56 protein-coding genes, 2 tRNA genes and 2 pseudogenes (2 of these 60 only partly in view) are annotated in these 55,962 nt (G+C 63.8%); 30 read left to right on the top strand and 30 right to left on the bottom strand.

Annotation, left to right across the window (positions count from 1 at the left end; translation table 11 throughout):
* From rpoB to ABIA45_RS04785, 11 genes are all read right to left on the bottom strand, one after another.
* Positions 1-1,473 carry the 5' end (the start) of a DNA-directed RNA polymerase subunit beta gene (gene rpoB, locus ABIA45_RS04835; RefSeq protein ID WP_158668572.1) on the bottom strand. The gene continues 2,652 nt to the left of window position 1, outside the view, so the window shows 1,473 of its 4,125 coding nt (coding positions 1-1,473); its start codon is at positions 1,471-1,473; the stop codon falls past the left edge of the window.
* Between the two features lie 483 nt (positions 1,474-1,956).
* Positions 1,957-2,337 (bottom strand): 50S ribosomal protein L7/L12, encoded by a 381-nt coding sequence (gene rplL / locus ABIA45_RS04830; protein ID WP_036027614.1) that lies wholly within the window; start codon positions 2,335-2,337, stop codon positions 1,957-1,959.
* A gap of 54 nt (positions 2,338-2,391) precedes the next feature.
* A complete protein-coding gene (rplJ, locus tag ABIA45_RS04825) occupies positions 2,392-2,910 on the bottom strand; it encodes a 50S ribosomal protein L10 (RefSeq protein ID WP_036010998.1) in 519 nt (172 codons plus the stop codon).
* Positions 2,911-3,492: 582 nt separating this feature from the next.
* A complete protein-coding gene (locus tag ABIA45_RS04820; protein WP_404651204.1) occupies positions 3,493-4,446 on the bottom strand; it encodes a 2-hydroxyacid dehydrogenase in 954 nt (317 codons plus the stop codon).
* Positions 4,447-4,536: 90 nt separating this feature from the next.
* Entirely contained in the window at positions 4,537-5,229 is a 693-nt protein-coding gene (gene rplA, locus ABIA45_RS04815; RefSeq protein WP_025037003.1) for a 50S ribosomal protein L1, read from the bottom strand.
* Between the two features lie 6 nt (positions 5,230-5,235).
* Complete coding sequence (gene rplK, locus ABIA45_RS04810) at positions 5,236-5,664, bottom strand: 50S ribosomal protein L11 (protein ID WP_011088164.1); 429 nt, start codon at positions 5,662-5,664, stop codon at positions 5,236-5,238.
* Positions 5,665-5,793: 129 nt separating this feature from the next.
* A complete protein-coding gene (gene nusG, locus ABIA45_RS04805) occupies positions 5,794-6,348 on the bottom strand; it encodes a transcription termination/antitermination protein NusG (RefSeq protein WP_018647229.1) in 555 nt (184 codons plus the stop codon).
* Positions 6,348-6,539 carry a preprotein translocase subunit SecE gene (gene secE, locus ABIA45_RS04800; protein WP_007611620.1) on the bottom strand — a complete coding sequence of 64 codons (192 nt, stop codon included), beginning with the start codon at positions 6,537-6,539 and terminating at the stop codon, positions 6,348-6,350. The genes nusG and secE overlap by 1 nt, the downstream gene beginning before the upstream one ends.
* 329 nt (positions 6,540-6,868) lie before the next feature.
* Positions 6,869-8,137, bottom strand: a complete 1,269-nt coding sequence (locus tag ABIA45_RS04795) for a class I SAM-dependent methyltransferase (RefSeq protein WP_157280563.1) — start codon at positions 8,135-8,137, stop codon at positions 6,869-6,871.
* Between the two features lie 82 nt (positions 8,138-8,219).
* Complete coding sequence (locus ABIA45_RS04790) at positions 8,220-9,236, bottom strand: lysylphosphatidylglycerol synthase transmembrane domain-containing protein (RefSeq protein ID WP_157280564.1); 1,017 nt, start codon at positions 9,234-9,236, stop codon at positions 8,220-8,222.
* 12 nt (positions 9,237-9,248) lie between these two features.
* Entirely contained in the window at positions 9,249-9,836 is a 588-nt protein-coding gene (locus ABIA45_RS04785) for an SIS domain-containing protein (protein ID WP_246732087.1), read from the bottom strand.
* Between the two features lie 166 nt (positions 9,837-10,002).
* On the opposite strand from ABIA45_RS04785, the gene ABIA45_RS04780 reads away from it, so the two are divergent.
* The 22 genes from ABIA45_RS04780 (at position 10,003) to ABIA45_RS04675 (ending at position 32,453) form a co-directional block, all read left to right on the top strand.
* Entirely contained in the window at positions 10,003-11,019 is a 1,017-nt protein-coding gene (locus ABIA45_RS04780; protein ID WP_271544530.1) for an SDR family oxidoreductase, read from the top strand.
* Between the two features lie 87 nt (positions 11,020-11,106).
* Complete coding sequence (locus tag ABIA45_RS04775; protein WP_157280567.1) at positions 11,107-12,672, top strand: PfkB family carbohydrate kinase; 1,566 nt, start codon at positions 11,107-11,109, stop codon at positions 12,670-12,672.
* 27 nt (positions 12,673-12,699) lie between these two features.
* Positions 12,700-13,701 (top strand): NAD(P)-dependent oxidoreductase, encoded by a 1,002-nt coding sequence (locus tag ABIA45_RS04770; RefSeq protein ID WP_271544532.1) that lies wholly within the window; start codon positions 12,700-12,702, stop codon positions 13,699-13,701.
* Between the two features lie 5 nt (positions 13,702-13,706).
* Positions 13,707-14,318, top strand: coding sequence for a hypothetical protein (locus ABIA45_RS04765; protein ID WP_271544535.1), 612 nt, complete (start codon positions 13,707-13,709; stop codon positions 14,316-14,318).
* Positions 14,315-15,352: a phosphotransferase gene (locus ABIA45_RS04760; protein ID WP_404651201.1), complete on the top strand. Its 1,038-nt coding sequence runs from the start codon at positions 14,315-14,317 to the stop codon at positions 15,350-15,352. The genes ABIA45_RS04765 and ABIA45_RS04760 overlap by 4 nt, the downstream gene beginning before the upstream one ends.
* Positions 15,327-16,175: a transketolase gene (locus tag ABIA45_RS04755; RefSeq protein ID WP_404651200.1), complete on the top strand. Its 849-nt coding sequence runs from the start codon at positions 15,327-15,329 to the stop codon at positions 16,173-16,175. The genes ABIA45_RS04760 and ABIA45_RS04755 overlap by 26 nt, the downstream gene beginning before the upstream one ends.
* A 10-nt stretch (positions 16,176-16,185) precedes the next feature.
* Positions 16,186-17,145 (top strand): transketolase family protein, encoded by a 960-nt coding sequence (locus ABIA45_RS04750; RefSeq protein ID WP_036010951.1) that lies wholly within the window; start codon positions 16,186-16,188, stop codon positions 17,143-17,145.
* 9 nt (positions 17,146-17,154) lie between these two features.
* Complete coding sequence (locus ABIA45_RS04745) at positions 17,155-18,261, top strand: DegT/DnrJ/EryC1/StrS aminotransferase family protein (RefSeq protein WP_157280570.1); 1,107 nt, start codon at positions 17,155-17,157, stop codon at positions 18,259-18,261.
* A complete protein-coding gene (locus tag ABIA45_RS04740; protein WP_271544542.1) occupies positions 18,251-19,369 on the top strand; it encodes a DegT/DnrJ/EryC1/StrS aminotransferase family protein in 1,119 nt (372 codons plus the stop codon). The genes ABIA45_RS04745 and ABIA45_RS04740 overlap by 11 nt, the downstream gene beginning before the upstream one ends.
* The gene (locus tag ABIA45_RS04735) at positions 19,366-20,172 is read left to right on the top strand and encodes a sporadic carbohydrate cluster 2OG-Fe(II) oxygenase (protein WP_404651197.1); all 807 of its coding nucleotides are present in this window, start codon (positions 19,366-19,368) and stop codon (positions 20,170-20,172) included. The genes ABIA45_RS04740 and ABIA45_RS04735 overlap by 4 nt, the downstream gene beginning before the upstream one ends.
* Positions 20,165-20,557, top strand: a complete 393-nt coding sequence (locus ABIA45_RS04730) for an LIC12192 family sporadic carbohydrate cluster protein (protein ID WP_036027635.1) — start codon at positions 20,165-20,167, stop codon at positions 20,555-20,557. Before ABIA45_RS04735 ends, ABIA45_RS04730 begins: the two co-directional genes overlap by 8 nt.
* A gap of 25 nt (positions 20,558-20,582) precedes the next feature.
* On the top strand, positions 20,583-21,248 hold the full coding sequence (locus tag ABIA45_RS04725; protein WP_404651196.1) for a class I SAM-dependent methyltransferase: 666 nt from the start codon (positions 20,583-20,585) through the stop codon (positions 21,246-21,248).
* Positions 21,226-21,810, top strand: coding sequence for a WbuC family cupin fold metalloprotein (locus ABIA45_RS04720; protein ID WP_404651194.1), 585 nt, complete (start codon positions 21,226-21,228; stop codon positions 21,808-21,810). Before ABIA45_RS04725 ends, ABIA45_RS04720 begins: the two co-directional genes overlap by 23 nt.
* Before the next feature lie 4 nt (positions 21,811-21,814).
* Complete coding sequence (locus tag ABIA45_RS04715) at positions 21,815-23,575, top strand: hypothetical protein (RefSeq protein ID WP_404651193.1); 1,761 nt, start codon at positions 21,815-21,817, stop codon at positions 23,573-23,575.
* Positions 23,576-23,836: 261 nt separating this feature from the next.
* Positions 23,837-25,789 (top strand): hypothetical protein, encoded by a 1,953-nt coding sequence (locus ABIA45_RS04710; RefSeq protein ID WP_404651191.1) that lies wholly within the window; start codon positions 23,837-23,839, stop codon positions 25,787-25,789.
* A gap of 244 nt (positions 25,790-26,033) precedes the next feature.
* Positions 26,034-27,239, top strand: coding sequence for a class I SAM-dependent methyltransferase (locus ABIA45_RS04705; protein WP_404651189.1), 1,206 nt, complete (start codon positions 26,034-26,036; stop codon positions 27,237-27,239).
* A gap of 9 nt (positions 27,240-27,248) precedes the next feature.
* Entirely contained in the window at positions 27,249-28,454 is a 1,206-nt protein-coding gene (locus ABIA45_RS04700) for a class I SAM-dependent methyltransferase (RefSeq protein WP_404651187.1), read from the top strand.
* Between the two features lie 2 nt (positions 28,455-28,456).
* The gene (locus ABIA45_RS04695) at positions 28,457-29,497 is read left to right on the top strand and encodes a Gfo/Idh/MocA family protein (RefSeq protein ID WP_404651186.1); all 1,041 of its coding nucleotides are present in this window, start codon (positions 28,457-28,459) and stop codon (positions 29,495-29,497) included.
* Positions 29,498-29,656: 159 nt separating this feature from the next.
* The gene (locus ABIA45_RS04690) at positions 29,657-30,163 is read left to right on the top strand and encodes a hypothetical protein (protein ID WP_404651184.1); all 507 of its coding nucleotides are present in this window, start codon (positions 29,657-29,659) and stop codon (positions 30,161-30,163) included.
* 4 nt (positions 30,164-30,167) lie between these two features.
* On the top strand, positions 30,168-30,674 hold the full coding sequence (locus ABIA45_RS04685; protein ID WP_157280578.1) for a hypothetical protein: 507 nt from the start codon (positions 30,168-30,170) through the stop codon (positions 30,672-30,674).
* Positions 30,675-30,815: 141 nt separating this feature from the next.
* Positions 30,816-31,577, top strand: coding sequence for a glycosyltransferase family 2 protein (locus ABIA45_RS04680; protein WP_271544563.1), 762 nt, complete (start codon positions 30,816-30,818; stop codon positions 31,575-31,577).
* A gap of 630 nt (positions 31,578-32,207) precedes the next feature.
* Positions 32,208-32,453 (top strand): hypothetical protein, encoded by a 246-nt coding sequence (locus ABIA45_RS04675; protein ID WP_404651182.1) that lies wholly within the window; start codon positions 32,208-32,210, stop codon positions 32,451-32,453.
* Positions 32,454-33,451: 998 nt separating this feature from the next.
* Here ABIA45_RS04675 and ABIA45_RS04670 read toward each other — a convergent pair.
* Complete coding sequence (locus ABIA45_RS04670; RefSeq protein ID WP_404651180.1) at positions 33,452-33,835, bottom strand: hypothetical protein; 384 nt, start codon at positions 33,833-33,835, stop codon at positions 33,452-33,454.
* A gap of 650 nt (positions 33,836-34,485) precedes the next feature.
* Positions 34,486-34,561, bottom strand: a tRNA-Trp gene (locus ABIA45_RS04665).
* Between the two features lie 148 nt (positions 34,562-34,709).
* Between ABIA45_RS04665 and ABIA45_RS04660 the strand changes: the two genes are divergently transcribed.
* A complete protein-coding gene (locus tag ABIA45_RS04660; RefSeq protein ID WP_271544569.1) occupies positions 34,710-35,945 on the top strand; it encodes a serine hydrolase in 1,236 nt (411 codons plus the stop codon).
* Positions 35,946-36,092: 147 nt separating this feature from the next.
* On the opposite strand, the gene ABIA45_RS04655 is transcribed toward ABIA45_RS04660, so the two are convergent.
* Both ABIA45_RS04655 and ABIA45_RS04650 read right to left on the bottom strand, forming a co-directional pair.
* Positions 36,093-36,860: an SDR family NAD(P)-dependent oxidoreductase gene (locus tag ABIA45_RS04655; protein ID WP_036010906.1), complete on the bottom strand. Its 768-nt coding sequence runs from the start codon at positions 36,858-36,860 to the stop codon at positions 36,093-36,095.
* Positions 36,861-36,893: 33 nt separating this feature from the next.
* The gene (locus tag ABIA45_RS04650; protein WP_057029612.1) at positions 36,894-37,592 is read right to left on the bottom strand and encodes a histidine phosphatase family protein; all 699 of its coding nucleotides are present in this window, start codon (positions 37,590-37,592) and stop codon (positions 36,894-36,896) included.
* 134 nt (positions 37,593-37,726) lie between these two features.
* Between ABIA45_RS04650 and ABIA45_RS04645 the strand changes: the two genes are divergently transcribed.
* Both ABIA45_RS04645 and argE read left to right on the top strand, forming a co-directional pair.
* A complete protein-coding gene (locus ABIA45_RS04645; RefSeq protein ID WP_109143341.1) occupies positions 37,727-38,512 on the top strand; it encodes an SDR family NAD(P)-dependent oxidoreductase in 786 nt (261 codons plus the stop codon).
* 1,090 nt (positions 38,513-39,602) lie between these two features.
* Complete coding sequence (gene argE, locus ABIA45_RS04640) at positions 39,603-40,775, top strand: acetylornithine deacetylase (RefSeq protein WP_275498982.1); 1,173 nt, start codon at positions 39,603-39,605, stop codon at positions 40,773-40,775.
* A 155-nt stretch (positions 40,776-40,930) separates the two neighbouring features.
* Here the strand turns inward: argE and ABIA45_RS04635 are convergent, their stop codons facing one another.
* The 5 genes and pseudogenes from ABIA45_RS04635 to ABIA45_RS04615 form a co-directional block, all read right to left on the bottom strand.
* Positions 40,931-41,557 (bottom strand): LysE family translocator, encoded by a 627-nt coding sequence (locus ABIA45_RS04635; RefSeq protein ID WP_271544576.1) that lies wholly within the window; start codon positions 41,555-41,557, stop codon positions 40,931-40,933.
* Between the two features lie 85 nt (positions 41,558-41,642).
* Positions 41,643-41,798, bottom strand: coding sequence for a hypothetical protein (locus tag ABIA45_RS04630; protein WP_404651178.1), 156 nt, complete (start codon positions 41,796-41,798; stop codon positions 41,643-41,645).
* Positions 41,799-41,861: 63 nt separating this feature from the next.
* A pseudogene (locus ABIA45_RS04625) lies at positions 41,862-42,404 on the bottom strand (DUF2199 domain-containing protein).
* Positions 42,405-42,507: 103 nt separating this feature from the next.
* Entirely contained in the window at positions 42,508-43,566 is a 1,059-nt protein-coding gene (locus ABIA45_RS04620; RefSeq protein ID WP_404655609.1) for a phosphotransferase family protein, read from the bottom strand.
* Between the two features lie 131 nt (positions 43,567-43,697).
* Entirely contained in the window at positions 43,698-44,933 is a 1,236-nt protein-coding gene (locus ABIA45_RS04615) for an acyl-CoA dehydrogenase family protein (RefSeq protein WP_225142767.1), read from the bottom strand.
* 208 nt (positions 44,934-45,141) lie between these two features.
* Between ABIA45_RS04615 and ABIA45_RS04610 the strand changes: the two genes are divergently transcribed.
* A complete protein-coding gene (locus tag ABIA45_RS04610; protein WP_157280588.1) occupies positions 45,142-45,804 on the top strand; it encodes a TetR/AcrR family transcriptional regulator in 663 nt (220 codons plus the stop codon).
* Between the two features lie 187 nt (positions 45,805-45,991).
* On the opposite strand, the gene ABIA45_RS04605 is transcribed toward ABIA45_RS04610, so the two are convergent.
* From ABIA45_RS04605 to ABIA45_RS04590, 4 genes are all read right to left on the bottom strand, one after another.
* Positions 45,992-46,384: a RidA family protein gene (locus ABIA45_RS04605; protein WP_157280589.1), complete on the bottom strand. Its 393-nt coding sequence runs from the start codon at positions 46,382-46,384 to the stop codon at positions 45,992-45,994.
* A gap of 93 nt (positions 46,385-46,477) precedes the next feature.
* Positions 46,478-46,693 carry a hypothetical protein gene (locus ABIA45_RS04600; RefSeq protein WP_036010888.1) on the bottom strand — a complete coding sequence of 72 codons (216 nt, stop codon included), beginning with the start codon at positions 46,691-46,693 and terminating at the stop codon, positions 46,478-46,480.
* A 206-nt stretch (positions 46,694-46,899) separates the two neighbouring features.
* Complete coding sequence (locus tag ABIA45_RS04595) at positions 46,900-48,129, bottom strand: CaiB/BaiF CoA transferase family protein (RefSeq protein WP_404651176.1); 1,230 nt, start codon at positions 48,127-48,129, stop codon at positions 46,900-46,902.
* A 180-nt stretch (positions 48,130-48,309) separates the two neighbouring features.
* On the bottom strand, positions 48,310-49,512 hold the full coding sequence (locus ABIA45_RS04590; RefSeq protein WP_404651175.1) for an MFS transporter: 1,203 nt from the start codon (positions 49,510-49,512) through the stop codon (positions 48,310-48,312).
* Between the two features lie 189 nt (positions 49,513-49,701).
* Here ABIA45_RS04590 and ABIA45_RS04585 point away from each other — a divergent pair, with 189 nt between their 5' ends.
* Positions 49,702-49,959 (top strand): type II toxin-antitoxin system Phd/YefM family antitoxin, encoded by a 258-nt coding sequence (locus tag ABIA45_RS04585; RefSeq protein ID WP_157280592.1) that lies wholly within the window; start codon positions 49,702-49,704, stop codon positions 49,957-49,959.
* A complete protein-coding gene (locus tag ABIA45_RS04580; RefSeq protein ID WP_404651174.1) occupies positions 49,956-50,339 on the top strand; it encodes a type II toxin-antitoxin system VapC family toxin in 384 nt (127 codons plus the stop codon). The genes ABIA45_RS04585 and ABIA45_RS04580 overlap by 4 nt, the downstream gene beginning before the upstream one ends.
* A gap of 56 nt (positions 50,340-50,395) precedes the next feature.
* Here the strand turns inward: ABIA45_RS04580 and ABIA45_RS04575 are convergent, their stop codons facing one another.
* From ABIA45_RS04575 to ABIA45_RS04560, 4 genes are all read right to left on the bottom strand, one after another.
* Positions 50,396-50,566, bottom strand: a complete 171-nt coding sequence (locus ABIA45_RS04575) for a hypothetical protein (RefSeq protein WP_275511181.1) — start codon at positions 50,564-50,566, stop codon at positions 50,396-50,398.
* 13 nt (positions 50,567-50,579) lie between these two features.
* Complete coding sequence (locus ABIA45_RS04570) at positions 50,580-50,795, bottom strand: hypothetical protein (RefSeq protein WP_036010879.1); 216 nt, start codon at positions 50,793-50,795, stop codon at positions 50,580-50,582.
* Between the two features lie 61 nt (positions 50,796-50,856).
* A complete protein-coding gene (locus ABIA45_RS04565) occupies positions 50,857-52,191 on the bottom strand; it encodes a PQQ-dependent sugar dehydrogenase (protein ID WP_404651172.1) in 1,335 nt (444 codons plus the stop codon).
* A complete protein-coding gene (locus ABIA45_RS04560) occupies positions 52,188-52,628 on the bottom strand; it encodes a DUF2231 domain-containing protein (protein ID WP_404651171.1) in 441 nt (146 codons plus the stop codon). Before ABIA45_RS04560 ends, ABIA45_RS04565 begins: the two co-directional genes overlap by 4 nt.
* A 177-nt stretch (positions 52,629-52,805) precedes the next feature.
* Between ABIA45_RS04560 and ABIA45_RS04555 the strand changes: the two genes are divergently transcribed.
* Together ABIA45_RS04555 and ABIA45_RS04550 are read left to right on the top strand one after the other, a co-directional pair.
* Positions 52,806-53,669: a formate/nitrite transporter family protein gene (locus tag ABIA45_RS04555; RefSeq protein WP_404651169.1), complete on the top strand. Its 864-nt coding sequence runs from the start codon at positions 52,806-52,808 to the stop codon at positions 53,667-53,669.
* 88 nt (positions 53,670-53,757) lie between these two features.
* Positions 53,758-53,958, top strand: a complete 201-nt coding sequence (locus tag ABIA45_RS04550; RefSeq protein ID WP_404651167.1) for a hypothetical protein — start codon at positions 53,758-53,760, stop codon at positions 53,956-53,958.
* 70 nt (positions 53,959-54,028) lie between these two features.
* Here the strand turns inward: ABIA45_RS04550 and ABIA45_RS04545 are convergent.
* Positions 54,029-54,102, bottom strand: a tRNA-Gly gene (locus ABIA45_RS04545).
* Positions 54,103-54,433: 331 nt separating this feature from the next.
* Positions 54,434-55,962: pseudogene (locus ABIA45_RS04540) on the bottom strand (ATP-binding protein) (its annotated part continues 217 nt past the right edge of the window); the annotation flags it as partial.

The raw sequence follows: 55,962 nt of genomic DNA, 5'->3' as shown, positions 1-55,962 counted from the left end.
GACAGAGGACATGCGCTCCTTGATCGCGCGCTCCATGCGCAACAGGCCGATGCGATACTGGTTCTCCATGAGCTCGCCGACCGAACGCACGCGGCGGTTGCCGAGATGGTCGATGTCGTCGATCTCGCCCTTGCCGTCGCGCAGATCCACCAGCGTCTTGATGACGGAGAGGATGTCCTCCTTGCGCAGCGTGCGCTGGGTATCGGGCGCATCGAGGTCGAGGCGCATGTTCATTTTGACGCGGCCGACCGCGGAGAGGTCGTAGCGCTCGGCGTCGAAGAACAGCGACTGGAACATGGCCTGCGCCGATTCCAGCGTCGGCGGCTCGCCCGGACGCATCACGCGGTAGATGTCGAACAGCGCGTCCTCGCGCGTCATGTTCTTGTCGGCCGAGAGCGTGTTGCGGATGTAGGGGCCGACATTGACGTGGTCGATGTCGAGCAGCGGCAGCTCTTTGTAGCCCTGCTCGTTGAGCGCCTTCATCAGCTTGTCGGTGATCTCCTCACCGGCCTCGGCGTGGATCTCACCGGTCTTGGGGTTGACGAGATCCTCGGCGACGTAATTGCCGACCAGCTCCTCGTCGGCCATGCGCAGCGCCTTCAGCCCCTTCTCCTGGAGCTGGCGGGCGGCGCGGACGGTGAGCTTCTTGCCGGCCTCGAGCACGACCTTGCCGGTGTCGGCATCGATCAGGTCGTTGACCGTGGAGTAGCCGCGGAAGCGGTTGGCGTCGAACGGAACGCGCCAGCCTTCCTTGGTCCGCTTGTAGAGAATCTTCTTGTAGAACGTGGACAGGATCGCCTCGCCGTCGAGGCCGAGGGCGAACATCAGCGACGTCACCGGAATCTTGCGGCGACGGTCGATACGCGCATAGACGATGTCCTTGGCGTCGAACTCGATGTCGAGCCAGGAGCCGCGGTACGGGATGACGCGGGCGGCGAACAGCAGCTTGCCCGAGGAATGGGTCTTGCCCTTGTCGTGGTCGAAGAACACGCCGGGCGAACGGTGCATCTGCGAGACGATGACGCGCTCGGTGCCGTTGACGATGAAGGTGCCGTTCATCGTCATGAGCGGGATGTCGCCCATGTAGACGTCCTGCTCCTTGATGTCCTTCACCGACTTCGCGCCGGTTTCCTCGTCGATATCGAACACGATGAGGCGCAGCGTCACCTTGAGGGGCGCAGCGAAGGTCATGCCGCGCTGGCGGCACTCGTCGACGTCGTATTTCGGCTGCTCGAACTCGTAGCGGACGAATTCCAGCATCGAGGTGCCGGAGAAGTCGGAGATCGGAAACACCGAGCGGAACACCGCCTGCAGACCCTCGTCGAGACGTCCGCCCTGGGGTTCGTCCACCATCAGGAACTGGTCATAGGACGCCTTCTGAACCTCGATGAGGTTCGGCATCTCGGCGACTTCCTTGATGTGTCCGAAGAACTTGCGAACGCGTTTGCGACCGGTGAATGTCTGCTGCGCCATCGTGGCCTCTCATTTTCGTCGCCCGCCCTGGGCGCACCGTCCGGACCGCGGCTGCCACCGCTTTCCGGGTTGAATTTTCGAACCCGTCTTGGGGGGCCGGAGACGCAGTTTCAGGCGCCGATGTCCTGAATCTGTTCTTCAGACCTTCAAAACGCAAAACGACGCGCGGGGCGCAGATGCGCGCCCGCCCGTCACAACGATCATCTTCACGGACTGCAAAAGCCCGAAATAGCCTGCTCTCCCAACGGCTTACAGGGAAATCCGGCATCCCTGCCCACCGCGCTTTCGTGCTGCCGACCCGATATGGGGCGACAATAGTGCAGATTCGAGGGTCAAACCCTCAAATCCCCACACTTTTTCGTGTTTGGCCTGCGTCGGATCGTTCCGTCGCACGCCTTTTGCATTCCGGTCCACCCTCTCGAAGGGGGACTAGGATCCCGGGCAGAGCTGTTGCCTGCCCGGGATCCCGCCAGTAAGCAGTGCTTACTTGAGCTCGACCTTGGCGCCAGCCTTCTCGAGCTGGGCCTTGATCTTGTCGGCTTCGTCCTTGTTCACGCCTTCCTTCAGCGGCTTCGGAGCACCCTCGACGAGGTCCTTTGCTTCCTTCAGGCCGAGACCGGTGATGGCGCGGACTTCCTTGATGACCTCGATCTTCTTGTCGCCGGCGCTGGCGAGAACGACCGTGAACTCGGTCTTCTCTTCCGCCGGAGCGGCAGCACCGCCGCCGCCAGCAGCCGGGCCGGCCACGGCGACAGCCGCGGCAGCCGAGACGCCCCACTTCTCTTCGAGGAGCTTCGCGAGTTCGGCAGCTTCGAGCACGGTCAGGCTCGAGAGGTCGTCAACGATCTTCTGCAGGTCAGCCATTGTTCAGTTTCCTTAACTGTAAGTCTGGTTCGGGTTTGAGTTTTGCGAAGGGCGTCAGGCCGCTTCGCCCTTTGAGGCATGAGCCTGGATGACGCGCGCGAGCTTGCCCGCGGGCGCGTTGGCGAGCTGGGCCAGCTTGGTCGCCGGGGCCACGATGAGGCCGACGATCTTGCCGCGCAGTTCGTCAAGCGACGGCAGCGAGGCAAGCGCCTTCACGCCGTCGACATTCAGGACGGTCTTCCCCATCGATCCGCCGACGATGACGAACTTTTCGTTCGCCTTGGCGAATTCGATGGCGACCTTTGGCGCCGCTACCGGATCGTTCGAAGTCGCGATCACGGTCGGCCCCTTCAGCATGGGGCCGATGGCAACGACGTCAGTGCCTTCAAGAGCAATTTTGGCGAGACGGTTCTTCGAGACCTTCACCGCGGCACCCGCCTGCTTCATCTGCTGGCGCAGCTTCTGCATCTGGGCGACGGTGAGGCCGGAATATTGAGCAACGATCGCGACGCTCGTGGTCTTGAAGACCTCGTTGAGCTGTTCGACCGCTTCTTTTTTTGCCGCTCGTTCCACAGCAAGCTCTCTCCGGTTGGCGGTCATCGCGAGAAGCGGGACCGCCGGGTTGCACCCATCGTCCCGCCCAAACCTGAACCTCCGGGCCAAAAACCCATCGGACACGCCGGGCAAGACGACAATTCAAAGCCTGCCCTCCGGGAGCCCAAGGGCCCACGGCGTGTCGAGGTCCGAACCAGACCCGTTTCGCAAAACCAGCCCTTAAAGCTGGATGCGAAGTGAAATCCGGTCTTCACCCGTCTATGCAGGCCATGCGATTAAGCCGTTGAGGAATCGAAATTCCCCGCGGGCGCCTGCAGTCTTGGACAGGACGAGGTCAGCCGGCGAACCGCCCGACCTCTGCTCGCATCCCTGCCAAAAGACGGATCTTCCTTCCTTTTCGGGCAAATCCTCACGGACGTCCTGAAAAGGAATGATCTCCTGTCGTGTCGGTTTTCGGAATGCGTGCACGAACGCGCCAGCCGAGGCCGGCACGTCCGGAGGCGGTTCTTTAACCGCTCGGAGCCTGCTTGCCAAGAGCAAAATTCACACCAGTTCCAATCGATTGGCGGTTGGGCTTGAGATGGCCCAACAAGGGCCGATTCAGGCTGATTTGACCCGATACGGCAGCGGTTTGCCCTCGAAGAACGCGGTCAGGTTGGCCAGCACGCAGTTCTGCATGGCGATGTGCGAATCCAGGGTGTGGCCGCCGATATGCGGGGCGAACACTACGTTGGGGAGTTCGGTCAGGGAGTCAGGCGCGTGCGGTTCCTTCTCGAAGACGTCGAGGCCCGCCCCCGCGATGGTCTTGTCGGTGAGCGCCGCGACCAGCGCCTTCTCGTCGATGACGGAGCCGCGGGAGATGTTGACGACGTAGCCCTCCGCCCCGAGGCGCCTGAGGATATCGGCGTTGACGACATGCTGGGTCTCGGCCCCTGCCCGCACCGCGATCATCAGGACGCCGCACCAATCGGCGAGCGCCTCCAGAGTCGGAAAGTACTGATAGGGCAGATCGTACCGAGTGCGGCTGAAATAGCCGACCTCGCTCTCGAAAGCAGCACAGCGCGCGGCGATCTTGCGGCCGATCTCACCCATGCCGTAGATGCCGATGCGGCGGCCGGGCATGCCGGCCTGGGGACGCATCATCGGCGACTGTTTCGAGGCCGCCCAATCGCCGCTGCGGACATATTGGTCGGCCACCAAAATCCGCCGGGTCGTCGCCAGCATCAAGGTCATCGCGATGTCGGCGACGGAAGCCGCATTGGCACCGGGGCTGTGACCGACCGCGATGTTCCGGCTGGCCGCCGCCTTCAGGTCGACGCCATCATAGCCAGTCCCATAGCAGACGATGGCGCCGAGATTCGGAAACAGGTCCATCGCCTCCGCACCGAGTGGCGAGCCGCCAGCAGTCAGCAGTGCGCGGATGCCGCCCAGCTCCTCCGCCGGAAACACCTCCCGCACGGGCTTGCCGCCGGTGTCGAGCAGCTCGAACCGCTCGGCGAAGCGCGCCATCATCGACTTGGGAAAGCGCGAGTAGATCAGGACCTTGTCAGCCATTGTTGTTGTTTCCGAAGAGCGCCGCCACAAACGACGAGGGGCGGAATCGGTCACCCGATCCCGCCCCTCGCCTCATGCAATTTCCAAACCTCAGCCGAGAATGGTGCCCGGCTCGACCTTCACGCCCGGGCCCATCGTCGAGGACACCGCAACGCGCTGGATGTAGGTGCCCTTGGAGCCGGCCGGCTTCGCCTTGGAGACAGCGTCAGCCAGAGCCTTGATGTTCTCGACCAGCTTCTCCTCGGAGAACGAGGCCTTGCCGACGCCGGCCTGCAGGATGCCGGCCTTCTCGACGCGGAACTCGACCGAGCCGCCCTTGGCGCCCTTCACCGCACCGGTGACGTCCATGGTCACGGTACCGATCTTCGGGTTCGGCATCAGACCGCGCGGGCCCAGCACCTTACCGAGGCGGCCGACCAGCGGCATCATGTCGGGGGTGGCGATACAGCGGTCGAAATCGATCGTGCCGTTCTGCACCTTCTCGACCAGGTCCTCGGCGCCGACGACGTCGGCACCGGCGGCCTTGGCTTCATCGGCCTTGGCGCCGCGGGCGAACACGCCGACGCGGAGCGTACGGCCGGTGCCGTTCGGCAGGGTCACGACACCGCGGACCATCTGGTCGGCGTGACGCGGATCGACGCCGAGATTGATCGCGACCTCGATGGTCTCGTCGAACTTCGCTTTCGCGCGTTCCTTGACCATCTTGATGGCGTCCGCGAGCGGGTAAAGCTTTTCGCGGTCAATGCCTTCGCGGGCTTTGTTCAAACGCTTTCCGATTGCCATGGCCGCTTACCCCGCAACTTCCAGACCCATCGAACGGGCCGAGCCCTCGACCATCTTCATGGCCGATTCGATGGTGTCGCAATTCAAGTCCTTCATCTTCTTTTCGGCGATCTCGCGCACCTGCGCCTTGGTCACCTTGCCGGCCTTGTCACGGCCCGGCGCCTTCGAGCCGGACTGGATCTTTGCAGCCTGCTTGAGGAAGTAGGACATCGGCGGCGTCTTCATCTCGAAGGTGAAGGAACGGTCCGCATAGATGGTGATGATCACCGGGATCGGGGTGTTCTTCTCTTCCTTCTGGGTCTGGGCGTTGAACGCCTTGCAGAACTCCATGATGTTGAGACCGCGCTGACCGAGCGCGGGACCGATCGGGGGCGAGGGATTCGCCGCACCGGCCGGGACCTGAAGCTTCAGGTATCCGGTCACTTTCTTTGCCATGTATCACTCCTGTTGTGCCGGCAGGACCGGCGGTTTCAGGTTCGTGGTCTGGGTGGGATGCGGCTGGCAACCGCCCCTCCCTCCCACGGCCTCTTGTTGCGCGAGACCGAAGCCTCCCGCGTTACCCGATCAGACCTTCTCGACCTGACCGAATTCCAGCTCGACCGGCGTCGCGCGGCCGAAGATCGACACGGCGACCTTCACACGCGAGCGCGCCTCGTCGATTTCCTCGACCACACCCGAGAACGAGGCGAACGGGCCATCGGCCACGCGCACGTTCTCGCCGATCTCGAACGACACCGACGCCTTCGGCCGTTCCACGCCCTCCTGCACCTGGTGCAGGATGCGCATGGCCTCGGCTTCCGAGATCGGCATCGGCTTGTTCTCGGCGCCGAGGAAGCCCGTGACCTTCGGCGTGTTCTTGATCAGATGGAACGCCTCGTCGGTCAGCTTCATCTTCACCAGCACGTAGCCGGGGAAGAACTTGCGCTCGGCGTCGATCTTGCGGCCGCGGCGCACTTCCGTGACCTTCTCGGTTGGAACCAGCACCAGCTCGAACAGCTCCTCGAGCCCGCGCTGCTTGGCCTGCTCGCGGATCGATTCGGCGACCTTCTTCTCGAAGTTCGAATAGGCGTGGACGATGTACCAGCGCTTGTCGGACACTTGAGCGGTTGCTGTTGCCATCAGTGAATGCCCAGGAGGAAGGTGATGAGGTAGCGGATGATCTGATCGGCGGCGAAGAAGAAGATCGAGGCCACGGCGACCATCACGAACACCATGATGGTGGTGATCGTGGTCTCACGGCGGGTCGGCCAGGTGACCTTGGCAGTCTCCGAGCGCACTTCCTGCAAGAACTTGAACGGGCTGACTGCCATCGCTTGAGGTCCAGCGTCCGTCGACAGACGCAAATGAATTTCAGGGATCCGAACAGCCGCCGTTGGCTCAGCCCTCTGTCTCGAAGGATGAGCCGGAAACCGGGCTCGATTGTTCGGGGATTTCAAGGCCGCGCCGGAAATCCGCGTCTAACGGGCCGGCTGCGAGTGCGGGGTATCTACTGCGGATGCGGCCAAAGGTCAAGGTATAGAGAGGTCGCGCCAGCAGGCCGCCCTTCCCCGGACGCCCGTGCAGAAGCCATGCGGATCAAGGACTTGTCGACCGCCCGGAACGCGCCATCCCCGGCAAGGCTATCGGGAGCCGGCAGCCGTCAGTCGGCCCGGTCGACCATGGAAATCCCCGGCAGCGGCACCACGAACTTCCCGCCTTCGGCGAAATAGCGGGCGTGCTTGGCCCGGATCGGGTCGACATAGCGCCAGGCGAAGACCACGACGAACGCCGGCTTGCGCTCGTAGAGGGCGGCAGGCGGCAGGATCGGGATGTCATAGCCGGGGCCGGCCATCACCTTCCCCTTGTTGGGATCGTCGTCCACGAGGAAGTCGATCTTGTTCTCCAGGCCGAACTGCGGCAGCAGGGTCGTGGTGCCCACGGAGACGCCATAGCCGGCGACCAGCTGACCGCGCGCATGGGCGGCATCGGCCATCGCGACCAATTCGTCGCGGATGGCGGCGATCCTCTTCACATAGGGCGCGTAATAAGCCGGCTGATCGACACCGAGCCGCTCCTCTTCGGCAACGAAACGCGCGACCTCTGCCGACGGTTTCTTGGCGCCGCCGGCGCGCTGCACGGTCACGCGGATCGAACCGCCCTTGGTCCAGATGTGCTGGACGTCGATCAGCTCCATGCCCAGCCGGGCGAAGAAACGGATCAGCGGCTTGATGTTAAAATACGACAGATGCTCGTGATAGACGGTATCGAGCAGGTTCTTCTCGGTGACGTCGACGCCGTATTGCGTTTCGAAGACGAACAATCCGTCCGGTGCGAGCACGTCGCGAACCCCGATCACCAGCGGATCCAGATTGTCGACATTGGCGATCATGTTGTTGGCGATCACGACGCTCGCCGCGCCATGGCTCTGCAGGATGCGGCGACCAACGGCATCGGTGAAGAAATCGCCGATGGTCTCGATGCCCGCCTCCGTGGCGCGCCGCGCGATGTCGACGGCGGGATCAACACCCAGCACCCGCATCCCCCGCTCCTTGAAGAAGCCGAGCAGCGATCCGTCATTGCTGCCGAGTTCGACCACCAGCGAACCCGGCGCAATGCCGAAACGGCTGACGACGTCGTCGGCATAGGTAGCGAAATGCTCGCGCAAGCCGAGCGAGAGCGAGGTGGTATAGACGTAGTTTCGGTACTGGATCTCCGGATTGCCTACATGGAGGATCTGGAGGTGGCCGCAGTCCCGGCACAGATGCAGCGCCATCGGCACCGCAGCGCGGAAAACGGGATCGTCGACGCTGGCGTTCGGCACCTGGAAGTTCGGCGTGCCGATCGGCATGCCTGCCATCGGGACGACCAGCTCTTGCTTGTCGGAATGACAGAGGCGGCAAGTATTGCGGACGTAGAACAGGTTTTTCATCGTGCAACCGAAGAATGAGATACGCGCGCGAGTGGGATAATCCCACCCTGTGAAGACCAGATCGGCAACGGGCTCAAGCGGGTCATGGGTGGCTCGAGGCCTCGTTGCCCAGCCCGTAGCTGGGCGCGTCCTCCGCTGCCTTGGCCACCTTGTCGGCCGAATACGAGCCGCGCTCCGGACTTGCCAGCCAGATTACGCCACCGACGAGCCCGATGATCACGCTGATGGCGCCCAGCAGGAGCGATACCGACAGCGCCTGCTCGGACGACACACCCGCCAGACCCAGGCAGGCGACCATCGCTCCCTCGCGAACGCCCCAGCCGCTGATCGAGATGGGGACCGCCGTCAACAGCACCACCGGCGGAATCAGGATGCCGGCATCGAGGACAGAGAGCTGCGCTCCGACACCGCGCGCCAAGGTGTAGCAGGCCGCGGCGGTGACGAGATGGATGAGGAGCGCCGATCCGAACAGCAGCGCACGGCGCTCGGACTGCAGGAGCAAAAACCTGACCAGCGTTCCGAACCGCACGAAGCTCGCGATCGCGGGAAGCGCGATGAAGCGTTTCGGCAGACGGTCCAGCGTCAACAGGACCAGCGTACCGGCGACGCCGGCCACCGTCAGTCCGCCGATCGCCAGGATCGCAGCGTGATTCGACACGCGCGACAGCAGAAACGGCAATCCGGCCACCATCAGCACGACCAGTCCGATCAATGCCGTGAAGCGGTCGGCTGCAACGCCCTTGACCGCCTCCGGCCACTGCACGCCGCGTTGGCGCAGTAGCCAGATCCGCACCGCGTCACCGCCGACCGATGACGGCAACACCTGATTGAACCAGAGGCTGGTCATCAGTATCCGCCAGCCGGCGAGCCAATCCAGCGACACGCCGAGCGCGCGCATGATCAGCTCCCACCGGCCGTTGAGCACGAAGGTCTGGACGAAGATCAGCGCAAGCGCGACGACGAACAGGACCGGATCGACCGAGACGAGATGGTCGCGCAGCTGGCGCAGGTCGAGGCCACGCGCGATGTAGACCAGCACGGCGATCGACAGCAGCAGCTTCACCGAAAACAGGGCCGCATGCTTGAATCGCGACTGCATCGGATGCCCGCCTCAGGACGCCGGATATTCCGCGCGACCGATGACGAGGTCGATTGCGGCCATCATCCAGAACTGGTGCGTGGTCTCGACAATGTTGTAGCTGCGGCTGTCGACCCAGAAATTGACGTCGCCGAGATTGCGCAGCGGATTGTCCGCGTTCATGCCCGACAACGTGATCACGTCGAGCTTCATCTTGCGCGCCCGCGCGACCGCGTTGAGGATGTTCTTCGAACGCCCCGACGAGCTGATCGCGACGAGGCAATCGCCGGCGCGCGCGTTCAGCCGCACGGCGTGCGCGATCCAGTCCTCGAACCCATAATCGTTGGCAAGGCACGACATCATGCTCGCATCGCTGAAGCAGAGAGCGGGCACCGACGCATTCTTCGCCAGATCGATCGCCAGATGCGAAGCGATGCCGGCCGACCCGCCGTTGCCGATGAAGATGACGCGACCGCCCTGCTCGCGCGTGCGCAACCAGGACGCGCGCGTCGCGGAGATCCTCGCAAAAATACCGTCGTCGACCGCCGTCGCGCGATGCAGGCGCCCCACGTAATCGTCGAGGAAAGCCTTGTGATCGGGATCGACGGATTCGGCAGGCATGGGCTGACGGCTCGATTGCAACATTACCGGGTGATACCGGCTATTACCAAGGATTGCAAAGGTATAATACTTGCAAAGTTTGCGGGCGGCTGATAGTCGGCTTTTCGGGTTTCACTCAACATTGGCGGGCCTATTGCGCTGGGCATTCGCGTCACGGATGTTCCCCATGAAATGCATTGTTACTGGCGGCGCCGGGTTCATTGGAAGTCACCTCGTCGATCGCCTGCTCGATGACGGCCATGAGGTCATTGCGCTCGATAATTTCGTGATCGGACGCGCTGAAAACCTCGCCGCACGCGCCGGTTCGAGCCAGTTGAAGGTCGTGCGGGCTGACGTCACCGACCTCGACGCGATCAAACCGTATTTCCACGGGGTGGATTGGGTCTTCCATCTCGCCGCGCTGGCGGACATCGTACCCTCGATCGAATCACCGATCCCCTATCATCGCGCCAATGTCGATGGCACGGTCAACGTTCTCGAAGCGGCGCGGCACGCGGGCGCCAGCCGCTTCATCTATGCGGCTTCCTCCTCCTGCTACGGCATTCCGGATGTCTATCCCACGCCGGAGAGTGCCGAGATCCGGCCGATGTATCCCTACGCGCTCACCAAGAATCTCGGCGAGCAATGCGTCATGCACTGGTGCCAGGTCTACAAGCTGCCTGCCGTGGCGCTGCGCCTGTTCAACGTGTTCGGACCGCGCCATCGCACCACCGGCACCTACGGGGCCGTGTTCGGCGTGTTCATGGCACAGAAGCTCGCGGGCAAGCCCTTCACGGTGGTCGGCGACGGCGAGCAGACGCGCGACTTCACCTTCGTCAGCGACGTCGCCGATGCCTTCGTGACCGCTGCGCGCTCCGACGTCTCGCACGAGATCTTCAATGTCGGCTCGGACAACACCTACAGCGTGAACCGCCTGGTCGAGCTTCTCGGCGGCGACAAGGTCCACATTCCCAAGCGCCCGGGCGAGCCCGACTGCACCTACGCCGACATCAGCAAGATCAAGCGGGTCCTGAAATGGGCGCCGAAGGTGAAGTTCGAGGACGGCGTCGCGACGATGTTGAAGTCGATGGACCAGTACAAGGACGCTCCGCTCTGGACGGTGGACAAGATCGCCGACGCCACCAAGGACTGGTTCAAATATCTCGGTGACGACAAGGTCGCCCCGCAGAAGGCAAGCCGTTGAGCAGATTCGTTCACCCCCCAATTTTGCCGCCAGCCGATCACGTCCGGGCCGGCCAACTGAGACCGTCCGGCGCCTTGGGTCATTCACATGGGTAATGCTGCGACAGACAGGCCGGCCGGCCATCCGGCACCGCACGAGAAGATCAAGACGATCGAGGAGCTCGGCGAGATTGTGCGCGCCGCGCAGGCTGAGGGCCTGACCGTTGCGCTCTGCCACGGCGTGTTCGATCTGGTGCATCTCGGTCACGTCCGGCACATCCTGGCAGCCCGCAACGAGGCCGACGTCGTCGTGGTGACCATCACTGCGGACCGTTACGTCAACAAGGGCCCGGGACGGCCGATCTTTCCGGAGAACATGCGCGCCGAGATGCTGGCCGCGCTCGGCACGGTCGACTGGGTCGGCATCAATCAGACCTCCAGCGCCGAGCCGGTCCTCGATACCGTGCGCCCCGACATCTACGTGAAGGGCTCGGACTACGAGAATCCCGAGGATGACGTGACCGGCAAGATCGCGGTGGAGCGCGAGGCGGTCGAGCGTCACGGCGGGCGCATCGTCTTCACGCGGGACGTGACGTTCAGCTCGTCGTCGCTGCTGAACCGCTATTTCGACATCTACGATCCCCCGCTGCGCGACTACCTCCAGAAGGTGCGCGATGGAGGCGGCGCCGAACGGCTGCTGAAGCTGATCGACAAGATCCAGGACATGCACGTCGTGCTGGTCGGCGACACCATCATCGACGAATACCAATACGTCACGGCGCTCGGGAAGGCCTCCAAGGAGAACATCGTCGCGACCCTGCTCAAGAACGGCGAGCAGTTTGCCGGCGGCGTCATTGCCGCGGCCAATCACGTCGCAAGCTTCTGCAAATCTGTCGAGATCGTCACGACGCTGGGTGGCAACGACTACCCCGAAGAGTTCATCCGCGCGCATATCCGCCCGAACGTCACGCTCACGCCGATCCGCGTTCAGAGCCGTCCGACCACCCGCAAGCTGCGGTACGTCGAGATGGGCTACCTGCACAAGCTGTTCGAAGTCTACACGATGGACGACACGCCGCTCGACGAGGCCGCGCGCACGGAGATCGACCGCGTCACCGCCGAGCGCGTCCGCGGGGCCGACGTCGTCATCGTCACCGATTTCGGTCACGGCATGATCGCATCCAGCACGATCGACGCCTTGATCGCGAATTCCAAGTTCCTGGCCGTCAACGCCCAGAGCAACAGCGGCAACCACGGCTACAACCTGATCACGAAGTATCCGCGGGCCGACTACATCTGCATCGACGCACCGGAAGCGCGCCTGGCCGCCACCGACAAGTTCAACGACATCGCATCGGTGATCGAGGGCGGCCTGCATCGCAAGATCGATTGCGATAACATGATCATCACGCACGGCTCCTTCGGCTGCTACCCCTTCTCGTCGAAGACCGGCGTTGCGCGCGTCCCTGCTTTCACCAAGACCGTCGTCGACACCGTCGGTGCGGGCGATGCCTTCCTGACAATCACGGCGCCGCTGGTGGCGGCCGGCGGCAACATCGAGGACGTCGCCTTCATCGGCAATGCGGCGGGCGCGATCAAGGTCGGCATCGTCGGTCACCGCAACTCGGTCGAGAAGGCGCCGCTGGTCAAGTTCGTCACCGCGTTGTTGAAGTAGCGCGATCGAAGAATCCGGAGAACGACAGTGATTGATCGGAAATGGAATGTGATGGTCACCGGTGGCGCCGGCTACGTCGGCAGCGTGCTGGTTCCGCAATTGCTTGCCGCGGGCCACAAGGTCACCGTGCTCGACTTGTTCATGTATGGCCAGGACGTCTTCGATGCCGTTCGTGACAATCCGAACCTCCGCCTGATCAAGGGCGACATCCGCGATGAGGCCGCGGTCAACGAGGCCCTGCGCGGCAACAACGCGGTGATCCACCTCGCCTGCATCTCCAACGATCCCTCGTTCGAGCTGGACCCGGCACTCGGCAAGTCCATCAACTACGACTGCTTCCGTCCGATGGTGCGCGCCGCGAAGAAGGCGGGTATCAAGCGCTTCATCTACGCCTCCTCCTCGAGCGTCTACGGCATCAAGGATGAGGCCGAGGTGACCGAGGAGCTGTCCTGCGAGCCGCTCACCGACTACTCCAAGTTCAAGGCGATGTGCGAGACCGATCTTGCCGACGAGGCCGCGTCCGGCTTCGTCACCTGCACGGTTCGCCCCGCCACCGTCTGCGGCTACGCTCCGCGGCAGCGGCTCGACGTCGTCGTCAACATCCTGACCAATCTGGCCGTCAACACCGGCCGCATCCGCGTGTTCGGCGGAACGCAGAAGCGGCCCAATCTGCACATCCAGGACATGACGGCGGCCTATCTGTTCCTGCTGCAGCAGGATGATGCGAAGATCGACGGCAAGACCTACAACATCGGCTACGAAAACCACTCGCTGATGAAGATCGCCGACATCGTCAAATCGGTGGTCGGCAACAATGTCGACGTGGCCGTCGAGCCGACCGACGATCTCCGCTCCTACCACGTCTCGTCGGAGAAGATCCGCCGCGAGCTCGGCTTTGCGCCGACGCACACGATCGAGCAAGCCGTGTCCGGCCTCGTGGACGCCTTCAGGGCGGGCCGCCTGCCGAACTCGCTCAACGATCCCAGGTATTTCAACATCAAGATGATGCAGAACATCAGCCTGAAGTGAGCGGCGTGCGGATCGGCATCGATTTCGACAACACGATCATCTGCTACGACAAGGTCTTTGCCGCCGCCGCGCGCCAGCGCGGGCTGGTGCCGGAGGGCTGGGACGGGCTGAAGACCGACGTGCGGGATTTCTTGCGATCCCGCGCCGGCGGCGAGCTTGCCTGGCAGGGGCTGCAGGGCTTCGTCTACGGCAAGGGAATCGGCGGCGCCGAGATCAACCCTGGCGTCCGCGAGTTCCTTGCCGCGTGCCGAAAGGCCGGCGCGAGCGTCCATATCGTCAGCCACAAGACGCAGTTCGGCCATCAGGATCCCGATCGGGTCGACTTGCGCGAGGCTGCGCGTGGCTGGCTGAAGAGCGCGGGCCTCATCGACACCGCCGACGCGGCGATCTCGGCGGGCAATGTCCATTTCGAGGACACGCTGGCGGCCAAGGTCGAGCGGTTGGCAAGCCTACAGCTCGACATCTTTATTGACGATCTCGTCGACGTCTTCGAGCAGCCGCATTTTCCGAAGGCGACGCGATCGATCCTGTTCACGCAGTCGCAGCCGCCGTATCCGGCGCATTGCGAGCCGCTCGCGACCTGGGCCGATATCCACCGCGGAGTGTTCGGGGCATGAGCCAGCCGGACCTCAGCGTACAGGATGCGGTCTCGATCGGCAGCCGCCTCTCCGGGGCGCGGGTCGCGGCGGCGCAACCGGCGCGGGCCGGCGGCAACAACCGGGTGTTTCGGCTGGAGATGGCGGAAGGCCCGCCCCTCGCCCTCAAGCACTACCCGTCCGACGGGCGCGATCGGCTGGGACAGGAGTATGACGCGCTCTCGTTTCTCTCGCGCCACGGCATCAATGCGACGCCGCGGCCGATCGCAAAAGATCCGGCCGCGTTCTGTGCGCTGTATCAATGGTTAGACGGTGAACCCGCGGTCCTGCATCCGCAGCCCGACGACGCCGACCAGTTGGCCGATTTCCTGATCGAGCTGCAAAAGCTGCACGACGCTGAAGGCGCGCAGACTCTGCGGAATGCGTCAGCCAGCATCTTCTCGGCCGAGGCGGCCATCGCCCAGTACGAGCAACGCCTGGACGACCTGAGGCGGGCTTCGGATGATCATCCGCACTTGCGCGCGTTCATGGACGGCAGCCTTGTTCCCACCGCTGCCGTCGCGATCCGGCAACTCCGGCGGCGCTACGCGGAACGGGGCCTGGATCCCGCCGCGGACCTTGCGCCCGCCCGACGTGCATTGAGCCCGTCGGATTGCGGACTGCACAACGCACTGCGCACCGACGACGGCAAATTGCGCTTCATCGACTTCGAGTATTTCGGCTGGGACGACCCGGTCAAGCTCGTGTCCGACACCGCGATTCACCCCGGCAGCGGTCTGCCCGTGGCTGATGCGAACCGATTGATCGAGCGGCTCTCGCGCGCCTTCGCGGCTGGGGATGACGCGTTTGCGGTCCGCCTTGACGTACTGTATCCTGTGTTCGGGGCGATTTGGTGCCTGATTGTCCTGAATGCCTATTTGCCGGAAAGCCGCTCCCGGCGTGCCCTGGCTGCGCAAGGTGGCGATCTGACGGTCCGCCTTGCCGGCCAGCTCGACAAAGCCCGTCGGCTCCACCAAACGATTTGCCAACGTGATCCAGATCTCACCCCACGCTGAAGCTGCTCTCACCTGCACGCTGGACGAGCGGAGCCTCTATTTGCGCCGCCTGGTCCTCGGTTCGGTCCGCTCCGCAGGACGCGGCCATGTCGGGCCTGCCCTGTCGCTGATCGAGATGGTCCGCGTGCTCTACGACGACGTGCTGCGGATCGACCCGAAGAACCCGGGCGATCCCGATCGCGACCGCGCCATCCTCAGCAAGGGACACGGATGTCTGGCGCTCTATGCGCTATTGGCCGACCGCGGCTTCTTCCCGCTGTCGGAGCTGGACGGCTTTTGCGGTTCCGACAGCATTCTGGGCGGGCATCCCGAATACGGCATGGTGCCCGGCGTCGAGGCCTCGACCGGCGCGCTCGGACATGGCCTCTCGATCGGCGTCGGCCTTGCGCTCGCCGCCCGCATGCGCGAGCGCAGCTACCGCACCTTCGTGCTGCTCGGCGACGGCGAGATCAACGAGGGATCGGTGTGGGAAGCGGCGATGGGCGCGACCAAGCACGGCCTCGACAACCTCGTCGCGCTGATCGACTACAACAAGCTGCAGAGCTACGGCCCCACCGACTACGTGCTGCCGCTGGAGCCGCTCGCGGACAAGTGGCGCAGCTTCGGCTTCGCAGTGCAGGAGGTCAACGGCCACGACGTCGGCGCACTGCGCATGGTCCTGAAGCAGCTCCCGGCCGTTGCCGGCAAGCCCACCGCCATCATCTGCCATACCGTCAAGGGCAAGGGTCTTCCGGCTGCGGAATCCAATGCCGATTGGCATCACAAGAACAAGCTGACCGACAGCGAGCTCGACGCCATTCGCGTCGCCGTCGGCGATTTTTGATCGGCTCCCCATGCGCAACACCGCGATGAACATGGTCCACAAGCTCGCCGCGCGCGACGAGCGTGTGCTTTACATCGGCTCCGATCCGGGTGCCGGCACGCTGCGCGCGATGAGCAAGGAGTTTCCCAAGCGCCACCTGATCGAGGGCATCTCGGAAGCGCATATCATTGGCATGTCGGCAGGTCTCGCGATGGAGGGCTTCGTGCCTTACGTCAACACCATTGCGACCTTCCTCACCCGCCGCTGCTACGAGCAGGTCGCGGTCGATCTCTGCCTGCACAATCTGCCGGTACGGCTGATCGCCAATGGCGGCGGCCTCGTCTATGCGCCGCTCGGTCCCACGCACCAGGCGATCGAGGACATCGCCATCATGCGGGCGCTACCCAACATGACGGTGATCTGCCCGTGCGACGCCGACGAGGCCGCGCGCATGATGGAGCAGACGCTGGATTGGAAGGGCCCGATCTACATCCGGCTCGGCAAGGGCGGCGATGCCATCGTGTCCAAGGCCGAGCACGGCTTTGAGATCGGCAAAGCCATCCTGATGCGGCCGCCCGGCGACGTCCTCATGGTGACCACCGGCATCATGCTCCAGCGCGCCCTCGCCGCAGCCGACCTGCTGGCCGCGCAAGGCATTCGCGCCGGCATCCTGCACATGCATACGGTGAAACCGCTCGATACCGCAGCGCTGCTGCAGGCTATCCGCGGCACCAGGCTCGTGGCAACGCTGGAGGAGCACGTGCCCTCCGGCGGCCTCGGCAGCGCGGTCGCGGAGGCGCTGATCGACAAGCTCGGCTCCGGTTTCCCTGCGATGCTGCGGCTGTCGCTGCCCGACCGCTTCATGCACAATTACGGCTCGCAGGACTCGCTGCTGAAGAAGCACGGGCTCTCCGCTGGCGCCATTGCGACCTCGATCGAGCATGCGCTCGCGGCGTCGCACACCCCCTCACCTCAACTTCATTCCACCTGACGTGGTCACATGTACGACGTTCGATATTCCTATCTGCTCGAGCAATTCGCGGATCCCGCACCGATCCTCGCCGAGATCGGCCGGCTGGTTGCGACCGGTGACTTCACCCTTGGCAAGCCCGTCGCCGAATTCGAGAAACGCTTCGCCGAATTGATCGGCGTCCGTCATGCCATCGGCGTCGGATCCGGCACCGACGCGCTCAAGCTGCCGCTCAAGGCGCTCGGCATCGGTCATGGCGACGAGGTCATCACCGCCGCGAACACCTTCATCGCCACGGTCGGCGCGATCGCGGAAACCGGCGCGACGCCTGTCCTGGTCGATTGCGACGATTCCTTCTGCATGAACGTGGACCAAGTCGAGGCTGCCATCACCGAGAAGACCAAGGCGATCATGCCGGTCCAGTTGACCGGCGAGGTCACCGACATGGGCAAGCTGATGCCGATCGCGCAGCGCCACAACCTGCCGGTGGTCGAGGACGCCTGCCAGGGCATCCTGTCGGAGTTTGCGGGAAAACGCTCCGGCACCCACGGCATCGCGGCCGGCTTCTCGCTGCATCCGCTCAAGAACCTCAACGTCTGGGGCGATGCCGGCGTCGTCGTCACCAATGACGACGGCATGAACGAAAAGCTCCGCCTGATCCGCAACCACGGCATGAAGAACCGCGACGAGATCGCGATCCTCGGCTGCAACTCGCGGCTCGATTCCTTGCAGGCCGTGGTCGGCAACTGGCTGATCGGCCAGACCAGCGAGATCACGCGCCGCAGAATCGAAAATGCGGCCTATTACGACGCGGGTCTCGCCGGCCTGCCCGGCCTGCGCGTCCCGCCGCGCCGTCCCAACGTGAAGCACGTCTACCATCTCTACATGGTGTTCGCCGAACGTCGCGACGAGCTCTACAAATATTGCCTGGACAACGGCATCGAGGCCAAGATCCACTATCCCATCCCGCTGTACCAGCAGGAAGGCCTGAAGCATCTCGGCTACGCGCCGGGCACGTTCCCGGTCACCGACCGCCACGCCAAGGAAGTCATCAGCTTCCCGGTCGACCAGCACCTGACGCGCGCCCAGCAGGACCGCGTCATCGAGACCGTCAGGAAGTTCTGCCATGGACGTTGACACCGGCCGCCGGCGCATCGGCTACGTCAATCTTCCCGCGCAGTTCGAGGAAGAGCGCACCGAGATCCTGCAGGCGGTCGAGGGCGTGTTTTCCCGCGGCGACTTCATCGGCGGCGCCGCGGTTGGAAAGCTCGAAGAAGAATTGTCCGCGTATCTCGGCTCACCGCATGTCGTGACGCTGAATTCGGGCACCGACGCGCTGATCCTCGCCATGCGGGCTCTCGACATCGGTCCCGGCGACGAGGTGATCACGCCGCCGAATTCGTTCGTGGCATCGACCGCCGCGATCATCGCGGTCGGCGCCACGCCGGTGTTTGCGGACGTGCTGCCGGACCAGAACATCGACCCGGCCGCGGTCGAGGCCGCCGTCACGCCGCGGACCAAGGCGATCATGCCGGTGCATCTGACCGGACGCATGGCCGACATGGCTCCGCTGATGGCGATCGCTGCCAAGCACTCGCTCGCCGTGATCGAGGACAGCGCCCAGGCGGTTGGTTCGACCTATGACGGCCGGATGAGCGGCACCATCGGCACCTTCGGCTGCTTCTCCGCCCACCCCTTGAAGAATCTCAATGCCGCCGGAGATGCCGGCTTCCTCGTCACTGCCGACGCCGAGCTTTCCGCAAGAATCCGACGGCTGCGCAATCACGGCCTGATCAACCGCAGCGACGTCCAGGAATGGGGGATCGTGTCGCGGCTCGACACGCTCCAGGCCGAGGTGCTGCGCATCCGCCTGCGCCACCTTCCTTCCGTGATCGAACGCCGGCGGCGCAACGCCGCGCAATACCGCGCCGAGCTCGCCGGGCTGCCCCTGTTCATTCCGCCCTGCAGGAACATCGAGTTCAACACCTTCCACACTTTCGTGGTGCAGACCGAGCGTCGCAACGACTTCCAGAAATATCTTGCCGACAAAGGCATCGAGACCGCGATCCATTATCCGGTCCCGATCCACCTGCAGCCGGCAGCGGCGCATCTCGGCCATGGCCGCGGCGCGTTCCCGGTAACGGAACGGCAGGCGGACCAGATCCTCACGCTTCCCATCAACCAGTTCCTGTCGGCCGCCGACATCAGCTATATTTGCGCGACCGCCCGGGAGTATTTTGCATGACGGACACGGACTTCCTGCACGCCGACGAGCAGGCGCTGGCGCAGCGATTCATCGACGATGGCTTCGTCACCACCCCGGCCGACGATAGCGCCGGGCTCGACCGGATCCAGCGCCGTGCTGCCGAGCTCGCGGCGGACTATCTGAAGCTGCCGCACAGCAACGATCCCTACGCGATGCTCGACACCATCCACACGCGGGTGAGCGTGGATGATCTCAACGGCCTGCGGCTGCACGTCTTCAACGGCCTGAACGCCGAGCCCTGGTTCCGCCCGACCTATTTCCGCCTGGCGCGCTCGACGATCGAGACCATCGTCGGCAACGAGCTCTGCATGCAGCGCCGCGTCAATCTTAGCATCCAGCTTCCCGGCGACAGCTCTTCGCTGCTCGCCACCCATTCCGACGTCTGGTCGGGCGACTCGCCGTTCGAGGTCGTGGTGTGGGTGCCCCTGGTCGATGTCCACCGCACCAAGTCGATGTATCTGCTGCCGCCGTCCCTGAACGGCGAGATGCAGGACCGGATGGCGGCCTTGCGCAGCGCCGAAGAGCTCTACAAGACCATCAAGCCGCACGCGACCTTCATCGAGATTCCCTACGGTCACGTCATGCTGTTCAACCAGACCCTGATGCACGGCAATCGCGTCAACGAGGAAGCCGGCACGCGCTGGAGCATGAACTGCCGCTTCAAGAGCATTATGTCGCCCTACGCAGACAAGCGCTTCGGCGAGTTCTTCGAGCCGATCCTGCTGCGCCCCGCAACCCGGGTCGGGATGCAATACAAGCTGCCGGGAGGCTTCCATGGCTGAACGAGCCGGCCACCGCGGCTATATCGGCGCCAGGCCGCTGAACGGCAGCCGCACCCCTCAGCACGTCCAGAACATCGTGATCCGCGACTATGCGCGGCGCAAGAACCTGCACTATCTGTTGAGCGCCGCCGAGCACACCATGCCCGGCAGCTACATGGTGCTGGAAGACATCCTGGACGAGCTGCCGCAGCTGCGTGGGCTGATCCTCTACAGCATTTTCATGCTGCCGCCCGACGAGGCTCGGCGGCGGCAGATCTACGACCGCGTGCTGCGCGAGGGCTGCGATCTCCATGCAGCGGTCGAGGAGATCACGCTGGCGTCTCAGAAGGACATCCAGGCCGTCGAGGACATCCTGCTCGTCAACAAGTTCGCAACCATCCTGTGACGATGCCGCGGAGCAGTTGGGCCCCATGACCGAGATCAACCTGCTCCAGCCGATGCACGCATCGACGAGGCGGGACTACGTCCAGCGCGTGGTCGAGCACGACAAGGCGGAATCCGCCACTGTGGCGCGGCAATGGGGACGCGACTATTGGGACGGCGACCGGCGCTACGGCTACGGCGGCTATCGCTATGACGGACGGTGGCGCCCGCTCGCCCAGACCCTGATCGATCGCTACGGCATCAAGCCGGGCATGAGCGTGCTCGACGTCGGCTGCGGCAAGGGCTACCTGCTCTACGAGTTCACTCAGCTCGTCCCCGACCTTGAGGTCGCCGGCATCGACATCTCCGAGTATGGCATCGCCAACGCCAAGGAGGAGGTGCGGCCGCATTTGAAGGTCGGCAGCGCCGTCGAGCTCCCCTACCCCGACCACAGCTTCGACCTGGTCGTCTCGCTCGGCGTGCTGCACAACCTTCCGCTCGAGGACGTGTTCCGCGCGGTGCCTGAAATCGAGCGGGTCGGACGCGGCACCTCGAAATATGTGATGGTCGAATCCTTCCGCAACGAGCGCGAGAAGGCCAATCTGCTTTACTGGCAGCTCACCTGCCTGAGCTTCCACGGTCCGCAAACATGGGCCTGGATCTACGACAAATGCGGGTATCGGGGCGACCATGGGTTCATCTTCTTCGAATGAGGCAGGCCTGCACCGGCCGACCTCGTTGCGCGCGCAAAATCCGGAAGTGTACTATTCGGACGACGCCATCGTCACCGCGGATGACGCCACGATCGCGGAGCTGAAACGCATCGCCGCCGGCAACCCGCGCCTACGCAGCCGGCTGTGCACGCATCCCGATCCCTCGTCCGGACTGCACGAGATGCTGATCGTGCATCATCGCGAGGCTTACGTGCGACCGCACAAGCACCTTGGCAAGCCTGAATCGTTCCACGTGATCGAGGGCACCGCGCAGGTCGTGATCTTCGAGGACGACGGCAGCATTCGCGAGGTGCTCGAGATGGCGCCCTACGGTCGGGGCAAACGCTGCTATTATCGCATGCCGGAACAGGTCTTCCACTCGATCCTGATCACCTCGGAATGGCTGGTATTTCACGAAACCACCGCCGGCCCGTTCGATCCTTCGCGCACGGCATTTCCCGATTGGGCGCCTGATGGTAGCGAGGCTGCCGCGGTGCAGGACTACGTCACAAGAATTGGTACACTCGCTGAGGAGTATTTGGACAGACGAGGCAAAGCTTAGGAGCATGACCATCCCTGTCGGGCTCGATGATACTCGCATGAATGCAGATCCAAGAGCTGCAGCCCTGCGGGAAGCGGAGGGGGCAGGCATTGGGTATGTCTACGTCGCTCTGGTTCTCGCCTTTGTTGCGGCCGTGCCCGCGCTGTTCGCGCGTGAGGTCTTCGGCGACGATTGGACTGTGTACTACATCTATTGGACTCAAGGTGCCGCCGGCGTCGCTCGCGTGCTGTGGGAGTCGGCACACGCCGGCTTCGCAATCCCGATGACGCTGTTTGTGACGCTTTTGAACGATACTCCCGATGTCTCTGCGCGGCTCGTGGGACTAGCCTGCCATCTGGTCAACGGCGTGTTGCTTCACTCCGTCCTGTCGCGATCATCCTATACCAGACGGATCGCCGGTCTTGTCACGGCTCTGTTTCTGCTCAGCCCGTTCTATGCAATTCGCCTGACACTCAACGCGGTCTACGACTTCTTCCTGCTCTTCTATCTGCTGTCCTACGAGCTTTCCTATTCGAAGGTGCGCGCGCTTCGATGGAGCGCACCTTTCTGTCTGTTGTTCGCGTTGTCGCTCGAGACTCTGATCGCCCTCGAACCGCTTCGCGTCGTGCTCGCCTGGTCTGGTCCCGAGCGCTGGAGGCAGAAACTCGCGCGTCTTGTACCGTTCTGGCTGGCCGTTGCAGCCATGATCGTTCTGCGACTGACAATTCTGGGGAAGAGCGGTCACTACGCTGGACAATACAGTTTCGCGAACGATTTCTCGATCACGGCCAATGCGCTCCATGCGCACCTCATGGCCTTCCCGAGCGGCCTGAGCTACGCATATTCTCACGGGGTCGCGCTGCTGGGGCTTCCTGTTTTCGCGGCAGTGACATTGGCCGCGATCGCCGTCTTTGCCCGGTTCTCATCGACAGCATTGTGGACGCCCTGGCTGCTGAACGGCCGCTCGACCACGAATGCGATGCTTCTGCTACTGGTGCTGGGAGCCGCGATTGCCCTCATCGGCGCGCTGCCCTACGCTCTTACCGGAGTTTATGGCGACGTGACGCGGGGCGAGTCCAGGCTACTCTTTCCCTCGCAGTTCGGCGTCTTGATCCTGATGGCGACGGTCGTACAGGCAATCCCCGGATTGCGCTTACGCGCAGCAGCCGCGGGGGGATTGATCGCGATCTTCGCTTTGTCGTCGGCTCACGATACCAAATGGCTGCTGTACGACGGGTTGCTCAGCAGCGACATGCTGCGGCAAGTCCGAGCAGCCTTGCTCGCGGACCCCGAGCCAAAGGTCGTGAAGCTCCAATTCGAGAACTCGCACGTCTTCACGTTCCGCTCACGATGCCTTGGCGGAAATGACATGAACGTGGCACAGACGATCCTGCGGGACGAAAATCGCCAGCGGTCGTTTATCTACACGGACTACTGCGGGGATTTTACCGATCCTCAGTTCGTTATGAGCGGCCACTGCCCGGTTTCCTACCTCGAGACCTTTCCTTGTCCGCCCCGCCGCGAGACCTGGCGCTATCGCGCCGCCCCGGGAATTCCGCTGCCCGACGACATTGGGTTCATCGAGCTTCTGACAGCGATCCTCGGACATAACCCCTCGGCCACGGAGGGCCGCGGTGAACTGATGCAGTTGAAGGATGGAGAGCCGGCCCCCCTAGCGAGAGCCGAGTATCGGCCTCCCTGCAACCGCCCTGGCGTCCGAGGCGCAGCCTGGTTGCTGGCGTTGCCGGCCCCCGCATGTGAAGGTGCTGCCTCTGGAGTTCGCTAGAGCATGCGTCAGTCATGGAGGGTTCCAAGCGCCCGTCATCCAGACACGAACATTGCCATGCCGGATGCAACCGCGGGCTTCGCGGGATTGTTCAGGGAACGCTGTGGTGGTAGAAGCGCCTCGCAACGGGGAGTTCGGGTAATTGGGGACTGGACGTGATTTCAGAGAAAGTTAGATTTCCGCTGTGTTCGACGCAGCCTCCTCTACGACGTCGATCGTAGCCGACCTCGAGATCTCCTAGTGCAATATACAAGGGAATACTTGGTCGCCGCCAGAGCAGTTGTGGCCGCCCTGCTGGGATGCGCCGTCGCCTACGTGGTGCTGCTGCTGTTGAAAAACCACCTTCCATCGTTTCAATCGAGCTTCGTCGAAGGCTTCGATACGGCCTTGGCAGGCAGGAATTGCGATTTCTGCAAGAAGGCGTTCTACGGCTCGTTCTTCCTGTCCGGGCCGATTGCGGCAGCTGCTGCATTGTATGCGACGCATCGATCATCGGGCTCGCTCGCGCTGAGCGTCATCACGGCGAGCTTCGTCTACCTTGCACTCGGCGCCGCCAACGATATGGGCAGCCCCGGTATCGCGATTGCCCTGCTCGCCGCCGCGGCCATCGCCGTCAGCCTCAATCGAGGCGCCAACAGTTACTTTCCTGCTGCAAAACCCCCGGCCGACACCCGCTTCAGCGTCGGGGTGGCCGATCTGCTTGCGATCGTATTCCTTGCCCTGCTGCTGATTCCCTCTGACCTCGAAGGCCTGACAGCGGCCGTGAGGGACGAAGCGCATAAGGTAAGTTACTTCATCGGTCCGGCGCTTTATGGCTATGCCCCCGGTCTCGTTCCAGGACTGGACTTCCATTCGCATTACGGCCCCGCGCTCGGCTGGTTCTTTCATCTCATCATGGGAGATGGCTGGAAATCGGCGGCGATGCGAGCGGTCGGATTGAACATCGCGATCACGCTCGCGACGTACGTCCAGGCCTACTTTGTTCTGAGCTACTTGATCCGGTCGAAACTTGCAGCGATCGCCATCATCACGGCTCTCGCCGTGCTGGCTTTCTCCACAACCGGCCAGTTCTACTCGCCGTCTGCCTACCCGACGCGATTTCCTCTCTTGATCGTCTTTGCACTCGCGATCAGCCTGCACTGCACCGCTCCCCGGCGCCTCATATGGCTGATCGTATCGGCTATCATGTGCGCCATCTCACTGCTTTGGCAGACCGAGATCGGACTGTTCTTCCTTGTGACGGGTACCTTCGTCGCTGCGACGGCCGGAGGCTTCCCGAGTTATCGCAATGCACTCGTGTTCGCAGTCACATCGATTGGTGCCGCAATCCTGATGTGCCTGGCGCTGTTCGGCACGAGAGCCTTCTCCCTGGAGTTTCTGATCGAATGCTTCCGCCCACTCGTCCTCTACGGGACCGGGTGGGGAAGCACGCCCATCAAATGGGACTTGGGCTGGGGCATCATCTACAATCTGCCGCTGCAGATCGTCGGATGTATCACCGTCGGCTGGGCCGCGATCCGGCTGTCACGGCCCTCCGATTCTTGGCATGATCGGTTCGTGACCGGACTTCTGCTGACGCTGTCAATGATTGGCATGGCGCTGATGATCAAATGGGTCAATCGGACGCTGGACGCTGTCTGGCACCAGAACGCGTTGCCGCTGGTGATCGTCTCGGCTTGGTGGATCCGCCAGTTTTCAGCCGGGTGGCAACCGTCGTTCCGAAGAGCCGCTGGCGCCATAGCGGCCGCTGCGACGATTCTTGCGCTGCTGTTCGTGCAAGACAAGAACAATCCCCACCTCTACGGCCTGAGATCGTATGCAACTTATCCCAGCCTTCTGAGGTGGCCGTTCGTGTCGAGCCCACCAGTCACGTGGCAGGAGGACCTTGACCAGATCACCGAGGCTGATGCGAAGTTCATCCAGGATAAAACCAGGCCAGACGAGAGGGTCCTGGTCATTGCCCTCAGGGATTGGGCCCATCTGGCGCAGGCTCATCGGGCACCAATGGCCTATTTCATGCCGTTCTTGGTGTCCTTTGACGCGCGGTTCCTGGATCGCTCGATGAACCCGGCGGACCGGCTGTTTTATGATAGCACGGTTGAGCGCAGGCCGGAGTATCCCCATGTCCAAGAGGTCATGAAGCGGATCAAGCGAGATTTCGTGGCAGTGGAGACCAGGGGTAATTTGACACTCTTCGAGCGGCGGCGGCCTTGACGTCGACCGTGCTCGCAGCCGTCGCGCGCGCACATAGCCGGCCGCGTCGACCTCCGATTGACGGACGGCGGCACGTCTTGCAAGACCTATCCACGGCTGCTACCTGCTTCGGCCGAGGACGCATAGGCTGGAGGAAGGCTCCGCGTAACCCGGATATGATGTATCCGCGGCGATCTCGTTGCAGGCCGCGCCGGTTTTCATTGAAGGTCGCCTCGTCAGACCTACCCAAATGCGAGAATAATCAGTGACCGATCATTGCCGCCTATGCCATTCGTCCAACCTGCGACCGGTCATCGACCTCGGACAAATGCCGATCGCGCATCGGCTTCGGCGCAGCCGGAACGAGCAGGAGGAGCGGTATCCGTTCGAGGTGCTGGTGTGCGGCGATTGCGGCCTGCCGCAGATCGTCAAGCCGATCGATCCGGACATCCTGTATCGCCAGTTCAACTACAATTTCAGCAGCTGGAAGCCGGAGCCGCACCAGGTCGACGAGCTCGACACCATCGCGAAATTCTCCAAGCATCAATCCGTGTTCGAGATCGGATGCAACGACGGCCTGTTCATGGACAAGCTGCGCGAACGCGGTGCGAAGACCTTGGTTGGCGTGGAGCCCAACCCGGTGTCGGGCAAGATCGCCCGCGAGCGCGGCATCAAGGTCTATGCCGACATGATCAGCCCGGCGCTGTGTCATGACGCGGTCGCCCAGGCCGGCAAGTTCGACCTCGTCGTCTCGCGTCAGGTGCTGGAGCACATCGTCGATTTCGAGAACTTCTTCGACTGCGTGAAGATCGCGCTCAGCGACGAAGGGCTGCTGTTCATCGACGTGCCCGACTTTGATCCCGGTTCGACGGCCGGAGACCTCTCCGTGCTGTGGGAGGAGCACGTCAGCTACTTCACCGAGCCGACCCTGCTCGCGCTCTTGGCCCGCCACGGCTTCGAGGCGGTGTCGGTGAAGAAGTACAATTTCAGCGGCGGCAGCCTCGCTGTCGCCGCCCGTCGTGCAGCCCGTGACGTGACGCCGCCTCCTGCGTCCTCCGGCGTCGGTGAGAAATTTGGCCAGCGCGCAAGGGAGTACGGCGCGCGCCTGCGACCGGTCCTCGCCAAGGCCCGTGCGAGCGGCGCCGAGATCGCGATCTACGGCGCGGGCTGCCGCGCCTGCACCTTCACCAACGCGCATGAGCTGGCGGACCTCGTCGACCTGTCGGTCGACGACCAGAGGGAGCGTCAGGGGCTGTTCCTGCCCGGCACCGGCATACCGATCCGTTCGCCGGACGAGCTCGTCGGCAAGTCGGAGCCGCTCGTCTGCCTTCTCGCCGTGAACCAGGAAAACGAAGCCAAGGTCAGCGGCCGGCTGCGCGAGAACGTGAAGCGGCCGCTGCACATCGTTTCGATTTTCGCGCCCTCCGACATCTGGAGCGAGCTCGACCGGCTCGAGGCGGCCTTGGGTTAGGGACGCGGCATGGCTGACGAGAAGCTCTTCAATTACTACGAACGTCAGGACGTCCTACCGACGTTCGGGAATTTCAAATCGGCCGCGGAACTCGATGCATATGCCAGCCAGCGGCACGAGCTGTTTTCAGACAAGCTCGTGCTGCCGCCGCGGCTGTTCCGCGATGCGGAGGTGCTCGAATTCGGTCCAGATTCCGGTGAGAATGCGCTGGTGTTTGCCGGCTGGGGCGCGAACATGGCGCTTGCCGAACCGAACCGGCATGCGCATCCGAAAATTGAGGCCTATTTCGCGCATTTTGGCCTGAGCGAGCGCCTGCGCGAACTCGCGTTGGCCGATGTCGAGGGATTTCGCAGCGAGCGCCGCTACGACATCATCGATGCCGAAGGTTTCATTTACACCGTGCAGCCGACCGAAACTTGGCTCGGCGTCTTCCATCGGCTGCTCAATCCGGACGGTTTCGCCGTCGTGTCCTATTACGAGCGCTATGGCGGCTTCTTCGAGCTCGCGCTCAAGGCAATCCATGCCGCCGGCAAGGCTTTGTCGGGCCGTCCTGCACTCGAAACCGCGAAGACGCTTTTCGACGCGAAATGGAACAGCATTCCGCACACCCGCAGCTTCGAATCCTGGCTGATGGACGTGCTCGAGAATCCCTTCGTCCGGCATCGGTACTTCCTCGACGCAGCCGCCTTGTGCACGGCAGCGCATGAACAGGGATTCGACATTCATTCGGCGTGGCCAGCCTATCGCGACAGCCTGGACGTCTACTGGCACAAGAAGGTTCTCTCCGCCGACGAGAAGCTGCGGCGTGCGGCGCGCCATCTCGACCGCAGCCGCCTCAGCTTCCTCGGCGGACGCAAGCTCTACCTGGTCGGCAAGGCCGATGCCGTGGCGGCGATTTCGGCATCGATCGAGACGCTGATTCTCGACGTCGACGCGATGATCGACGCCCCCTTCGGCGAGAGCCTGCCGCGCGTGATCGCGAGCCTTGCGTCCTTACGCGAGGCGATCCGAACGACGGACATTCTCGCGGACGATGCTTCCGACATCGAAACCATCGTTGCGACGCTCGACAGTTTCCACCGCATCTTCGCCGCGATCGGGCGACGCGATGCGCCCGCGGTCACGGCCCTGACCCAGACAGATCCGGCGTTCATCAACACCTGGGGACAGCCGGCGCATTTCCTCGTCATCCGGAAGCGCTTCAAGGGATCATAGCCGTGAGGCCAGGCATTGGCATCATCGGGACCGGGATGGTCGGCCAGATGTGCCACCTCGCCAATTTCGTCGCCAATCCCGCCTGCCGCGTCGTCGCCATCGCCGATCTCCGGCCGGAGCTCGCTGCCGCCGCAGCGCAGAAGTTCGGCATCTCGCAGGTCTACGGCACGCATCGGGAGCTGCTCGCGGACGCTGCGGTGTCCGCTGTCGTGGTCGTGACGAAGCGGCGAGCCACCGGTCCAATCGTGCTGGACGCGTTGAACAGCGGCCGCCACGTGCTGTCGGAGAAGCCGATGGCCTATACGTCGGCTCAGGCGAATTTGCTGGTCGAAGCGGCGCGGCAGCGAAACCTCGTCTACAGCATCGGCTACATGAAGCGTCACGATGCCGGTGTGGCGCGCGCGCTCGAGGTGCTGACGCGCTTGCGCAACGACCGATCGCTTGGTCGGGTGGTCCGCGCCAAGGGCTGGTGCTTTGGCGGCGACACCGGCCGGTCGCGCGACAATTTCGTCATGACCGGCGAAACACGGCCGGACGGAATCGAGCTCTGGCAGGACGGTCCCGACTGGATGCCGAGCGCGATGCGGGCCGGCTACGACAACTTTCTGAACGTCTTCAGCCATATCATCAATCTGACGCGCTACCTGCTCGGATCATCGCCAACGGTCGCCGACAGTTCCGTCGAAATTTCGGGAGCCGCGCGCATCACCCTCGACTTCGACGGCATCGCTTGTACGCTGGATCTCGTGAACGGGTCCGAGGGAGCCTGGCGCGAGGGACTGACGATCGATTTCGAGCGCGGCGCGGTGACCTTGAAATTGCCCCCACCCTTTGCCGAGCGAGAGGCGAAGGTCATCGTCGAGCACAATGGTCAAAGCACGCGTCTGACGGGTGAAAAGAGCTGGGCATTTCGGCGCCAGGCCGACGCCTTCGTTTCCGATATCGCCGAGGGACGCACCCCCCTGGCCTCCGGCGCGGACTCGGTGACCGACATCTCACTGGCGGAAATGGTCTACAAGCGGCGGGCTGACGGCATCGCGTGATGCGCAAGTTTGCGCAGCCAGCCGTTTCCATCGCGACACACGCGAGTCCGCGTGACAATCGCCAGTCAAAGGCGCCGGGCTGCCTTGACCTGAAAAATACGACCTCCTATAGACTTTCGCTCTGACTGGCCTGAGAGGCGTCCGGGACGATTTTCCACAATGAACATGCTACCGGGCCCGACGCAAGCCGCTGCGATTGGTCTCAGCATCGCCTTTCCATTGCTGTTGCTGTGTTACGCGCGCATCGCCGCCACCGGCGGATCCGGCCGCCGCTTCCGGCTGGGCTGCATCAGCGTCGTCATCCTTTACGCGGTCGCGTGTATCGCCCTTCCAGGCCAGCGCCACCTTGGCGACGTGTTTGGCGGTCTCTTCCTGCTCGGGACCGCAATGATGTTCTGCTACATCCTGTTCAGCCTGCTGGCCTGGGGCTTCACGCTGACGCTGCTCACCGCACTCGTTCAGGCTGGACGTCCTCTCACCTTGGAGCAATGGGCGACAGCCTACATGCAAGGTGGAGATCTCGGCACCTTCACGCACAATCGCCTGAAGCTCCTGATCGGGACCGGCATGGTGATCACGGCGGACGGCCGGCTTGCCCCCACCACCAAGGGAGTTGCGGTAGCGCACCTCGTCAAGCTCGTTCGTCTGTCGACAGGCCTTGGGTGAGTCGATGTCCTTTGCTGTCGGACTTGCCGCCGTCGCCGTGTTCGCCCTGCTGGCGCCTGCCCTGCAGTTCATGGCCCGCGCACGCGCATGGCCGCTCGGACCCGTGACCCTGCTGGCGATTGCCACGGTTGTCTCGCACGGTCTCGGGGTGATGCTCGGAATTCTCTTCGTCCCGCAGCTTCAGTACTGGGACGCCGCATCGATTTTCGGATTTTGTGTCATGGCTTACGTGTTCGCCTTTGGCGCCGTTTATAAATCGGTTTCGCTGGGCATCCTGCTCAGTCTCGTCGATCGCCCCGATCGCAGGGCACCGCTATCGGAGATCGCTGACGGGCAGGTTCCAGATCTGTTCCGCGCACGAATTGGGAACTTAGTCGATGGCGGCCTGGTTGAACGGTCCGATTCGCACTTCGCGGCGACGGCGGCGGGCCGGAATATGGCAGGCCACGTCGGACGGCTGCGCCGCGCCTTCGGCATTGGCGACACCAGCCTCTATGATTTTTCCGACTAGTTGCGCGGAACACACACATTGCCGGTTTCATGCAGTTCGTGCGGGGTCCCTACCGGCGAGCCGCATTGTTCGCCCGGTTCAGATGACCTAGACTTGCATGGGGCCACCGGGACAGAGTGGCCCCGCCAACGGGCGCATACAATGACACCTTCGAGAGCGGCAAAAAGGCTTACGATCGTCATTCCTGCTCTGAACGAGCAGGACAAGATCGCCGACACGATCGACGGCGTGCTGCCGCTCGCCCGGGAGCTGCTCGACGATTTCGAGATCTTCCTGATCGACGACGGCAGCACCGACGCCACCGGCGCGATCATGGACGAGTTCGCAGCCGGCGAGCCGCGCATCATCGTGCATCACAATGCCGAACCGCGGGGTGTCGGTGCCGGCTTCGAATATGCGCTGTCGCGCGCGAAATTCGATGCCATCACGCTCATCCCCGGCGATCACGCCTTCCAGAACGAAGGTATTGCCCGGATGTTCAAGGCGGCGGGCGCCGCCGACCTCGTCATTACTTATCGCGATAACCAGTCGGACCGCTCGGTCAACCGCTCGTTGCAGTCGCATTCACTGCGGTTCATCCTGAACTGCCTGTTCGGCTTCTGGCTGTCCGACTATCACAGCATGATCGTCTATCCCGTGAAGTGGCTGCGCCAGATCGCGGTCAAGGCCGACGGCTACGGCTACCAGATCTGTGCGCTGATCTCCCTGCTCCAGCTCGGCCTCACCTACGTCCAGGTTCCGGTGAGCCTGAACGCGGAGCTGAGGGGCTCGTCGCGCGCGCTGCGGCTGCGCACCTATCTCGAGCTCGGCGGGACCATCCTTTCGCTGCTGCGCCGCGTTCCCATCCGGAACGTCAACCTCAGACAGATTCCCGCCGACGCGGAACGGACCCCGGCGCGCTAGGCCCGGAACGGCACGTCCAGCACGGCGACTGCAAGATTTCCTGCGCGCGGGACGCCCTCCCGCCGAATCTAGTCTAAGTGATTGATTTGGCTGGCAGGAGGGCAGGGCTCGAACCTGCGACCCCCGGTTTTGAAGTACGGGCGGCATTGTACCACAGTGCCGCCCTGTTCTTTTCAGTTGGTAACTCAGGCAGCTCCAGGCCCTGAGAGTCCGCCCTGTCCAGCCAGTTCAATCCTGTGTTTTCGCCTTTGGGTCCGAGCTTGGGTCCGAGATATATGCTGGTCACGCTGATCGGCGGCGGCCCGGTAGTTGTTGAGCCGGCGCGCTCCTCCGACAGGGCCGGCGCCATGCCAACTCCAGGCGGATGCGCCCCATGCGTGCGAGTTCGTCGATCTCATGCTGGTGCTTCATGGGCGCGGACAAGACTCGGGCGGCCCATGTACACGTCAAGTCGACAGCCACAGGCATGCGGTAGCACCTTGGCGGCCTAGCGCCTCGTCAATTTGATCCGAACCTTTTGCGATATCCTCGAGGTGCTGATTCCGCTCAAAGCTCTCAGCGCCGGGACGCTTTGGGGCCTCAAGACGCGATCTCAGACCAGCGGACCTTCGAAGGTTGGAGGAAGATTCATTGACCGTGTTTCGTCAAACCGCGGATGGAAGTGGCTTCTCGCAGCACACGACCGGCGAACAACTTGCTCCTGCGTTTTCGTCGGCCGATGGCTGGTTGTCATGTGACGATGCGCATCAGGGTGGCATTTACGGACCTGCTCAGGTAACATTGTTGAACACGACAATTGTGGCTTCTTCGCCGAAACGCGCTGCACGCGTCGCGCCAACGAGCCGCATTACGATCGTGGGATCGGTCGATCAATAGATCTACTGCTCGTCGAACCGGCGGCGGACGCGAGCCAGTTCCTCGCCGCCCACGACGGGCAGTAGCTCGCGCGCGTTCCCATCCGCCAGTAATCGACAATTTGACTCTCGCCGCCGCCGCGCTTCCATGGCGGCATGCCCCGCCCTGCCCGACGCCACACGCCCACGCACGCCGACGCCGGCCGATCAAGATCACCTTCGGCGGGATGCGCGAGATGAGCTTGTGCGGCGTCCTGGTCTATTGCCATTGCGGCCGCCGATCGCTAGCCCGATGATGCTCGCTTGTCTGATGTCGAGCCGCGCTTCGTGTGCTCCGGTTGCGGCAACCGCGGAGCTGAGGTCAGGCCGGATTTCGAGAGTGGCACCGCCGCAGTTCGCGGGCTAGAAAGGCCCGCGAGCGTGAACCGTGTTGTTCACGAGGGGTTCATACCCGCTGAAGCACGCTGCGCCTCATGGAGGTGGTCAGATGATTAGTATTGGGCTCGCCGCCGCGCTACTCGCGGGTCAGGCTTTGCCGACCGTGGACTTTCAGCCGCCCAGGCAGCAGGTCCAGTATGGCGTGCCCAGACACCCTCCACCGTGCGGCCACGGCTGGGACGTGAGCGCCCGTGACGGCATGTGCTATCCAAACGGGTACCTTCCTCCTCAAGAACAGGCCGCGAGGCAGTACTATTATCGCGGGGGCGGCTATGGCTATGGCAGATACCCGGTGCCCTGCGGCCACGGCGCCGACGTCGATATCCGAGATGGACGATGCTACCCCAACGGAACGGTCCCCCCGCAGTTTCAGCAGGGGCGACAGGGGTACTACGGCGGCGACTATTACGATCGCGGTCCCCGGCGCCGATATTATCGCCATTTTTGAGCCTGCCAGCGTGCACCGGCGGGCCTCGTCCTTACCGCCTCAGCCGTCGGCGGTGCGTCATCAGGCGCTGGCGGTCCCGCTTCCGGTGTGCTCGACGGCGACGCTTAATCGGCTCAGCTCCTCGACAACTCTCCTCACCACCTCCCGCTCGGCTCTGAGAGGCGCGCCAGCTTGGCCCCGAGGCTGTCGGGCTTCGCTGCCGTCATCCTGCCGCGGCGGGCGTCCATCATGGCCTGGAGGCCCTTTAGATCGCCGTCGAGCATCCAGTCGAAGTTAATCCCGTGCTTCCGGCAGTGGTCGCACAGCTCGGCGCTCGGCGCGTGACCGACCTTCGGAGCTCGCTCCAGTCCCCGTTCGATCGCGAGCCACAGCAGGGCGCCGGTTGATGTTCTGCGCTGACGACGCACCGTCGGCGTCGAGCCCCAACGGTGTCCGGAGGCGTAGCCGCCGACGCTTGGCGGCGTTGCGACGCCGCGTGATGCCCGTGGGGGTGATGGGCTTCTGCTTTGCTTCGCCATGGCTCAGCCCTCCGCTGAGGCGCTGGAGACGACGGCAAGCGCCGCAGCCAGCCTCCGCCTTAGTCGAAAGGTCCTCCCTGGCCGCCGCATGCTCCCGATCGCGCTGGATCTGTTGGCGGATGGCTGTCAGCTTGCTCGCGGCCTTATGGACATGGCAGCCCACATCCCGAACCAGGTCCGCCTCGGGCGACGTCAGGACCAGATCATAGCAGCGGAAGATGTAGGTGTGCATGCTGCGGGCCGAGCCTCGTCCGCCTACCCGAGGACACGCTGATCTTCCCGGCGCCGCCCGCAGCCGGCGAGGACTTCGATTTCACAAAGCCACGTGATGCGAGCTCTTTCTCGAAGCAGTTCCGCCGCACGGCTGAAGCCCTGGGCTTCGAGGGGTTCGAATTTCACCACCTACTCGGCACACACTCGACCCTGCTGCTCGACAAGGGCGTGCCGGTGCATGTGGTGGCGGAGCGGATCGGCGACGATCCGGCGGTGCTGCTCAGGAACTACGCCAAGCGCAAGCGCAAGTAGACGGCGGACACATCGGTCGCGTCCGTCATCAAAACCATCTCTGCCGGGATTTTTGGGTCCTGACCCGTTTGGGTCCAGTTCAGCGTCTGTTCGAGATAAAGAGCCGCTTAAGCCATTGAATTATCTGGCAGGAGTGGCAGGGCTCGAACCTGCGACCCCCGGTTTTGGAGACCGGTGCTCTACCAATTGAGCTACACTCCTACGAACCCGCGTCGCCGCGGATCAGGGGCGCTTTCAAGCACAGAGAGCGGCCGGTTTGCAAGGGTGAACCGCGCCGGCTTCGCTTGTTTGTGCTGGGGGTTCTGGGTCACAGTCCATCGGCCATAACGAAAAACAATCGGGAGTGCCCATGACCGCTACAGCGACCGCCACTGCCGCCCCGCAGGCCGCAAACGCGCCCCACACCCCAGCTTTGCCGGAAGCGCGCCCAGAGACGCTCGGGCTGTCGCGGCCGCGGATCCAGGCCATGTCGGACGCCTTCAAGCGCGAGATCGACAAGGGAACCGTTCCCGGGGTCACCGTCCTGGTGGCGAGGCGCGGCCAGATCGGCTGGTTCGAGGCGCTCGGCAAGCAGAGCCCGGCAGGCGCGGCGCCGATGGCGCGCGATTCGATCTTCCGCATCTTCTCGATGACCAAGCCGATCGTCTCGGTCGGCATCATGGCGCTGGTCGAGGACGGACAGCTCCTGCTCAGCGATGCCGTCGCAAAGTTCATCCCGGAGTTCGCGAGCCAGCAGGTCGGCGTCGTCAAGGACGGCCGGTTGGAGCTGGTACCGCCGGCGCGGCCCATGACCGTGCAGGACCTGCTCCGCCACACCTCCGGCCTCACCTACGAGCACCAGGGCGACGGCCCCGTGCACAAGCTCTACCAGGAGTCCCGCGTCCGCAGCCGCAAGATCACCAACGCCGAACATGCCGCGCTGGTGGCGAGCTTCCCGCTGGTCTGCCAGCCCGGCGCGGAGTTCAACTACAGCCGCTCCACAGATATTTTGGGCCGCATCATCGAAGTCGTCAGCGGCAAATCGCTCGGCGAGTTCCTCACCGAGCGCGTGCTTGCGCCGCTCCAGATGGCCGAAACCGGCTTCTCGACAAGCCAGGCCAATGCCGGCCGCCTTGCCGAGCCGTTCGCGGCCGACCCGTGGACCGGCGAGAAGGTCGCCCTGTTCAACATGCTCGAGCAGCCCGTGATGGAGTCCGGCGGCGGCGGCCTGGTCTCGACCACGATGGACTACGCCCGCTTCTGCCTGATGCTGCGCAATGGAGGCACGCTCGACGGCAACAGGATCATCGGCCGCAAGACCCTGGAGCTGATGGCCTCCGATCACCTCGGGCCAGGCGTGCCGACCAACGGCACGCTGCTATCGCCGGGCCATGGCTTCGGCCTCGGCTTTGCCGTGCGCCGCGAGGCCGGCATCGCGCCCTTCCCCGGCAGCGTCGGCCAGTATTTCTGGAGCGGCATTGCCGGCACGTTCTTCTGGATCGATCCGAAGGAGGATCTGTTCGCAGTGTTCATGAGCCAGGGGCCGGGACAGCGCGACTACACGCGGACCCTGGTGCGAGATCTGGTGTACGCGGCGGTGGATTAGTCTCGTGCCCCGGACGCGCTGCAACGCCCTTGCGTTGCTGCGCAGAGCCGGGGCCCATGCCTCCACAACCGCGGTCTTGGTTTTCTGGGTCCCGGCTCTGCGGAGCAGCACTTCGTGCTGCACCGCGTCCGGGACACGGTCGTTATCTCAACTGATCGTCGCGCCGCCGTCGATCACCATGGTCTGGCCGGTCATGAAGTCGCCGGCCTTCGAGCCCAGGAACACGGCCGCGCCGGCGATCTCGTCGGGGATGCCGATGCGCAAGAGCGGCGAGCGCGAGGTCGAGGCTTTCAGGTTCTCCGGATTGTCCCACAGCGCTTTGGCAAAATCGGTCTTGATGAGGCCCGGCGCGATGCAGTTCACGCGAATGTTGTGCTGGCCGTATTCGCAGGCGAGGTTGCGCGCGAGCTGCATGTCCGCGGCCTTCGAGATGGCGTAAGCGCCGAGGATGGTCGAGCCCTTGAGGCCGCCGATCGAGGAGACGATGATGATCGATCCGTCCTTGCGCTCGATCATCTGCGGCACCACCATCGAGATCAGCCAATTGTTGGCGACGATGTTGTTGTCGAGGATCTTTCTGAACTGATCGTCGGAGATGCCGGCGAGCGGGCCGTAATATGGATTCGATGCGGCGTTGCAGACCAGCACGTCGATCTTGCCGAAGGCGCGGTTGCTCTCGTCGACGAGGTTTTGCAGATTCTCTTTCGAGGAGATGTTCGCGGCGACCGCGACCGCGGTGCCCTTGCCAAATCTGTCGTTGATGCCTTTCGCCACCTGCTCGCACACGTCGGCCTTGCGCGAGGAGATCACCACCTTGGCGCCGTGCTCGGCCATGCGCTCGGCGATCGCAAGCCCGATGCCGCGCGTCGAGCCCGTGATGACGGCGACTTTCCCCTTCATGTCGAACAAGGTCATGTTTCTCTCCCAGATTGATTTTCGTATTCAGTATCAGGCCAGCTTCTTGACTTCCGGTCCCGCCGGCTGATGCATCGCCGCGTGCGCGGGATCGGCGATCCAAGGCTGCTGATTGACCATCGGCAGCCGCCAGACCGTGCGATCGGGACTCGCAAAATAATCCAGCCGCGTCACCGAGCAATTGTCGATGTCGAACGACAGCCCGCGTTCCGGCTGCCCGCCGAGCGCGAAACCCACTGCCGCCCTGATAGTGCCGCCATGCGCGACTGCGATGATGTCCTTCCCGGCCGCCTCGGCGTTGATCCGCTCGATGGTGCGGCGCGTGCGGTTGTACAGGTCCATGAAGCTTTCACCGCCGGGCGCGGGCTCGTTGATGTCGGCGAACCAGCTCGCACCGACGGGGCGGCTGGCAATGAACTGGGCGCGGTTCATGCCCTGCCAGCGGCCGAGGTTCTGCTCGGCGAGATCCGCCTCCCATTTCAGCGCTGCCGGCCTTGGAAAACCCGCGGCCCAGATCGCCTCGGCGGTCTGATGGGTGCGCATCAGATTGCTCGAATACCAGACCGCCTGGCGTGGCAGCACCTTGGCAACAGCATTGAACACATAAGTATCGCTGGTGTCACAGGCGATGTCGCTCTGCCCGTAGATGTTGCCGCCGTCGTTGCGCACCGGCGCGTGACGGACCCACCACCACCGCGTGATGACCACGTTCGGCTTGTCTGCACCTGCCATCGAAACCCTTCCATCCCGTCTATTGTCGCTGTACGTGAGTAGTGAACGTGTCTCAAGACACTTTGCCGTTTGAAATCTTGTTTGAAATTCCGTCGCGCGGCAAGCGTCGTGCACGAGCATAAAGGGAGAAACGCATGGGCCGCCTGCAAGGCAAATCCGTCATCATCACCGGCGCCGGCAGCGGCATCGGTCGCGCGGCTGCGCTGCTGTTCACCAAGGAAGGCGGCAAGCTGATCGCGGTCGATCGCACCGAGGCGGTGAAGGAGACGGTCGAGGAGATCAAGAAGGCCGGCGGCGTCGCGGAAGCGATGGTTGCGGATGCCGGCTCCGAACAAGACGTCATCGCTGTGATCGACAAGGCGGTGAAGACGCACGGCCGGCTCGACGTGATCTGGGCCAATGCCGGCGTCTCCGGCGGACTCGTTCCGCTCGCCGAGCAGACCGTCGAGCATTGGCAGGAAATCCTGCGCGTCAACCTGATCGGGCCGTTCCTCGCGGTGAAGTACGCCATGCCGCACATGGTCAAGCAGCAGTCCGGCGCGATCGTGCTGACCGCCTCTGTCGCCGGCCTCAAGGCCGGCGCGAGCGGGCATCCCTATGCCGCGAGCAAGGCCGGCGTGATCAGCCTGGTGCAGACCACGGCGTATTCGCTCACCGGCACCGGCGTGCGCATCAATGCGGTCTGCCCCGGCCTGATCGAAACAGGCATGACCAAGCCGATCTTCGACCGCGCCAAGGAGCGCGGCACCCAAGACAAGATCGGCCAGCTCAACCCGCTCAAGCGGCCGGGACAGCCGCACGAGCTCGCGGCGATGGGACTGTTCCTGGCGAGCGACGAGGCTTCGTATGTGAACGGCCAGGCGTTCCCGGTCGACGGCGGCTTGACGGCATCGATGCCGTATACGGGCAAGCCGGTTTAGTTCGCGGTGTCCCGGACGCGACGCAGCGCGTAAGCGATGCGTTGCAGAGCCGGGATCCAGCAGGCTGCAGAACTCGCTGCAACATAGGCCCCGGCTCTGCAGCGCACCGCCCAACCGGACGATGCTTCGCATCGCCGGGGAGGCGCTGCGCTGCGTCCGGGGCACGAGAGCGATGCTCGGCGCGATACTGCCTCAACATCGTCATTGCGAGCGCAGCGAAGCAATCCAGGACTGCATCCGCGGAAAGACTCTGGATTGCTTCGCTGCGCTCGCAATGACGGAGCAAGTGGCGCCGGCGCCGTTCTGCGACGGACATCTCATTTGCGGACACACCTTCGCATCCTCGCGGCGGACTCGCCCGAGCTTTGCTCACCCTCAATTGAAAGAGGGCGCAGGGAAGACCGGGTGCGGCCGGGCACCCACGGTCCACTGTGCGAAAGGTGGCAACGAAGAATTTGCACAGCGGCATACAGGTGAAGCCAAACATCCGGCCTTCCCTGCGCAGTGGCTTTACGGCTTATGTCGTGCTCTCCCCGGGGAGCGATGCACTATTGCCCCCGTCGTCTTGCGGATGGCTGACGCGTGGGCCCGGTTGGGCCGCTCACATCACCACAAGACTTGGCGCACAGACCCCGGGCGCCAGGACCACACGATTTTGCCGTACGCAAGCCGCACCCGTCGTTGGCGCGAGGTCTTCGCTCACGGCTCTCCGCCCTGCGAAGCTTTTCGCGCCAACGCCATCAGCGTCCACCGCCCCCCGGCCCGCTTCGTGACGATCGCGATACGCCCCTCTTCCTTGGGCCGGGTTGCGCGACACATACGCGATTTCCGAATTTCGGTGAAGTGGAATATTTTTGGCGACCGAGATTGACCGGCATCTTGGGTGTTTTGCCCGTCGGGCAACGCGACAGCTTGTAGCCCGGATGGAGCGGAGGCGTAATCCGGGAGTCTCGCCGGCACGCACAGCGGTCCCGGATTGCGCTGCGCTCCATCCGGGCTACGGGACTGTGTTGATTTGCCCGACCGGCCGCCACGTTGGTATGGTTCCTGCAGGCGCTTCAGCCTTCCTGCTCTCCAACAGAACATGACAATGCCAAGCTCAAGACCCGACCGCATCCGAAAACTCCTCGCCGACCTCGTCTCGTTCGACACCGTCAGCGACTGCACTAACCTGCCCCTGATTGCCCATATCGAGAGCTATCTCGCCGCGTTCGGCCTCAAGGGTGAGCGCATCGTCGACGAGACCGGCGAGAAGGCTTCGCTCTGGGTCACGATCGGGCCGGAGGATCGGCCGGGCTTCGTGCTGTCGGGCCATACCGATGTGGTGCCTGTCGTGGGCCAGGACTGGAGCCATGATCCGTTCAAGCTGGTGGAGCGTGACGGCAAGCTATACGGCCGCGGCACCACAGACATGAAGGGGTATGTGGCGGTGTGCCTCGCCATGGTGCCGGAGATGGTGGAGGCGAGACTCAAGACGCCGATTCATCTGGCGATCTCCTATGACGAGGAGATCGGCTGCGTCGGCGTGCGGCCGATGCTGCACGAGGTCGCGAAGAAGAGGGTCCGGCCACTCGGCGCCTTCATCGGCGAGCCGACCCAGATGCAGGTCATTATCGGCCACAAGGGCAAGCACGGTGTACGCGCCACGTTCCACGGGCTCGCGCGTCATTCCTCGATCGCGCCCGACGGCGTCAATGCGATCGAATATGCCGCCGAGCTGATCGTCGAGATCCGCCGCCGCGCCGTGGCGCTTGAGGCTGCGCAATCGACCGACAGCCTCTACGACGTCCCGCATTCGACGCTGCTCACCAGCATCGTGCACGGCGGCGCAGCGCTGAACATCGTGCCTGATACCTGCACCGTGGATTTCGAATGCCGCGGCATCGGCATCACCGAGTCCAAGGAGGTGACCGATGCGATCGTCGCCTGGGCCAAGGCCGAGATCGAGCCGGCGATGAAGGCGAGACATCCCGATTGCGGAATCGATTTCGAGGAGATCCTCGACTATCCCGCGCTCGACACCGCCGCCGACGCCGCCATCGTCACCTTGGCCAAGAGCCTGGCAGGGCGCAACGACCACGCCAAGGTCGCCTTCGGCACCGAGGCGAGCTTGTTCGCCGACATCGCCGACATTCCCTCCGTGGTGATCGGCCCGGGCTCGATCGCACAAGCGCATACGCCTGATGAGTTCGTGGAGATGGCGGAGCTGGAGAAATGCGCGGGGTTCGTGGAAAGGCTGATCGCGCATTGTGCGAAAGGGTAGTCCGCCGTCTTTGCGAGGAGCGAAGCGACGAAGCAATCCAGGCTGTCACCGCGGAACGACTCTGGCTTGCTTCGCTTCGCTCGCAATGACGGAGCGCGGGGGAACCACCTATCCGGATATCGTCGCACTCATTGCGACTACGGGCTCACCGCGCCTTATCGCTCCTGCAAGGCCAGCCGCACGCCGACGGCGCAGTAGATGGTCCCGACCACTTTGCCCTGCCACTTCACCACCGCCGGATAGCGGCGCAGTAGCTTGCCGAGGCGGCCGGCGCCGACAGCGAATACGACGGTACTGACGAGACCGAGCAGCACGAAGACGACACCAAGAATGGCAAGCTGAAGTGCGGTCGCACCGTGCTCCGGCTTCACGAATTGCGGCAGGAACGCCAGGAAGAACAGTGCGGTCTTGGGATTGAGCACTTCGGTCAGTACGGCTTGGCGGAAGGCACGGCCCGCGCCAATCGCGGACGCGGCGCTGTTCAATTCGACCGGCGCCCTGTCGAGCATGGCGCGAATGCCGAGATAGATCAGGAAGGCCGCGCCTGCATATTTGACGATGCTGAACAGCAGCGCTGAGGTCGCGATGATCGCCGAGAGGCCCACGATCGCCATGCTGGTGTGGATCAAGTCACCGGCCGCAATGCCGGCGCCGGTCGCAATTCCCGCCCTTGTGCCGGAGCTTGCGGCGCGCGCCATGGTGAGCAGCGTCGCCGGGCCCGGGATGAACACAAAACCGAGGACGATGACGACGTAGGTGATGAGCGTGGCACGATCGATCATGGTCGAATCTCCGAAGCGGGTCAGCGTAGGAGGCTAGACGACGGCGAATAGTCCACCGGCGCCAGCAGGAGGTCCTCGATCTGCCCTACCATGAGCGATCGCCTGACTTCGTCTCCCACATCGCCACGATCTGGAAGCCGTATCGGGTTCGCATAATGCGCGCGGCATGGTCGCGGAACCGGGCGTGAAAGGCAGCCTTGTTCTTTTCGAAGATTTCGTAGATGCGCAGTTGCTGGATCATGATCATTCTCCGTGCTTGGCGGAGATGGGATCGGGCCACGGGATGTCAAAGGTCGCCGCTCGGTCAGTCCGACAACGCGCGCCTGATGTCGTGGCCGTACAGCGCGTAGATTTCGAGCAATCTATCGAAGGTTATTCCACGCTGCTGCTCCACTGCTAGCGGGTGCTCGGTCGGCTCCAGCTCGACTTTTGGTCGCTGGCGGCCGCTCTGAAAATGCAGCCGGCATTTGAGATTGAGAGTGTCCGGGTAGCCTGCGAGGCGGTTCGAGAACCATCCAAAGCACGGTCCGAGCTTCGCCTGCTCGCCGCTGTCGAAACTCTCGACATAACGCTCGAAGTTTTAGCGCGACAGCGTCCCCCATACACCGAACCCGAAGCACTTGCCCTCACCGCCAATGATGGGCAGTTCGAGCACCGCGCGCACGAAGAAGTGCTCGCCGCGGAGAACGCAGAAATCCTCCGAGAGGAAGTCGCTGTTCAGATCGAGCGCACTGTTCGGTGCAATCCGCACCTTTCCCGGCCATTGCTCGGGATTGTCGCAAGCGAGATCGAATATGCCTTTGTGCTCGCCCTGGCAGGACTCGCAGCGCCATGGCCGCTCCCACATGCGGCGCCAGCGCGGGTCGTTGGATAGATCGTTGTCCATCTCTTCGAAGCGGCCTCCACGTCATAAGCGAAAGGCGCGGCCATCAACCGCGCCTTCGCTCTTCCTACACCGCGCCGGCCTTCTGCGCATACTCCCACGACGCCTTCGACAGCGGCACGGTGCGCTTGGCGGATTCGAGCGCCTTGGCGTTGGCGGCGGTGCCGTCGCGGACGCGGCCGGCGATGCCCTGGGTGATGCCGGCGAGACGGAACAAATTGTAGGCAAAGTACCAGTTGAGATCAGGCACCGTCATCTCTGTGACGCTACAATAGATCTGCGCGGCCTCTTCGAGGCTCGGGATATTGAGCGCCTTGAGGTCGGCACCGTCGAGGCCCGGCATGATCCACTGCATCAAGAGATAGGTGAAGTCGGCCATGGGATCGCCGAGCGTCGACAGCTCCCAGTCCAGCACCGCCTGCACGCGCGGTTCCGTCGCGTGGAAAATCATGTTGTCGAGGCGATAGTCGCCATGGACGATGGAGACGCGCGCCTGCTCTGGCACCGTCTTCGGCAGCCATTCGGCGACCTTCTCGAACTCCGGAATGTGCTGGGTCTCGGACGCGCGATATTGCTTGGTCCAGCGGTCGATCTGGCGGGCAAAATAGTTGCCGGGCTTGCCGAAGTCGCCGAGCCCGATGGCAACAGGGTCGAACATGTGGAGCTTGGCCAGCGTCTCGATCTTGCTGGTGAAGATCTGTCGGCGCGCATCGTTGTTCTGGCTCGGCAGCGTCGGATCCCAGAACACGCGCCCCTCCTCCATCGACATGATGTAGAAGGCAGCTCCAATGACGCCGTCGTCCTGGCACAGCGCATAGGCGCGCGCGACCGGAAAGCCCTGCTTTCCAAGCGCCGCGATCACCCGGTACTCGCGGTCGACGGCATGGGCCGACGGCAGCAATTTGCCGAACGGCTTGCGGCGCATCACGTAGGAGCGGTTCGGTGTGTTGAGGCGATAGGTCGGGTTGGACTGCCCGCCCTTGAACTGCAGCACCACAAGCGGGCCTTCGAAGCCTTCGACGTGCTCGCGCATCCAGGCCTCGAGCCGCATCTCGTCGAAGCGATGCCGCTCCTCGACCGGCTTGGTGCCCGAAAACTCCTCGTCTTTCCTGACGCCGTCAACCACGGTCACGCTCCCTCTTCAGTCCGAACATGATCCTAATCGGTAACCGCTGACGCACTTGCGTCAAGCGGTTACCGCAATTGGATCATGTCCCGTCGCTTCTTCAAGTCGGGAGCGCCGCAGGGCTCCCCCGCTTAGTGATTGGGAGAGTTGGCATACTTCCGAAGTTCGAGCCTGGCAATGGCGCGGTTGTGGACCTCGTCCGGACCGTCGGCGAGACGGAGCGTGCGGATGTGGGCGTAGTCCTTGGCAAGGCCGGCCTCGTCCGAGACACCGCCGCCGCCGAAGGCCTGGATCGCCTCGTCGATGATCTTCAGCGCCATGTTGGGCGCCGCGACCTTGATCATGGCGATCTCGGCCTGCGCGGTCTTGTTGCCGACCTTGTCCATCATGTCGGCCGCCTTGAGACACAGAAGACGCGTCATCTCGATGTTGGTGCGGGCCTCGCCGATGCGCTGCTCCCACACGCTGTGCTCGACGATTTTCTTGCCGAACGCGGTGCGCGAGGCAAGCCGCTTCACCATCTTCTCCAGCGCCTCCTCGGCCTTGCCGATGGTGCGCATGCAGTGATGGATACGGCCCGGACCGAGGCGGCCCTGTGCGATCTCGAAGCCGCGGCCTTCGCCGAGCAGGATGTTCTCCTTCGGCACGCGCACGTTCTCGAGCAGCACCTGGGCATGGCCGTGCGGCGCATCGTCGAAGCCGAACACCGGCAGCATCTTCTCGACCTTGATGCCGGGCGTGTCGAGCGGAACCAGGATCTGCGACTGCTGCTGGTGCTTGGCCGCCTTGAAATCTGTCTTGCCCATCAGGATCGCGATCTTGCAGCGGGGATCGCCGACGCCGGACGACCACCATTTGCGGCCGTTGATGACGTAATGGTCGCCATCGCGCTCGATGCGGGTCTCGATGTTGGTGGCGTCGGACGAGGCCACCGCCGGCTCCGTCATCAGGAAGGCGGAGCGGATCTCACCGTCCATCAGCGGCCGCAGCCATTTCCGCTTCTGCTCCTTGGTGCCGTAGCGGATGAACACTTCCATGTTGCCGGTGTCGGGCGCGGAACAATTGAACACTTCCGAGGCCCAGGTGATGCGGCCCATTTCTTCCGACAGCAACGCGTATTCGAGATTGGTCAGTCCCGCGCCGCGGAATTCGTCGTCCTCATGCTCGCTCGGCGGCATGAACATGTTCCAGAGGCCTTCGGCCTTCGCCTTCTTCTTGAGCTCCTCGAGAACAGGGATCACCTTCCAGCGGTCGCCGCTCTTGTCCTGCTGATCGTAGATCGGCACTGCCGGGCGCACGTGCTTGGCCATGAAGGACCGCACGCGGTCGAGCCATTCCTTTTGCTTGGGCGACATATCGAAGTCCATGCGACGCTCCTCTCTCTCACTGGTCCTTTTGCGCCGGACTGTCCTCCCGCTTCGCGCGGCCCGCAAGCGCGAATGCGCGTCCTTGCGGACCTGTCGAAACCCGGCTGCAGCTGCGAACGAGTCCCGATTGCGGATTGACTTTTTCCGGCCTTCAAACGATAGTTTCATACAACTGTTTGAATTGCAACTCCCCTCCCCGAGGGCATCCATGGCCAGCGATCATACGAGGTCTGCCATTCTCGCCGCCGCCGAGCGGCTCTATGCCGATCGCGGCTTCGGCGACGTGACGCTGCGCGACATCGTCGCGGAGGCGGGCGTCAACCTCGCCGCGGTGAACTATCATTTCGGCTCGAAGGACGAGTTGATCGCGGAATTGTTCGTCTCGCGGTCGATCGCCACCAATCGCGAGCGCCTGCACGAGTTGAAGGCGGCAGAGGAGCAAGGCGGCGGCCGCGCGCCGATCGAGGTCATCCTGCGCGCGTTGGTCGGGCCGACCTTGCGCGGCTGCCTGGGGCCGGAGAACCAGCGCTCGACCGCGGCGCGCTTCATGATCCGCGCCTCGATCGAATCCGTGCCGCCGATCCGCCGCATCAAGAACCGCGAGATCGACCATTTGCGCAAATTCATCGGCGCGATGCGGCGGTCCCTGCCCGACCGCAGTGACGTCGATATCTATTGGGGCCTCAATTTCGCGCTCGCGATGGCGCATCACACCATCCGCGAGAGCGAACGGCTGACCAAGCTCTCGGAGGGCAAATGCGACCTCGACGACGTCGAGGACGTGGTCGCGCGCGTCGTCAGCGTGGCGACGATGGCGCTGACGGCGGGACGGACGGAGCCGAAGGCGCCATCAAAGGTGGCGGCGCGTTAGAAACAAAGCCGTCGCCGCACCGACGCTGCGCTCCCTCGCCCCGTTCTTACGGGGAGAGGGTTGGGGTGAGGGGCTGCCTCCGCGCGTGACACTGTCGAGGCACCTGTACCCCCTCACCCGGATTGCATCTTCGATGCAATCCGACCTCTCCCCGCAAGCGGGGAGAGGTAAAGTAACCGCGCGCACCTCATATCATCGCGATGCAGTCGATCTCGACGTCGAAGGGGCCGAACCATTCCGGAGTGCAGACGAAGATCCGCGCCGGCGGATTGGTTGGGAAATAGCGAGCGTAGACCGCGTTGAACGCGGCGAAGTACCCGGCCGAGGTGCAGTAGACATTGCACTTCATCACGTTGTCGAGGGAGGCGCCGGCCGTCTCGAGGCACAGCTTCATCTGCTCCATGATGATCTCGCTCTGGCGTTCGATCGGAGCTGTGGCGATTTCGCCACTCTCGGGATCGAACGGCGGCAGGCCGGAGACGAAGATCATATTGCCGGCGCGCGTCACCGGCGAGACCGGTGCAGCGCGCCGGTCGAGAAAGGTCGAGATCGGTTCGACGCGGAGCGCTTCGCGCTGCATGCGGCCACCTTCGATTCAAGCGAGACTATCTGCTGACTACATTAATCTGTAGCCTGCACGCTTCGCTTAAGCTCGAAGTGTGGATGCGGAGAACTACGCCCGCTGCGGCATTTCCTCGGCCTCTTCCTTAGCGAGCAGCAGCAACATCTCGATGCCCATCTCACCTTCCTGCGGCGAGCGGATGAACTTGATCTCGTCAGCGCTCTGCCGCAGCGCGGCAATGATGGCGACGGCCTGATTGGCGGTGGCCGCCTCGGTCGCCAGAATGGCCTTCTGGTCCTTGGCCTGGAACCCGATCGTGTAGGACATTCACTTCCCTCCCCGACTTCAAGTGGAGAGATCGAATCAGAGTCGGAGGCAAAGCGGAAGCCTGTGCGACTACGGACCGGGATTACTTGGGGATTGCGGGTAAGCTTCACGCAAGCCCTGGCCTGGCGCGCGCGTCCACGGCTGTCACAATATAGTCGCGCTGCGCATGAATCCCGGCCTCTTGGCCCCAGGCGCGGAACAGAGCGTCAGATGATGCCCTGCGCCTTCAGCTGCTCGATCTTGCCGGCATCATAGCCGAGCTTGCCGCCGAGCACCTCCTGGGTGTGCTCGCCGAGCAGCGGCGGGGCGCGATAGTCCTTGATCGGGGTCTCCGAGAGCGTCAGCGCGTTGCGGACCAGCGACAGATCGGGCTCGAAGGGATGGTTCACCTTCACGCGCATGCCGCGCGACTGGACGTGCGGGTCGGAGAACACCTGCTCGAAATTGTTGATCGGCCCGGAGGGCACCCCGGCCTCCTCCAGCTTCTCCAGCCAGTAGGCCACCTTTTGCTTCAGGAACAGGCCGGCAAAGATCGCCATGATCTCCTTGCCGTGCACGACGCGGTCGTTGTTCTCGACGAAGCGAGGATCGTTCGCGAGCTCGGGCTGGCCGAGCACGGCGCAGGTGCGCTGAAACTGGCCGTCATTGCCGACCACCAGCATCAGTTCGCCGTCGGCACAGCGGAACACGCCGGCGGGCATGCCGCCATTGCCCCAGGTGCCGCGGCGCGGCGGCGTCTTGCCGTTGACGAGGTAAATTTGGAGCCAGTGCGACAGCGATGCGATCACCGTATCGAACAGGCAGACGTCGATGTGCTGTCCCTGCCCGCCATTGGCATCGCGATGGTAGAGCGCCGAGAGAATTCCGATCGAGGCGTTCATGCCGGTCATGTAGTCGACGATCGACGGGCCGACCTTCATCGGGCCCTCGCCGGGCTCGCCGTCGATATGGCCGGTGACGCTCATCAGGCCGCCCATCGCCTGCAGGATGGCGTCGTAGCCGGCGCGCGGCGCGTAAGGTCCGGTCTGGCCGAAGCCGGTCACCGAGCAATAGATAATGCGGGGATTGATCGCCTTGATGGTCTCGTAGTCGAGACCATAGCGCTTGAGATCGCCGACCTTGTAGTTCTCCATGAAAACGTCGGCGTCCTTGGCGAGCTCGCGGACGATCGCCTGCCCTTCGGGCTTGGCGATGTTGACGGTGACCGACTTCTTGTTGCGGTTGGCGCAGAGGTAGAACGAATTGTTGTTGTTGGCCTTGCCCTCGGGGTCGGCGAGGTAAGGCGGGCCGAAAGCGCGCGCGTCGTCGCCGGTGCCCGGCCGCTCGATCTTGATCACCTCCGCGCCGAGATCGCCCAGCATCTGGGCCGACAGCGGCCCGGCCAGCACGCGGGTGAGGTCAAGGATCTTGATGCCTGAGAGCGGCAGGGCCGACATGTCGATTTCCTCCGGGGAACTAACCTTGGCGCAGCGGCGGGATCGCGGGGCCGCGCTCCCTGCCGATACCACCATTTTCGCACGCTGAGCACTGCACTGGCGGCATACGGCTATCTCCTGCCGGGCCTGAGGTGATCGCCGTCCGAAAACTTTCCGCGCCGCGAATATTGCGTGATCGGCTCAGGTCACGACCGCCGGCTGTCTCGGCCGGCGGCGAGCGAGCAGAACGAGGATCAGCACCGTCGCGCAGGAGAACACCAGCGTGAGACCGAGCGCAGCACGGCTGCCGAACTCCGTCAGCAGGCCCGCGAGCAATGGCGGCGAGATCGCGGAGGCGAGGTTGAGCGGCAGCGAGATCATCGACATCGCCTTGGCGAACTCGGCCTGGTCATAGAACACCAGCGGGATGGTCGCCCGCGCCACCGCCATTGCGCCGCTGCCGGCGCCATAGAGCAGGATGAAGACCGCGACTGCCCAGGTGGCGCCCTCGCTCGACATCAGCAGCAGCATGGCGACCGGCAATGCACTGCCCGCGACGAGCCCGGTCGTGATGCCGTCCCATCGTCCGCCGCCGAGAAAATCCAGCCCGCGGGCGCTGACCTGGATCACGCCCAGCATCGAGCCGAACACCAGCGCCTGAGCCGGCGCCAGCCCCTCCGCCCGCAACAGCTCGATCAGGATCGCACTGACGCCGAAATTGACGAAGGCGTTCAGCGTGATCGCGGCGACGACGAGGCCGAACGTGCTCCGTGCAATCGCGGGCGGCGGCGACCGCTTGACCGGCGCGACGCCCTCGTCCTTTGTGATCTTCCGGCGCGGCGCGCCGAACGCATAGAGCGGGAGGCTGACGAGGAGCATCATCGCTGCGTAGACCAGGCACGTCCCCCGCCAGCCGAGGTGACCGCTCAGGAACGAGGTCGTCGGCCAGAAGATGCTGCTGGACAGGCCCGTCACCAGCATCAGCGCGCCGATCGCGTTCTTGGCCTGCCTTCCTGCGATCTCGTTCAGCATGATATAGGCGCCGGTCGACAGCGTGGCGCTGCCGGCGATGCCGAGGACGATCCACGCGGCGAAATACAACACCGGCTCGCGCGCCAGCGACAGCAGCACGAAGCCCGGCGCAGTGACGATCGTGCCGACCATCATGACCATCCGCGCGCCATGCCGCGCAAACGACTTGGCGAGCAACGGGCCACACAGCCCCATCGAGACGTAGAGAACGGACGTGCCGGCGAACACCGCCGGCAGGCTCATGCCGAGATCGGCGGCGAGATCGCGCCCGACGATGGCGGGAAGCCCGATCGTGCCCCATCCGACCAGCTGCGTGGTGGCAAGCATCAGCAGGACCCCGATGAGCCTGCCGTCAAATTTCAAGAACTGCATTCCAAACGTCGCCTGCCCGGCAGGCGCAGATTGCGCCGGCGCACATCTCTTAGCGGGAGATTGCAGAACCGAGGAATGTCAGTTCCGAATGCCATGGAAGCCTGCTTCGCAGAGCGGCGGCAGCCAGACCTGAATTGACATGGACCACTCTCTGGTCCATTTTATGGAAACGCGAAGAGGGACAATGCGATGCGGGTCTCCGTCACCGAGGCCAAGGGCCAATTGACCGATCTCGTCCGTCGCGCCGAAGCCGGCGACGAGGTGATCCTGACGCGACATGGACATCCAGCGGTGCGGCTCGTTCCGATCAAGCGTCCTGCCGACGCTGCGACCCGCCGCGCGGTGCTCGAGGCCGCCCGCAAGAGTGGCGCGGCCAAAGCTCTTCCCGGCCCGGATGCGGCGCGCAGCCAGGACTTTCTCTTCGGCAACGATGGACTGCCGGAATGATCGCAGTCGATACGTCGGCGCTCATGGCAATCGTGCTCGACGAGCCGCAAGCCGATGCCTGCATCGCTGCGCTTCAGACCGCGGACGAAATCCTGATCTCGGCCGCCACCGCGGCAGAGAGCCTGATCGTCGCTGCACGCCGCGGCGTGTACGAAGAGATGAAGAATCTGATCGCACATCTCGGCCTGAACGTGATCTCGGTGACCCAGGCATCCGCCGAACGCGTGGCGCAGATCTACTCGCTTTGGGGCAAAGGCAATCATCCTGCCGGCCTCAACTTCGGCGACTGCTTCGCCTACGATATCGCCAAGGAGCATGGCTGCGCACTGCTCTATGTCGGTGATGACTTTGCGATGACCGATATCGCAGCAATCGCTTAGTCGACCAGGGCGTAACGCCGCGACGTTCGACGAGCCGATAGCCCGCCACGCCCGCCTCACGCGGTGTGGCCGGGATCCACGTGCTTCGGCGTCTTCTTCTCGCGCTGCGGTGTCATCTTGGCCGGATCGGGCGCGCCCGGCACGCCGCGCGGGCCGAGCTGCTCGCGCTGGATGTCGTCCTCGGAGCGGGATGGCTCGACGCCGTTGGGCTCACGGGGCCTGGTCATCGCGTCTTCCTTCTCAAGCGTTGTCCCGGACGCCGAGCGCGTTGCCTCCCGCCTCGCGGCCGGGCACGCTGACCTGAACTTCATGTCCCTCACGCAGCGCGAGGGATGCGGCGGCGACTGCGGACTCGAACGCGGCTTCCTTGGTGGCGTAGGTGTTCTTGACGTCGCCGTCGTGCAGCACGCCCCATTCGTCCCGCACCGGCACGATGGCATATTGCGCAAGGCCCATTGTCCAAACTCCTGGCTCTAGATTGCAGAAAAAAGGTCTGCACGATAACGCGCCGGCGGGCCTAACGTTGCGTCAGCTGCGGATGGGTCGCGCTCACCCGCCAGACCGTGTTGCCGCTGTCGTCCGCAACCAGAAGCGCGCCGGTCTTGTCGATGGCAACACCAACGGGGCGGCCGCGCGCCTGGTTGTCGCTGTTGAGGAACCCGGTGACGACGTCCTGCGCCGGGCCGCTCGGCATGCCGTCCGTGAACGGCACGAACACGACCTTGTAGCCGCTCAGCACCTGCCTGTTCCAGCTGCCGTGCTCCCCGACGAAGGCGCCGCCGCGATAGGCGGCCGGCAGGCTGGTGCCGGTGTTGAAGGCGAGCCCGAGCGGGGCGACATGCGAGCTCAGCGCATAATCCGGCACGATCGCCGTGGCGACGAGATCCGGCCGCTCCGGCTTGACGCGGGGATCGACGTGCTGGCCGAAATAGCTGTAGGGCCAGCCATAGAAGCCGCCGTCCTTCACCGAGGTCATGTAATCAGGCACGAGATCGGGACCGAGCTCGTCGCGCTCGTTGACCACCGTCCACAATGCGCCGGTCTGCGGCTCGAAGCTAAGGCCGTTGGGATTGCGCAGGCCGCTTGCGAACACGCGCCAGCGGCCGCTGGCGCGATCGACCTCGAGGATGGCGGCGCGGTTGTGCTCGGCCTCCATGCCCCTCTCGGCGGCGTTGCTGTTGGAGCCGACGCCGACGTAGAGCTTCGAGCCGTCGGGGCTGGCGACCAGGCTCTTGGTCCAGTGTTGGTTGATCGGACCGCCCGGCAACGGCGTCAGCACCGTGGCCGGGGCGGTGATCTTCGTATCCCCTTCCGTGTAGGGATATCTGACGATGGCATCGGTGTTGGCGACGTAGAGATCGTTGCCGACCAGCGCGACGCCGAACGGTGAGTTGAGATGGTCGAGGAAGACGCTTTGCGTCTCCGGCACGCCGTCGCCGTTGCTGTCGCGCAAGAGCGTGATGCGGTTGCTCTCGCCGCTGTCGCCGCCGGAGGTCGCCAAGGACATGACGAAGCCCACCAGGACGTCCTTGGGCCGTTTGATCGGCGCGCGCTTCGGCGGCCTGGATTCCACCACCAGCACGTCGCCATTCGGGAGCACGTAGAGCGAGCGCGGGTGCTGCAAGCCCGTGGCAAAGGCCTTGGCCTGCAAGCCCTGCGCAACCGTCGGTGTCTCGTCCTTCTTCCAGCCGACGATGCGGGCAATGTGGACCGGCGGCAGCAGATATTGTTGGATCTCAGGCAGTACCGGGTTGGCGCCCACTTGCGCGTTGGGATCGCCGCTGCCGTCGTTGCAGCCGGCCAAGCCCAGCAGCGACGCGCACAGCAGCGCGCGGATCATCGCAGATGTCATCGTGCAACTCCCACGCCGTGGCGATAGACCATGGCCCAACCGAGCCAGCCGGTGACGGTGAGGATAAGCGCGGTGATCCCCGACAGAACCAGCCCGCTCGGCCACACCGAGGTCCAGCCATCGCGCATGTGGATCATGAGATTGACGATCGAAAGGATCAACACCACTGCATTGCCGATCAGATGCGGCCAGGCCGGCGCCTGCGCCCGCACCAGCCGGTTGCCGAGGAAGTCGATCAGGCCCACGATCGCCGCCAGCACGCCGAAGATGATTCCGGCGAGCAGCAGCCAGGCCGAAAAATTCGCCCACATGATCTCGGCGCTGGCGACATAGGCGATGTCGGTCAGCAGCGCCCCGACGAAACACGTGATCGGGACGGGCACCAGCATCGGATGAATTGGGTGGCCCGCGATCTGCGCGGTGGAACGCACGCGCATGGCGTCTTGCACGGTCGGCCTCGTGACTTTTAGCCTTGCCCCCACGGCGAACTCCCGCTCATGACGAAGGTTCCTCCGCGTGCTGCATCGCAGACCGGAGCGAGGCTGCACCGCGCAAGGGGAACTGAATGGGACATCCGGAAGTCTTGACTGGATCAGGCTTTCGGAGACCGCAGCGTGGATCAGTCTGGCGACGGCGCCTCATTCAATCCAGCATCCAAGCTCGACGGCGTGTCGCGGCGCCAGACCAGGCAGATCGAATCCCAGAGCAGGCCAAGCGCCGCGCTGATCCATGAGACGATCCGCGCCGAAGGCGAGCAGGAGCTGGAGCGGCGATGGTGGGCCATCGTCCTGTCCGGTTTTGCCGCCGGCCTTTCGATAAGCCTGTCGTTGATCGTTCAGGGCGAGTTGCATGCGCTGATCTCGGATGAGGCGACCCGCCGCCTAGTTGCTCCGCTCGGCTACACCGTCGGCTTCCTGGTCGTCGTGCTGGGACGACAACAGCTCTTCACCGAGAACACGCTGACACCGATCCTGCCGCTGTTGCACAACAGGGATCTCGGCACCTTGGCAAGCGTGCTCAAGCTCTGGATCCTGGTTCTCGCCTCGAATATCGCAGGGACCTGGGCGGCCGCCTCCGTCCTCGCTCGCACCAGCATCTTCGAACCTCGCATCGTGGACGCCTTCATCGATCTCAGCCGGCCGACGATCGAGGGGACGTTCTCAAGTACCTTCGTCAGGGCCATCTTCGCCGGCTGGCTGATCGCCTCGATGGCCTGGCTTCTTCCGGCTGCCAAAGGCTCGCGCGCACACATCATCGTAGTGATGACCTATGTGGTCGCACTCTGCCAGTTCTTGCACATCGTCGCGGGTTCGATCGAGTGCGCCTTTCTGGTGCAGAGCGGCCTGGCCTCGTTCAGCCAATATGCCTCCGACTTCTTCCTGCCCACGCTACTCGGCAATATTATCGGCGGAACGACCCTGGTTGCGCTGCTGAACTACGGACAGGTCGCCGCCGAAATCGATAGCCACAGGGAATAGAGCCTGCACGAAGCGGCTGCTTTGGACAGTAACGATAGCGACGAGCTGGGTTTGCCCTAGCAATCAACGCGGTCAAGCAGGATCATTCATGAGCATCAAGAGCAAGAGCCCATTCGACAAGGAACCGGCCGAAGGATCACGCGACATCATTGATCGCGAACTTCAGCGCGGCGACGAGGCCGACAAGAACAAGGTCGATCATCTCCCCGGCGTGAAGGTCGGCGGACAGCTTCAAGGCGGCGCGCTCGATCGCGCACGGAAGGGACGCGAGCGACGGGACGAGGAATAGCTGATCGGCCGTCAAGCCACGGGCGGCTATCGTGGAAACGCCCTGCTGGGATATCGCGTCCAACAGGTTCTGGAGCGGGTGAAGGGAATCGAACCCTCGTATTCAGCTTGGAAGGCTGCTGCTCTACCATTGAGCTACACCCGCGTTACGGGCTCCCTAACACGGCCGGGCTGCGGTCTCAACTGCTCAGGAGGTCGCTTTCCGGCGTCTTCGGCGGCCTAGCGAACCACCCGGGTTCCTGCGGACCCCGCCGCCCCTTATCAGCGGCGCGATCGCCACCTATATTGAGGTTTCCCGAAACCAACGAAAGGAGGTGATCCAGTGTCTTATCTCAAGCGCTGTCACCTCGCTGGGATCGCCCGCTAGGCTTTGAAATAGGGCTTGGCATCGGGGCGCTCTCAGCCCTGGACCAGCGAGCAAGAAATCGGGCGCGACGGGGCCTCCCCGCCGCGCCTTTTTCGTCTGTCGGCGCGGCTCAGACGGGCGGCTCGCCGGCAAGCACCTCGCGAATCTTCTGCGACAGCTCCGCCTTGCGGTATGGCTTGAACAGCAGCGCCACGCCGGGATCGAGATGTCCGTCGTGGACGATGGTGTTGTCGGTATAGCCGGAGGTGTAGAGCACCCTCACGCCCGGCCGGCGGAGCCTGACGGCTTCGGCCAATTCATGCCCGTTCATGCCGCCGGGCATGATGATGTCCGTGAACAGCAGATCGAATCGGGCACCTTGGTCGACCAGCGTCAGCGCGGACGCGCCGTCGCTCGCGGCGAGCGTGCGGTAGCCGAGGCCGCCGAGTTGCGCGATGACATAGCCCTGGACCAGCGGATCGTCCTCCACCACGAGTATCGTCTCCCGCCCGCGCGCCGTGGCGGGCGCTTGAACCGGCGCCGTCCTGGCCACCGCCTCGCCCTTTGCCCGCGGCAGGAACAGCCGCATCACGGTGCCGCGCCCCTCCTCGCTTTCGATCGCGACGGCGCCGCCGCTCTGGCGGGCAAAGCCGTAGACCATGCTCAGCCCCAAACCGGTGCCGCGGCCGACCCCCTTGGTGGTGAAGAACGGCTCGAATACGCGATCGCGGATATCGGCCGGAATGCCGTGACCGGTGTCGCCGACTGCAACCATCACGAAGGCGCCGCGCACGCCCTCGCCGGCGGTCCCCGTGCCGTCGAACTCGCGGTTTCCTGTCTCGAGGATGAGCTTGCCGCCGCCCGGCATCGCGTCGCGCGCATTGACGGCGAGGTTGACGATCGCGGAGGACAGCTGTGACGGATCCACCATCGCGGACCAGGCCTCGTCGGCGAGCCGCGTCTCGATCTCGATTTGCTCGCCGAGCATCGGCCTCAGCAGCTTCGCGGTCTCGACCACGAGCGCGTTGACGTCGATCTCGCGCGGCTCCAGCGGCTGGCGGCGCGCGAAGGTCAGGAGTTGCGAGGTGATCTCCGCCCCGCGCGCGGCCGCATCATCGATCAATTGCGCGATCGCGGCCAGCTCGGGCTTGTCCGCAAGCCCCTCCTGGATGATCTCGATCGTGCCGGTGATGACCGTGAGCACGTTGTTGAAATCGTGCGCCACGCCGCCGGTGAGCTGGCCGATCGCGTCCATCTTCTGGGATTGACGCAGCCGCTCCTCGGTCTCGTGCTGCGCGGTGAGGTCTGTCGCGGAGCCGCGGTAGCCCAGGAAGCGTCCATCCGCGTCGAAAACCGGCTTGCCGTTGACGCTGAAATGATGCATCCGCCCCCGCGTGTCGCGTCCGCGATATTCGAATTTGCGGAACGGCTCGTGACGGTCCAGCGCCGCCAGATGCGCGCGCCATTTCTCGGCCTCGGTATCGCGATCGAGCGCGGTATCGATGCGACGCGTGCCGATCCGCACTTTTGGATCCATGCCGAAGGCAATCACCCGGTCAGAGAGGTAGGTGAAGCGATGGTCCGGCCCGGTCTCCCAGAACCAGTCGGACGCGGTCTCGGCATAGTCGCGGAAACGCTCTTCGCTCGCCCGCGCTTCCG

Origin of the sequence: Bradyrhizobium sp. USDA 336 (assembly GCF_044908355.1) — a bacterium.
In the GTDB taxonomy this organism is placed as follows: domain Bacteria; phylum Pseudomonadota; class Alphaproteobacteria; order Rhizobiales; family Xanthobacteraceae; genus Bradyrhizobium; species Bradyrhizobium yuanmingense.
Note: the sequence above shows the minus strand (reverse complement) of the source record. Positions and strands in the feature narration are given on the sequence as shown.

Bases quoted from the DNA above. Each gene is read 5' to 3' on its own strand.
- rplL (WP_036027614.1), bottom strand. From the start codon at position 2,337: ATGGCTGACCTGCAGAAGATCGTTGACGACCTCTCGAGCCTGACCGTG.
- ABIA45_RS04820 (WP_404651204.1), bottom strand. From the start codon at position 4,446: ATGGCTGACAAGGTCCTGATCTACTCGCGCTTTCCCAAGTCGATGATG.
- rplA (WP_025037003.1), bottom strand. From the start codon at position 5,229: ATGGCAATCGGAAAGCGTTTGAACAAAGCCCGCGAAGGCATTGACCGC.
- rplK (WP_011088164.1), bottom strand. From the start codon at position 5,664: ATGGCAAAGAAAGTGACCGGATACCTGAAGCTTCAGGTCCCGGCCGGT.
- nusG (WP_018647229.1), bottom strand. From the start codon at position 6,348: ATGGCAACAGCAACCGCTCAAGTGTCCGACAAGCGCTGGTACATCGTC.
- secE (WP_007611620.1), bottom strand. From the start codon at position 6,539: ATGGCAGTCAGCCCGTTCAAGTTCTTGCAGGAAGTGCGCTCGGAGACT.
- ABIA45_RS04795 (WP_157280563.1), bottom strand. From the start codon at position 8,137: ATGAAAAACCTGTTCTACGTCCGCAATACTTGCCGCCTCTGTCATTCC.
- ABIA45_RS04790 (WP_157280564.1), bottom strand. From the start codon at position 9,236: ATGCAGTCGCGATTCAAGCATGCGGCCCTGTTTTCGGTGAAGCTGCTG.
- ABIA45_RS04785 (WP_246732087.1), bottom strand. From the start codon at position 9,836: ATGCCTGCCGAATCCGTCGATCCCGATCACAAGGCTTTCCTCGACGAT.
- ABIA45_RS04780 (WP_271544530.1), top strand. From the start codon at position 10,003: ATGAAATGCATTGTTACTGGCGGCGCCGGGTTCATTGGAAGTCACCTC.
- ABIA45_RS04775 (WP_157280567.1), top strand. From the start codon at position 11,107: ATGGGTAATGCTGCGACAGACAGGCCGGCCGGCCATCCGGCACCGCAC.
- ABIA45_RS04760 (WP_404651201.1), top strand. From the start codon at position 14,315: ATGAGCCAGCCGGACCTCAGCGTACAGGATGCGGTCTCGATCGGCAGC.
- ABIA45_RS04750 (WP_036010951.1), top strand. From the start codon at position 16,186: ATGCGCAACACCGCGATGAACATGGTCCACAAGCTCGCCGCGCGCGAC.
- ABIA45_RS04745 (WP_157280570.1), top strand. From the start codon at position 17,155: ATGTACGACGTTCGATATTCCTATCTGCTCGAGCAATTCGCGGATCCC.
- ABIA45_RS04740 (WP_271544542.1), top strand. From the start codon at position 18,251: ATGGACGTTGACACCGGCCGCCGGCGCATCGGCTACGTCAATCTTCCC.
- ABIA45_RS04735 (WP_404651197.1), top strand. From the start codon at position 19,366: ATGACGGACACGGACTTCCTGCACGCCGACGAGCAGGCGCTGGCGCAG.
- ABIA45_RS04730 (WP_036027635.1), top strand. From the start codon at position 20,165: ATGGCTGAACGAGCCGGCCACCGCGGCTATATCGGCGCCAGGCCGCTG.
- ABIA45_RS04725 (WP_404651196.1), top strand. From the start codon at position 20,583: ATGACCGAGATCAACCTGCTCCAGCCGATGCACGCATCGACGAGGCGG.
- ABIA45_RS04720 (WP_404651194.1), top strand. From the start codon at position 21,226: ATGGGTTCATCTTCTTCGAATGAGGCAGGCCTGCACCGGCCGACCTCG.
- ABIA45_RS04715 (WP_404651193.1), top strand. From the start codon at position 21,815: ATGACCATCCCTGTCGGGCTCGATGATACTCGCATGAATGCAGATCCA.
- ABIA45_RS04700 (WP_404651187.1), top strand. From the start codon at position 27,249: ATGGCTGACGAGAAGCTCTTCAATTACTACGAACGTCAGGACGTCCTA.
- ABIA45_RS04690 (WP_404651184.1), top strand. From the start codon at position 29,657: ATGAACATGCTACCGGGCCCGACGCAAGCCGCTGCGATTGGTCTCAGC.
- ABIA45_RS04685 (WP_157280578.1), top strand. From the start codon at position 30,168: ATGTCCTTTGCTGTCGGACTTGCCGCCGTCGCCGTGTTCGCCCTGCTG.
- ABIA45_RS04680 (WP_271544563.1), top strand. From the start codon at position 30,816: ATGACACCTTCGAGAGCGGCAAAAAGGCTTACGATCGTCATTCCTGCT.
- ABIA45_RS04670 (WP_404651180.1), bottom strand. From the start codon at position 33,835: ATGGCGAAGCAAAGCAGAAGCCCATCACCCCCACGGGCATCACGCGGC.
- ABIA45_RS04660 (WP_271544569.1), top strand. From the start codon at position 34,710: ATGACCGCTACAGCGACCGCCACTGCCGCCCCGCAGGCCGCAAACGCG.
- ABIA45_RS04655 (WP_036010906.1), bottom strand. From the start codon at position 36,860: ATGACCTTGTTCGACATGAAGGGGAAAGTCGCCGTCATCACGGGCTCG.
- ABIA45_RS04650 (WP_057029612.1), bottom strand. From the start codon at position 37,592: ATGGCAGGTGCAGACAAGCCGAACGTGGTCATCACGCGGTGGTGGTGG.
- ABIA45_RS04645 (WP_109143341.1), top strand. From the start codon at position 37,727: ATGGGCCGCCTGCAAGGCAAATCCGTCATCATCACCGGCGCCGGCAGC.
- argE (WP_275498982.1), top strand. From the start codon at position 39,603: ATGCCAAGCTCAAGACCCGACCGCATCCGAAAACTCCTCGCCGACCTC.
- ABIA45_RS04635 (WP_271544576.1), bottom strand. From the start codon at position 41,557: ATGATCGATCGTGCCACGCTCATCACCTACGTCGTCATCGTCCTCGGT.
- ABIA45_RS04630 (WP_404651178.1), bottom strand. From the start codon at position 41,798: ATGATCCAGCAACTGCGCATCTACGAAATCTTCGAAAAGAACAAGGCT.
- ABIA45_RS04615 (WP_225142767.1), bottom strand. From the start codon at position 44,933: ATGGACTTCGATATGTCGCCCAAGCAAAAGGAATGGCTCGACCGCGTG.
- ABIA45_RS04610 (WP_157280588.1), top strand. From the start codon at position 45,142: ATGGCCAGCGATCATACGAGGTCTGCCATTCTCGCCGCCGCCGAGCGG.
- ABIA45_RS04605 (WP_157280589.1), bottom strand. From the start codon at position 46,384: ATGCAGCGCGAAGCGCTCCGCGTCGAACCGATCTCGACCTTTCTCGAC.
- ABIA45_RS04600 (WP_036010888.1), bottom strand. From the start codon at position 46,693: ATGTCCTACACGATCGGGTTCCAGGCCAAGGACCAGAAGGCCATTCTG.
- ABIA45_RS04595 (WP_404651176.1), bottom strand. From the start codon at position 48,129: ATGTCGGCCCTGCCGCTCTCAGGCATCAAGATCCTTGACCTCACCCGC.
- ABIA45_RS04590 (WP_404651175.1), bottom strand. From the start codon at position 49,512: ATGCAGTTCTTGAAATTTGACGGCAGGCTCATCGGGGTCCTGCTGATG.
- ABIA45_RS04585 (WP_157280592.1), top strand. From the start codon at position 49,702: ATGCGGGTCTCCGTCACCGAGGCCAAGGGCCAATTGACCGATCTCGTC.
- ABIA45_RS04580 (WP_404651174.1), top strand. From the start codon at position 49,956: ATGATCGCAGTCGATACGTCGGCGCTCATGGCAATCGTGCTCGACGAG.
- ABIA45_RS04575 (WP_275511181.1), bottom strand. From the start codon at position 50,566: ATGACCAGGCCCCGTGAGCCCAACGGCGTCGAGCCATCCCGCTCCGAG.
- ABIA45_RS04570 (WP_036010879.1), bottom strand. From the start codon at position 50,795: ATGGGCCTTGCGCAATATGCCATCGTGCCGGTGCGGGACGAATGGGGC.
- ABIA45_RS04565 (WP_404651172.1), bottom strand. From the start codon at position 52,191: ATGACATCTGCGATGATCCGCGCGCTGCTGTGCGCGTCGCTGCTGGGC.
- ABIA45_RS04560 (WP_404651171.1), bottom strand. From the start codon at position 52,628: ATGCGCGTGCGTTCCACCGCGCAGATCGCGGGCCACCCAATTCATCCG.
- ABIA45_RS04550 (WP_404651167.1), top strand. From the start codon at position 53,758: ATGAGCATCAAGAGCAAGAGCCCATTCGACAAGGAACCGGCCGAAGGA.